Origin of the sequence: Microbacterium sp. (assembly GCF_031179285.1) — a bacterium.
Lineage (GTDB): Bacteria > Actinomycetota > Actinomycetes > Actinomycetales > Microbacteriaceae > Microbacterium.
In genome coordinates this window covers 115,344-161,804 of record NZ_JAPSHY010000006.1, presented here as the reverse complement: position 1 = coordinate 161,804, position 46,461 = coordinate 115,344, and the positions used below count along the sequence as shown (strand labels likewise).

Here is a 46,461-nt window from a genome sequence, read left to right as displayed (position 1 = left end):
CACATCGCGATCGCGGTGATGGTCAACTTCCGCTGGACCGGCTACAACGCCCTCATCCTGCTCGCCGCCATGCAGGCCGTTCCCCGCGACCTCTACGAGTCCGCCGCGCTCGACGGCGCCGGCCCCGGCCGCCGGTTCTTCTCGATCACGATCCCGACGATCCGTCCGACGCTCATCTTCGTGATCATCACGGCGACGATCGGGGGGCTCCAGATCTTCGCCGAACCGCGTCTGTTCGACGTGTCCTCCGCCGGTGGCATCGGTGGCAGCGACCGGCAGTTCCAGACGACCGTGCTCTTCCTCTGGGATCTCGCGTTCTTCCGCCGAGACCTGGGGCAGGCGTCCGCGGTGGCCATCCTGCTGTTCGTGCTGATCGTCGGCATCGGACTGATCAACTTCATGATCTCCCGGAGCATCGCCACCGGAGACGACCGCAAGAACCGCGCAGCGCGCCGCCGCGCCCGCTCGAGCATCAAGGAGGAGGCGCGATGACCGCCACCCAGGCACTCAGCGTGCCGGAGAAGATCCGGCGCCGTCGCGGCGCGACGTCCGGGAGCGCCGGCATCGGCAGCCGCCCCGGCTTCCTCACCTACGGGCTCTTGACGGCGTTCATCATCGGCAGCGTGTACCCGCTCTGGTGGTCGGTCGTCGTCGCCAGTGGCACGAACGCCACCCGAGGCGAGACGCTCCCGCTGATCCCTGGCGGGAACTTCTTCGCCAATGCCGCACGGGTCTTCGACGCCATCCCGTTCTGGCTGGCTCTCGGCAACTCCTTCCTGATCTCGAGCGTCATCACGATCTCGGTGGTGACCTTCTCGACGCTGGCCGGCTACGCCTTCGCCAAGCTGCGGTTCAAGGGGCGGGACGGACTGATGATCTTCGTGATCGCGACGATGGCGATCCCGACCCAGCTGGGCATCATCCCGTTGTTCATGGTGATGCGCGAGCTCGGCTGGACGGGAACGGTCGGCGCCGTCATCGTGCCGACGCTCGTCACCGCCTTCGGGGTGTTCTTCATGCGGCAGTACCTCGTCGACGTGATTCCCGACGAGCTGATCGAAGCGGCCAGGATGGACGGCGCGAACCAGTTCCGCACGTTCCTGACCGTCGGCATCCCGGCTGCCCGCCCGGCGATGGCGATCCTCGGCCTGTTCACGTTCATGACGGCCTGGACCGACTACCTGTGGCCGCTGATCGTGCTCTCCCCGCAGAACCCGACGCTGCAGACGGCGCTCAGCCAGCTGCAGTCGGGCTACTACATCGACTACTCGATCGTGCTCGCCGGCGCGGTGCTCGCAACCCTCCCCCTGCTCGTGCTCTTCGTGATCGCGGGTCGGCAGCTGGTCAGTGGCATCATGCAGGGGGCAGTGAAAGGATGACATCCATGACCCGAACCCTCCCAGAGAACTTCCTCTTCGGCGCTGCGACCGCCGCCTACCAGATCGAAGGTGCTGCCTTCGACGACGGCCGCACCGCGTCGATCTGGGATGCGTTCGCGCGAGTGCCCGGGGCAGTGATCAACGCCGACAACGGTGACGTCGCCTGCGACCACTACAACCGCTACCCGCAGGATGTCGCTCTGATGAAGCAGCTGGGGCTGCAGACGTACCGCTTCTCGACGTCGTGGTCGCGGGTGCGCCCCGACGGCGGCGCGGTGAACGAGAAGGGCGTCGACTTCTACAAGCGGCTCGTCGACGAGCTGCTCGCGAACGACATCGTGCCCTGGCTCACGCTCTATCACTGGGACATGCCACAGGCGCTGGAGGAGAAGGGCGGCTGGACGAGTCGCGAGACGGTCGACCGGTTCCTCGAATACGCCGGCACCATGCACGACGCTCTCGGCGACCGCGTGCACTACTGGACGACGCTGAACGAGCCATGGTGCTCCTCGTTCCTCTCCTACACCGCCGGCATCCATGCCCCCGGGCGCATGGACATCGGAGACGGGATGCTGGCGGCGCACCATCTGCTCCTCGCGCACGGCAAGACCGTGCAGGCGCTGCGCGGCCGCGACCCGAAGCTCGACCTCGGCATCACCCTCAACCTCACCGTCGCCGATCCGGCGGACGCTCAGGCCCCGGCCGATCTCGACGCGGCGCGCCGCATCGACGGCCAGTTCAACCGGTGGTTCCTCGACCCGGTGTTCCGTGGCGTCTATCCGGACGACATCATCCGCGACTTCCGCAAGGTCGATTCCGCAGCGGTGGCGCGCTGGGAGCAGGCCGTTCTCCCCGGCGACCTCGCGGCGATCTCGACCCCCCTCGACGCGCTGGGTGTGAACTACTACCACGGCGAGATGGTCTCCGGCACCGCACCGGAGCAGGAGCCGGCGGGCGGCGATGCGCCCACCGAGCGGAAGACGCGATCGCCGTACCCGGCCGCCGACGGAATCCACTGGGTCGAGCGCGGGCTCGCTCGCACGAGCATGGGCTGGGAGGTCCAGCCCGAGGGACTCACCCGGCTGCTGAAGCGGGTGTCCGACGAGTACGCCGGCGGCGTCCCGCTCTACGTCACCGAGAACGGCGCAGCCTACGACGACGTGCGCGAGGGCGATCGGGTGGCCGACGACGAGCGACGAACCTTCCTCGTCGACCACGTCGCGGCGATCGCCGACGCGATCGACGCCGGTGTCGATGTGCGCGGATTCTTCTACTGGTCGCTGCTGGACAACTACGAGTGGGCGTGGGGTTACGAGAAGCGCTTCGGGATCGTGCGCGTGGAGTACGACACCCAGGAGCGGGTCGTGAAGGACAGCGGTCTCGAATACGCCCGCATCATCGCCGCACGCGCCGTGTGAACGCGCTGCTGCACGCCGAGCTCGAGGCTCCAGGCGATCCGCCCCGGAACCCCGAGAATGGTGTGATGCACAAAGACGCAGCGCGATCGGCGCGGGCGACCATCGAAGAGGTCGCCGCCGCCGCCGGGGTCTCGCGATCGACGGTCTCCCGGGTGGTGAACGGATCGACGGCGGTGAGTCCGGAAGCGCTCGCCGCGGTGAGAGCCGCCATCGAGCGGCTGAACTACGTTCCCAACCGCGCCGCGCGATCGCTGGCATCGAAGCAGACGCAGGCGATCGCGCTCATCGTCCCGGAGGACACGACCCGCTTCTTCGGCGATCCGTTCTTCGCGGCGATCGTCGCCGGCGTCACCGGCGCCCTCGGCGGGTCGGACTACCTCCTGAACCTCCTCATCGCCAGTGACGACCCGGGCGACAAGATGACGAGCTTCGTGCGCAACGGCGGTGTCGACGGGGCGATCATCGTCTCGCACCACACCAGCGATGCCTTCATCGATCGCATCGCCGACGCGGTGCCGGTGGTCTACGGCGGCCGCCCGGTGCGCACCGGCCCGGGCGACTACATCGTCGATGTCGACAACGTCGACGGCGCGCGCGTCGCCACGCAGCGCCTCATCGACATCGGGCGCTCGCGCATCGCGACGATCTCCGGCCCGCTGACGATGGTGGCGTCGGTCGACCGAGTGCAGGGCTTCCGTTCGGCGCTCGCCGATGCCGGCCTCGCGTCGTTCGCCGAGGAGGCAGGCGACTACAGCGAGTCGAGCGGCGCGGATGCCGTCAGGCGGATGCTGGCATCCGGTCGCCCGGACGGGATCTTCGTCGCCAGTGACCTGATGGCGCGGGGCGCGCTGACCGCGCTCCGAGCAGCCGGCATCCGCGTGCCCGAAGACGTCGCCCTCGTCGGCTTCGATGACTCGTCCGTCGCGGTGTCGACGGACCCGCAGCTCACCACGGTGCGCCAGCCCATGTACGCCCAGGGCGAGGCGATGGCCGGCATCCTGCTCTCGCTGCTGGCGGGAGGGGATCCGCCGCACACCACGATCCTGCCGACCGAGCTCGTGGTCCGGGGTTCGGCGTAGCCGACGGGCGGCGTCACGGGCGGTGGGTCGGGCTCAGCTCTTGCCCATCCGGGCGAACGCGCCGAGGACCGCGCGCTCCGACTGGATGAGGTAGCGCTCGAGCTCATCGGCACCCGCCTGCGATCCCTGCTCGAGGAACGCGGTGAGAACGGCTCGGTTCCGGCGCACGAAGGGCTCGTGAAGCGCACGGGGGTCGTCGATCTCGAGGAACGCCAGTCGGAGTTCTGCGGCCACGTTCCGGTAGGTGCGCGTGAGGCGCGGGCTGTCGGCGAGGTCGACCAGCGCGACGTGGAAGGCCATGTTCGCGCTGCCGACGGCCCGCCAGGCATCGTGGTCGCGCGGCGATGCGCCGGCGATGGCCGCCTCGGCGGCGTCGACCGCGTCGCGCATGCGTTCGACGGCCGGGTGCTCGGGCTCGGACTGCCGAAGTGCCGAGCACTCGATGACGCGGCGCGCTCGGTAGATGTCGATGACGTCCGCGACCGAGGGCGATGCGACCGAGACGCCGCGATGAGGGATGTGTTCGAGCAGGCCCTGCTCGGCGAGGACGCGGAAGGCCTCTCGAAGCGTGTTGCGCGAGACGTCGAAGCGGTCCGCCAGGGCGGATTCCGACAGGCGGGAGCCCGGGGCGAAAGCCCCGTCGATGATCTGCCGGCGAAGGACGTCTGCCAGCACCTCCTGTTGTGACACGTGACCAGCGTAGGGGAAGGCGCGCTCGGGCTGATTCTCCGCGCGGGGAGAAATTGTTGAACAATATCGTGTGATGTGTCCTACACTCGTGTGATCGACACCCACCAACGACGATGGGATTCCCCATGCCGGAACACGCTCCGTCCACACTCTCCCCCGAAGACCAGGTGAAGCTCGCCGCCGTGAAGAAGCGCGCAGGGCGAAGTGCGGTGATCGGCGCCATCTTCCTCATGGCCACCAGCGCCATCGGCCCAGGTTTCATCACGCAGACGGCCACCTTCACGGCCACGATGGGCGCCGCCTTCGCCTTCGCGATCCTGATCTCGGTCATCGTCGACATCGCGGTGCAGCTGAACGTGTGGCGCATGATCACCTCCTCCGGCAAGCGCGCCGGCGAACTCGCCAACAGCGCCATCCCGTTCTCCGGCCACGTGATCGCCGTCCTCGTCGTCATCGGCGGGCTGGCGTTCAACATCGGCAACATCGCCGGTGGCGGCCTGGGCCTGAACGCCCTGCTCGGCATCGATGCCAAGCTCGGCGGCGTGCTCACCGGTGCGCTGGCGATCATCATCTTCATGGTGAAGAAGGCGGGCCGGGTCATGGATGTGGTCCTGATCGTGCTCGGGATCGGGATGATCGGGATGACGCTCGTGGTCGCCTTCATCGCCCAGCCGCCCATCGGTGAGGCGCTGCGGCAGACGTTCGTGCCCGACGAGCTGAACTTCGCCACGATCACGACGATCGTCGGCGGCACCGTTGGCGGCTACATCACCTACTCCGGTGCGCATCGCTATCTCGACTCGGGGCACACCGGACCGGAGCACGCGGGCCGGGTCATGCGCTCCGCGGCGAACGGCATCCTCATCACCGGGGTCATGCGCTACGTGCTGTTCCTCGCGGTGCTCGGCGTCGTCGCATCGGGTGTGGCTCTCGACCTCTCGAGCCAGGCCGCCAACCCCGCCGGTCAGGCGTTCGGCTCGGTGCTGGGCGACGCGGGCCTGCGCATCTTCGGGGCGATCTTCTGGGCTGCGGCGATCAGTTCGGTCATCGGGGCGGCCTACACCTCGGCCACCTTCCTCTCGACATTCACCCGCAGGCTCGCCGGCGGCTGGCCGCTGCAACTGGCCACGGTCTGCTTCATCGTCGTCTCGCTGATCGTGTACCTCTCGATCGGGACGGCGCCGGCGGCGATCCTCGTCTTCGTCGGCGGATTCAACGGCCTGATCCTCCCGATCGGGCTGACGGTGTTCATGTACATCGGCTGGTTCCGCCGCGACCTGCTCGGCACGGCGAAGTACCCGCTGTGGCTGCTGATCGCCGGAACCGTGGTGACCGCGCTCACCTGGTACATGGGGGCGGTCTCGATCGTCCCGATCTTCGCGCTGCTCGGGATCGGAGGATGACCGTGGCGACGATCGACCTGAACTCCGACCTCGGCGAGAATGTCCCCGACCGCGTCGTCAGCGATGACGAGAGCATGCTCGGCATCGTCACCAGCGCCAACGTGTCGTGCGGATTCCACGCCGGGAGCCCGGAGGGGATCCGGTCGACGCTCACCGCCGCGGTGCAACGGGGCGTCGTGATCGGCGCTCACCCGGGCTACCGCGACTACGAGAACTTCGGTCGCACGGCCATGGACATCGACTCGGCCACGCTGCAGGCACATGTCGAATACCAGCTCGGCGCGATCGCGGGGCTCGCCGCGGGCGTCGGCGGCAAGGTCGCCTACGTGAAACCGCATGGCGCGCTGTACAACACCATCGCGCGCGATGAGCGGCAGGCGAAGGACGTCGTGGCCGCCATCCGCGCCGTCGACCCCTCGCTGGTGCTGCTCGGTCTCGCGGGAGGGGTGGTGCTCGACGTCGCGGCGCGTGCCGGGCTCACCATCGCCGCCGAAGCCTTCGCCGATCGCGCGTACCTGCCGGACGGGCAGCTGGTCTCGCGCACGCAGGAAGGGTCTGTGCTGCATGATCCCGTCGTTGTCGCCGAGCGCATGGTGCGACTGGCCGAAGAAGGGATCGTCCGCGCGATCGACGGCACCGATGTGGCGGTGGTCGCGCAGTCGATCTGCGTGCACGGCGACAGCCCCGGCTCCGTCGCGATGGCCGCAGAGACCCGGCGGATGCTGGAGACATCGGGCATCCAGATCGCCCCGTTCGTCTGATGCGCATCCTCACGGCCTCCGATCGCGCGCTCCTCGTCGAGGCGGCGGATCTCGACGAGGCGATGCGGTTCAACCTCGCCTGGGCGGGAGTCGCCGGTGTGGAGGAGCTCATCCCGGGCGCGCGCACGGTGCTGGTGCGGTTCGATCCGCTCCGGGTCGCGGCATCCGATCTCGCGACCGTGCTGGAAGGCACGACCGTCGAGACCGGACACGTGCCGCACGCACGGGAGGTGACGATCCCGGTGCGCTACGACGGAGAGGATCTCGACGACGTGAGCGCCTCGCTCGGCGTCTCGGTCGACGAGGTCATCGCGCGGCACCTCGCCGCGGACTGGCGCGTGGCGTTCTCGGGCTTCGCCCCGGGATTCGGTTACGCGGTCTCTTCGGATCCGCTCTTCGAGGTGCCTCGCCGGCCGTCGCCGCGAACGAGAGTGCCCGCGGGATCGGTCGCCCTGGCGGGTGCGTTCACCGGGGTCTATCCGCGGGAGAGCCCGGGCGGGTGGCAGCTCATCGGCCGCACGGATGCGGTGATGTGGGACATCGATCGCGATCCGCCCGCGCTCCTGTCGCCGGGAACTCTGGTGCGTTTCGAGCGGGCGATGGCAGCGGCCGTCACCGGCTCCATCTCCGGGCCCGCGGGGACGTCCCGAATCCCGGACGATCCGGCCAGGTCCGGGCGTGTCGACGGCGGACACGCCCGTGACGGGGCCGATCATCGGGGATCCGGCACGCCGCGCACGATCGAGGTCGTCCGATCCTCACTGCAGTTGCTGGTGCAGGATGCCGGGCGCCCGGGTCACGCGGCCCTCGGCGTCTCGGCGTCCGGCGCCGCCGACCGTACGGCGATGCGCGACGCGAACCGCGCCGTCGGGAACAGCGACGGCGCAGCGGTCCTCGAGAGCGTCGGAGGGATGGTGCTGCGCTTCCACGGCGCCGAGGTCGCCGCCGTCACAGGGGCCGTCGGATCCCTCGCCCTCACCGATCGCGACGGTGTCACCCGCGACATCCCGCCTGGCGTGCCGTTCGCGCTCGCCGACGGCGACGAACTCGCACTCGGGCACCCCGATCGGGGCCTCCGCTACGTCATCGCCGTGCGCGGCGGAATCATCGCGTCGCCCGCTCTCGGCAGCGTCGCCGCAGACACGCTCGCCGGTCTCGGACCCGCCCCGCTCGCAGCGGGTGACAGGGTCGCCATCGGCGATCCACGCGCCGCCCCCCGAGCGGTGGACCCCCACGCGTTGCCGCGCGCCCTTCCGGCGCCGGGCGAGACGGTCGCGCTCGAGATCACCCTCGGTCCCCGTGACGGCTGGTTCACCGATCGGGCCCTTCGCGTCCTCGTCGATCAGGACTGGGAGGTGACCCCGCGCTCGGATCGGGTCGGCATCCGCCTGGCGGGCGCTGCGCCCCTGGAACGATCGGTCTCCGGCGAGCTGCCCAGCGAGGGTGCCGTGACCGGGGCGATCCAGGTGCCGCCCGACGGCCAGCCGGTGCTCTTCCTGCAGGATCACCCGCTCACCGGCGGGTACCCGGTCATCGGCGCGGTCACCGATCGCTTCCTCGATCTGGCCGGTCAGCTGCCACCGGGAGTGCGCATCCGATTCGTCGTGAAGGAGAACCAATGAAGAAGGTGCTGATCGCCAATCGCGGCGAGATCGCCGTGCGCGTCATGCGCGCGTGCGCGGAAGCCGGGTACACGTCGATCGCGGTGTACGCCGATCAGGATGCCGACGCGATGCACGTGCGCCTCGCCGACGAGGCGGTGGCGCTGGGCGGAGACACGGCCGCGACGAGCTACCTCTCGATTCACGCGCTGCTGGAGGCGGCGGAGCGGACGGGCGCGGATGCCGTTCACCCCGGCTACGGGTTCCTTTCGGAGAGCGCCGACTTCGCGCGGGCCGTCGAGGATGCCGGTCTCGTCTGGATCGGACCGACGCCGGAGAGCATCGAGGCGCTCGGCGACAAGATGACCGCGCGGCGCATCGCCCAGCGCGCCGGGGCGCCGCTCGCGGCCGGCACCGACCGCCCCCTGACGGGCCCGGCCGAAGCGGTGGCGTTCGCCCGCCTGCATGGCCTGCCGATCGCGATCAAGGCCGCGTTCGGCGGAGGTGGGCGCGGCCTGAAGGTCGTCCGCGAGCTCTCCGAGGTGGCCGACGCCTTCGATGCGGCGACGCGTGAGGCGATCGCCGCGTTCGGCCGCGGCGAGTGCTTCGTGGAGCGGTACCTCGAAAGCCCGCGCCACGTCGAGGTGCAGGTGCTCGGCGACGGCGTGGGCGGCGTCGTGGCGGTCGGGGACCGGGACTGCTCCATGCAGCGGAGGAACCAGAAGCTCATCGAGGAGGCGCCGGCGCCGGGTCTCACCGTCGAGCAGCGCCTTCAGCTGCACGCAGCGGCCAGGGCGATCTGCGCCGAGGTGCATTACCGCGGGGCGGGCACGGTGGAGTTCCTGCTCGCCGCCGATGGCACGATCTCGTTCCTCGAGGTGAACACGCGCCTGCAGGTCGAGCATCCCGTCACCGAGCAGGTCACCGGGGTCGACCTCGTCCGCGAGCAGTTCCGCATCGCCTTCGGCGAGGGCATGTCGCTGTCGGAGACGCCGACGCCTGTCGGGCACGCCTTCGAGTTCCGGATCAACGCGGAGGACCCGGGACGCGGGTTCCTGCCGAGCCCGGGTCGCATCGAGAGGCTGCGCATCCCGGGCGGTCCCGGAGTGCGTTGGGACGGCGGTGTCGAGGAGGGCGACGTCGTGCAGCCGGCCTTCGATTCCCTGATGGCCAAGCTCATCGTGCACGCCGACACCCGAGATGCCGCGCTCACGCGTGCCCGTCGCGCGCTTCGCGAACTCTCCGTCGCGGGACCCGCCACCGTCATCGGCTTCGACCTTCTCGCACTCGGCGAAGAGGCGTTCGCCACCGACACCTTCGCCGTGCACACGCAGTGGATCGAGAGCACGCTGCTGCCACGGCTCGAGCCCCAGCTGCGACCGGCGCCCCTCGCCGACGGTCCCGTGCTGCGCGTTCCCGTCGAGATCGACGGACGCCGGGTCGTGCTGGGCCTGCCGCCTGCCCTGCTGGAGCGCCTCGGGCGGGGCGGGCAGGATGCTGCCGTGGCGGCCGTCCCGGCATCCGGCCCCGATCCCGCGGAGCTCTTGGCACCCGCCCCCGGCACGCTGGTGCGCTGGCTCGTCGGCGACGGCGCTGCGGTCTCGTCCGGCGAGCAGGTGGCGGTGCTCGACGCCATGAAGATGGAGACCCCGGTGGCGGCGCATCGCTCGGGCACGCTCTCGACGCGCGTCGACGTGGGCTCGGCGGTGGAGGCAGACAACGTGCTCGCCGTGATCGTCTGAGCGTTCGGCGACGCTTCGCTGACGGCAAGAGCCCGGGTGCCTCGTCCGAGGCTCCCGGACTCTCGCGTCAGCGCGTGACGGGCGTCAGGTCGGGTCGCCGCCGATCGGGCCGACAGCCGGGATCGGGCCGCCGTCGTCGGCCCCGCTCTCGCGCCAGCGGGCGATCGCGTTGCCGAGGTGGTAGATCACGAGAGCGGCGACCGTGCCGAGCACGATCGCGCCGAGCTGGAAGCTGCCCCAGCTCATCATGAAGCCCGCGATCGCGATGACGAACGACACCGCCACCGTGTACTGGTTGACCGGCCGCGAGAAGTCCACGCGGTTGTCGACCCAGATCTTGATTCCGATCACGCCGATGAGACCGTAGAGCGCCGTCGTCACGCCGCCGAGAACGCCTGCCGGGATCGTGTTGAAGATCACGCCGACCTTCGGCGAGAAGGCAAGCAGGATAGCGACGGCGCCGGCGACCCAGTACGCGGCGGTGGAGTAGACGCGCGTCGCCGCCATCACGCCGATGTTCTCGCCGTAGGTCGTCGTGCCGGATCCGCCGAAGCCGCCGGCGAGGGTCGTCGCGAGTCCGTCGGCGACGAGGGCGCGACCGGTGTGCTTGTTCATCGTCGGGTCGTTCGTCATCGTCGCGACGCCCCGCACATGGCCGACGTTCTCGGCGATGAGCACCAGCACGACGGGCAGGAACATCGGAACCAGCCCCCACGCCGTCGGGTCGCCCACCGCGGCGAGGTGGAAGTCGGGGAGACCGATCCAGGCGGCCTCACCGACCGCCGAGAAGTCGACCTGGCCGGTGAGGACCGCCACGATGTAGCCGACGATGACGCCGAGGAAGATCGAGATCCGTCCGAGGAAGCCGCGGAACAGCACGCTGAACAGCACGACGGCGGCGAGCGTCACCGTGGCGAGTTCGGGCTGGAGCTTGAAGTTGTTCCACGCTGCGGGGGCGAGATTGAAGCCGATGAGAGCGACGATGGAGCCCGCGACGACCGGGGGCATGAGCTTGTCGATCCAGCCGGTGCCGACGGCCTGCACGAGGAAGCCGACGGCAGCGAGCAGCACACCGGCGGCGACAACGCCGAGCAGGGCCTGCGCGATCTGCTCGCCGGACTCGAGGGCTCCGCCGCCGTTCAGTGCGGTGATCGGCGCGATGAACGCGAACGACGAACCCAGATAACTCGGGAGGCGGTTGCGCGTCAGCAGCAGGAACAGCAGCGTGCCGACGCCGGAGAACAGCAGCGTGGTCGAGACGGGGAAGCCGGTCAGGATCGGGACGAGGAAGGTCGCGCCGAACATGGCGACGACGTGCTGCACGCCGATCGCGATCGTGGCCGGCCACGCGAGGCGCTCATCGGGGCGGACGACGGCGCCCGGTTCGACGGTGCGGCCGTCTCCGTGCAGTTTCCACAGCGGCATGGTGCTCCTCAGGGTCGGGGGTCTCGGGAGTGCTGGAGCAACCCTACCGATTCCTGAGTGTTCCCTGGGTGCCGGGCTCCTCGGCTCGGAGCTCCTCCTCTTTCCCGCGAGTCTGCACTCTCCTGCCGAGAGGGTGGCTTTTCGCCAGGGTTTCGGCGCGAAGATGCAGTCTCGCGGAAGAAGGAGGCTGTGGAGGTCAGGCGCCGAGGCGCTCGACGAGTTCGCGGTAGCGGGCGGCGGTGCGCTCGACGATCTCATCCGGCAGCGCCGGCGGCTCGCCCTGCTTGTCCCAGTTCGCGGCGAGCCAGTCACGCACGATCTGCTTGTCGAAGCTCGCCATGCGCTCGGCGGGAGTGGTGCCATCACGCCAGGCCGCGGCATCCCAGTAGCGGGATGAGTCGCTCGTCAGCACCTCGTCGGCGAGACGCAGGATGCCGTCGGCATCCGTCCCGAACTCGAACTTCGTGTCGGCGAGGATGAGGCCCCGCTGCTCGGCGATGCCGGCCGCGCGCGAATAGATCGCGAGCGAGGCCTCCCGCAGCCTCTCAGCCTGGTCGGCGCCGACGAGTTCGACGACCCTGTCGAAGGAGATGTTCTCGTCGTGCTCGCCCATCGGGGCCTTGTATGCCGGGGTGAACAGCGGCTCCGGCAGCCGGTCGCCGTTCTGCAGGCCCGCGGGCAGCGGGATGCCGCACACCGTTCCGTTTTCGACATATTCCGCCCAGCCGGTGCCGGTGATGTAGCCGCGGACGACGCACTCGATGGGCAGCATCTCGAGGGACTGCGCCAGCATCGCGCGATCGGCGACGGATGCGGGGATGTCGCCTTCGGCGAGATGGTTCGCGACGTCGTCGAGCTGCGAGAACCACCAGCGGCTGAGGCGTGTGAGAAGTGCGCCCTTTTCGGGGATGCCGGGGGAGAGGACCGTGTCGAAGGCGCTCACCCGGTCGCTCGCGACGACGAGGATGCGGGTGTCGGCGGCATCCTCCGACGCGTACAGATCGCGGACCTTCCCCGAGTAGATGTGACGCCAGCCGGGGATCATCTGCGCGGTGCTTTCCGAAGGAGTGCTCACCCGCCCATTATCCCGGTCGCCCGCTGCTGCACGTGTCAACCCCAGGTACGGATGCCGTGAGATGCACGACCGTGAGAGTCCACGAAGCGGAGGAAGCATGGCGAAGGAACTGTCCAGAGGAGACCGTGTCAGTTGGAGCACGTCCCAGGGGCGGACCCAGGGCACCGTCGAGGAGAAGAGGACGAAGGACTTCCAGTTCGCGGGGCAACACTTCACCGCATCCGAGGACGAACCCGCCTACATCGTGACGTTGGAGAAGAGCGGAGCCAAGGCCGCACACAGGGGCTCGGCGCTGCGCAGGCTGAAGAGCTGACGCCGCGTTCCGTGTCGGATGACGGGTGTAGCGTTGCCCGGTGACTTCTGCCGAACGTACGCCCACCGGTTCGATCCTCCGCCCGACGAGCCCGTGGCCGGCGCTTTGGGCACTGGTGATCGGGTTCTTCATGATCCTCGTCGACACCACGATCGTCTCGGTCGCGAACCCCGCCATCAAGGCGGCCCTCGACCCCTCGACCGACAACCTCGACAACGTGGTCTGGGTGACGAGCGCCTACCTGCTCGCGTACGCCGTGCCGCTGCTGATCACCGGTCGCCTCGGCGACAGGTTCGGACCGAAGAACATCTACCTCATCGGTCTCGCGATCTTCACGCTCGCGTCGCTCTGGTGCGGCCTGTCGACCTCGCTCGAGGGACTGATCGTCGCCCGCGCGGTGCAGGGTCTGGGAGCGGCGTTCATGACGCCGCAGACCATGGCGGTGATCACGCGCACCTTCCCGGCTGAGCGGCGCGGCGCGGCGATGGGGCTGTGGGGAGCCACCGCCGGTGTCGCGACGCTGGTCGGTCCGCTGCTCGGCGGACTGCTCGTCGACGGTCTCGGCTGGGAGTGGATCTTCTTCATCAACCTCCCGGTCGGCGTCGTCGGTTTCGTGCTGGCGTGGCTGTTCGTCCCGAGGCTCGAGACCCACCCGCACCGCTTCGATGTGCTCGGGGTGGTGCTCAGCGCCGTCGCGCTCTTCCTGATCGTCTTCGGTCTGCAAGAGGGCGAGAAGTTCGACTGGGGCGTCATCTGGGGCCCGATCTCGGTGTGGGGTCTCATCGCCGCAGGGCTCGTCGTCCTGACGCTGTTCCTCGTGCAACAGGCGCGCACCCGCAGCGAACCGCTGGTGCCGCTGGTGCTGTTCCGCGACCGGAACTTCGCCGGCGCGAACGTCGCGATCGCGGCCGTCGGCTTCACGGTCACGAGCATGTCGCTGCCGCTGATGTTCTTCCTGCAGACCGCGCGTGCGCTCACCCCGACCGAGGCGGCGATGCTGCTGATCCCGATGGCGGTGCTCTCGGGTGTGCTCGCTCCGTTCGCCGGCAAGCTCCTCGACCGCTCCGACCCTCGGATCATCCTCATCCCCGGCCTCCTCTGCGTCGCCGGCGCCCTGGTCTGGTATTCGGTGCTGATGAACATGGACACCCCGATCTGGGCGTTCCTGTTGCCGTCCGCCCTGATGGGGCTCGGCAACGCCGGGATGTGGGGGCCGCTCGCGACGACCGCCACACGCCGGCTGCAGCCTCATCAGGCCGGCGCCGGAGCCGGCATCTACAACACCACCCGCACCATCGGATCGGTGATCGGGTCGGCGTCGATCGCCGCGTTCATGCAGGCCCGGCTCGAGGCCAACCTTCCGAGGCTCGGGGATGCCCCGTCAGGGATCATCGGCGACGGCGCCCTTGCGCCACAGGTCGCCGAGGGATTCTCCAGCGGAATGGCTCAGGCGCTCCTGCTGCCGGCGAGCGTGATGGCGGTGGCACTGATCGCCTCGCTGTTCCTCGGCAGGTACGCGGCGTCCGATGCCGCGGCCGCGAGGCGCGCCGGCGAGTAGCGCCTCCCGCGCGGCACGCGACAGCGGGGCGGACGCGCTACTTCGCGACGCGGGCGGCGATGTCGGTGCGGAAGTGCGAGCCCTCGAGCGTGATGCGCCCGATCGCGTCGTAGGCGCGCTCACGCGCGGTGACGAAGTCGGATGCCGCCGCGACGACGTTGAGCACCCGGCCTCCCGTCGCGAGCAGCGACCCGCCGGGAGCATCGGGACCGGCGGTGGCCGCGTGCACGATGCGAACCCCCTCGACGGATTCCGCGTCGTCGAGCCCTTCGATCGGGCGGCCGGTCTTCGGCGCCTCGGGATAGCCCTCGCTGGCGAGGACCACGGTGATCGCCACATCGTCGCTGAACACGGGATCGGGCTGGTCTTCGAGCGTGCCGGATGCCGCCGCGAACAGCAGGTCGGACAGCGGGGTCTCCAGGCGCGGGAGCACGACCTGGGTCTCGGGGTCGCCGAACCGGGCGTTGAATTCGATCACGCGAACACCGGCGGGGGTGAGGATGAGGCCCGCGTACAGCAGGCCGATGAACGGCGTGCCCTCGGCTTCGAGCTGCCGGATCACGGGGAGCGCGACGTCGCGCGTGACCTCTTCGACGAAGGCCTGCTCGCTGCCGAACCGGTCTGCCAGCCAGGGCAGTGGCGAGTAGGCGCCCATTCCGCCGGTGTTGGGGCCGGCGTCACCGTCGAGCGCGCGCTTGAAGTCCTGCGCCGGGCTGAGCGCTCGCACCGTGTCGCCGTCGCTGAGGAAGAACAGTGAGACCTCGGGGCCCGCGAGGAACTCTTCGATGAGCACGGGGCCGGCGGGCAGGAAGTGCTCCGCGTGCGCGACCGCCTCGGCGCGGTCGGACGTGACGATGACGCCCTTGCCGGCGGCGAGGCCGTCGGCCTTCACCACGTGCGGGGCGCCGAGCTCGTCGAAGGCGGACTCGACCTCCGCGGTCGTGCTGGCGCGCACGGCCCGGCCGGTCGGCACGCCCGCGGCATCCATCACCCGCTTCGCGAACGACTTCGATCCCTCCAGCTGGGCGGCCGCCCTCCCTGGGCCGAAGACCGGGATGCCGCGCTCGCGCAGCGCATCGGCGACACCGGCGACCAGCGGAGCTTCGGGTCCGATGACGACGAGGTCGATGGCGTGCTCGTTCGCGAACGCGGTGACCGCGCCGCCGTCGAGGACATCGACGGTGACGGGCGTCGCATCCCGGGCGATTCCGGCATTGCCGGGCGACACGAAGATCTCATGCCCTGCCTTCTCTGCCCGCAGAGCGAGGATGATCGCGTGCTCACGGGCACCGGAACCGAGGACGAGAATCTTCACCCGTCCAGACTACCGAGCGCCTGTTCCGGATTACCGCTCAGACCGGCCGCTCGTCCGACGCATCCCACGGCACCGTCCAGCCGGCGGCATCGAACAGGCCGCTGAGCACCATCGCCGTGAAACCCCAGACGATCGTCCCGTCGACGTCGAACGCGGGCGACCGGAACGTGAGATCGCCGTAACGGCGCACCGACGTGTAACGGGTCGCGGGGTCCAGCAGCTGCGCCACGGGCACGCGGAACACCTCGACCGTCTCGGCGTGGTCGACGGCGGCCACGCGTGACGGCGTGCGCCACCACCCGAGCACCGGGGTCACCCGATGATTGCTCGCCGCGAGCGGGATCTCCGGCAGTGTGGCGAGCACCTCGACGCCGGCGGGGTCGAGGCCGGTCTCCTCCTCCGCTTCCCGTAGCGCCGTGGCGACCGCATCGGCGTCTCCCGGGTCACGGCGCCCGCCGGGGAACGAGACTTGACCCGGATGCGAGGAGAGTGTCGAGGCTCTGCGCTGCAACAGCACGTCGAGATCGCGGGCGACCACCGTGTCGTCGACCGGTGCCGGGATGCTGTCGAGCACGCCGAACAGGATGAGCACGGCGGCGTCATGAGCGTTGTCCGGGTCGGCGAGCCGGGGGAACGGGCCAGCCCAGCCGTGAGACGTGGATGCTGCCAGCAGCTGAGCGCGGGCGCTCTCGGGATGCTGCGTGCTCATGACGACGAGCCTACGCGCAGCCGGCGACCCTGTGCGGGCCGGGCATGAGGCGACGGCGGGCACGGCCGGAACAGCGACTATGCTCCCGTCCATGGTGCGCAAGATCGAGGTGGCGGACGGGCGCGCGGCGCTCGACGCGGTCGCCAGGGCGGATGCCGAAGGGGCGAAGCCGCAGCGGGCAACCCTCGCGACCGCTGTGCGGTACCTGCTCCAGCTGCTCGACGAGAAGGCGCCGGGCAACAGCGTCGAGGTGCGCGTGCCGCCGTTCGGGGCGGTGCAGGTCATCCAGGGGCCGAGGCACACCAGAGGCACGCCGCCGAATGTGGTGGAGATGGATGCCGCGACGTGGATCGCCGTCGCGACAGGAGCCGAGTCGTGGGGTTCTGCGGCTGCGTCCGGACGCGTCAGCGCCTCCGGCATCCGGGCGGACCTCGCCGGGGTCCTGCCGCTTCGGCCATAACGGCATCTCACCGTGCCGAGGGCGCGTAACGGTGGGACAATGGATGCATGGCATCCCCCGAGACCCACCAGACCGTCGAGGCCACCGTGCGCCGCGTCCCTCGGTTCGGCGTGTTCATGGCCATCGGCGTCGTCCTCGGGATCATCGCCGCCGGCATCATCACGATGACCGGCAGCTACGAGGAGTCCGTGGCGCTGGATGTGGTCTATCCGCCGACCCAGGTCTTCGGTTTCGCCCTGCTGTGGACGGCGCCCATCGGCCTCGCCCTCGGTGGTGTCGTGGCACTGCTGCTCGAGCGGCTCGCCCGTCGTCACGACCGCGTCGTGCGCGTCGACCGGGAGACGGTCGTCGAGTCGGACTGACCCGGCGCGCCCCGCTCAGGCGAGCTCGGCGATGATCGGGCGGATCGCGGCGTCGAACGCGACGACATCCCGCCGCAGGCCGTCGGTGACGGCGACGGTGAGATCTCCGATCCACCAGATGCCCCGTTGCGAGAACGGCAGCACCTGGACGTTGAGTTCGAACGAGTGCGCCCGTCGCCCCACCTCGCGTTCGAACTCGGCGATGGCGCTCGCGTAGGCGCGGTAGGCGTCGCCCCCGGTGTTGCTCTTCATCGTCGCCACATACCGGCCGTGAGCCTGGCGCGCATACCGCAGCGCGAGCGGCGCCAGCGGCTCGATGGCATGCTTCAACTCGGTGGCCCCGGAGGCCGGCAGCGCGACGAGCGTCTCGAAGCCGTCCACCAGTTCCAGCGGCACCCCTGACGGATGTGCCCGGGGCTCGACGGTCATGTCCCAGTACTCTCGCCACTGCGATTCGATCGCCGCGGAGGCCTCCACGGCATCCGGCGCCCGCACCGCCAGATCGCGCAGGGCCGGCAGATCCTCGGGAACGCGGATGCCGAGGGACTGCCGCAACGCGAGCGCCACGAGCACCGGTACGCTCGCGTCTTCGCGGATGAGCCACTGCGGCTTGTCTGCCATGGCCCCATCGTAGGCCGACCGGCTCCGGCCGTACACGTGCGATGAGCCGTGCGCCCTAGACCCATCTCGGCGAACCGTCAAGCCTCATCGACATCGGACTCGGGATGACTAGACCTGTTACCCCACGCCGGTGTCCGCCGGCAGCAGTCGAGAGGAACAACTATGTCGGAGAGCTATGGCGGAGGGGGCTCGGGTGCGACGGGCACCGGCTCCCAGCAGCCGTCGGGAACCATCGAGACGGCGAAGCAGGAAGCAGCGGGCGTGAAGGACACGGCGGCGGAACAGGCAGGCGGTGTCGTCGACACGGCCAAGTCGGAAGCCGCGGCAGTGGGGCACGCCGCGAAGGATCAGGTGAGAGGTCTCTACGAACAGACCCGGACCGAACTGAGGGAGCAGGCGGCGACGCAGCAGCGACGCGTCGCCGACGGCCTGCGATCGGTCGGCGGTGAACTCGGCACGATGGCCGACAACGCCGAAGGGGGCGGGATCGCTGCCGACCTCGTCCGCCAGGTGTCGACGAGGGTCGAGGGAGTCGCCGGGTGGATCGGCGACCGCGACCCCGGCGCCCTCCTCGGCGAGGTCAAGACGTTCGCGCGGCGCCGTCCCGGTACCTTCATCGCGATCGCCGCCGTCGCCGGCCTCGTCGCAGGTCGGCTGACGCGCGCGCTCGCAGACGGCGCTTCGGACCGGAGCGACGCCACGACAGGGTCGGGCGGCGGGGGCACGGGTTCCGGGTTCGCGGGATCGCGACTCGACGAAGGGCCTCGCGACCCCGGCTTCACGGACCGGCAGGGCCTCGAGAACCAGGCAGGCGCCGGAGCCGCCGCCGGCGCCCACGTGATCGCCGGGGAGCCGGGGGTCACGGGGGCTGCGACGACCGGTTCGGCGCTTCCGGGCGACGTGTGGCACGACTCGCCCGTCGACGCCGCGATCCCCGCGGCCCCCGATGGGGTGAGCGGCAGTGATGTCGACGCACTCGCGGCCGACGATGCGGGCGGCACGCCCGTCTACGACCAGACGGATGCCGCCAACCGCGACACCTTCGGAGAAGAGGGGCGACCATGACCGACGCCACACCGTCCGAGCGGAAGGCGGAGACCACCTCGCTCGGCGATCTTCTGGGCGAAGTGACCGCCGACCTGTCGACGCTGATGCGGCAGGAGCTGGAACTCGCGAAGGCGGAGCTCAGGGAATCCGCGAAGCGGGCCGGCCGAGGTGCCGGCATGCTCGGCGGCGCCGGCTACAGCGCCCTCATGGCGATCTTCTTCCTGTCGATTGCCCTGTGGTGGGCATTGGGCCACGTGATGGACCTGGGCTGGTCGGCAGTGATCGTCGCTGTCATCTGGGGCGTCATCGCCCTCGCACTGTTCCTGACGGGACGCAAGCAACTGAAGAGCGTCGAGGGCGCGCCGCAGACGGTGGAGACACTGGGCCGCATCCCCGACGCAGTCAAGAGAAACGAGGAGAACCGATGAGCGATTCACCCGACGCCATTCGCGCCGACATCGAGAGGACACGGCAGGAGTTCGGCAGAGACGTCGACGCGCTCGCCGACAAGGTCACTCCGTCGAAGATCATGCATCGCCAGACCGACAGGATGAAGCAGGGGCTCAGGTCGGTACGGGAGAGGGTCATGGGCGCCGCCGACGACACCGGGGGCGCGATGCGCGATGCCGGCTCCTCTGTCGCGTCGGCCGCCGGTGACCTCGGTCACCGAGCCAAGGCGAAGGCCGAGGGCAATCCGCTGGCCGTAGGGCTCATGGCTTTCGCCGCCGGTCTCGTCATCGCGACGCTGATCCCCGCCTCCGACAGGGAGAAGGAGATCGCAGAGGAAGCCAAGGAGAAGGCCCAGCCGCTGCTGGACGAAGCATCGGAGGTCGCGAGGACCGTCGGTGAGGAGCTGAAGCAGCCGGCGCAGGATGCGGCGGCGGCCATCAAGGACGATGTCGTGGATGCGGCCGCGCACGTGAAGGGCGACGCCACCCAGGCGGCTCAGACCGTCGCCGACAGTGCACAGCAGGCGCGCGACAACGTGAGCGGGGGCAGCTGACCCAACGTCGAGCGGTGCGGCGGAGCTCCCCCATCCGTCGCACCGCTCCCGCGCGAGGGGGAGAAGCCCGCAGAGCCTTCACTGCTCCGGGCGGTAGGCTGGACGGGTGGCTGCCTCCCCCACCAATCCCTATTCCGAAGCCGGCGTCGATACAGCTGCGGGCGATCTCGCCGTCGAGCTGATGAAGTCCTCCGTGCGCGCGACGCACGGGCCTGAAGTGCTCGGCGGTGTCGGCGGATTCGCCGGACTCTTCGATGCCGGCGCACTGCGCGATTTCCGCCGCCCGCTGCTTGCGACGAGCACAGACGGCGTCGGCACCAAGGTCGCCATCGCGCAGGCGATCGACAAGCACGACACCATCGGGCAGGATCTGGTCGGCATGGTCGTCGACGACATCGTGGTCGTGGGGGCCCGGCCCCTGTTCATGACCGACTACATCGCGTGCGGCAAAGTCGTCCCGGAGCGCATCGCCGACATCGTCCGCGGCATCGCCGGTGCCTGCTCCGCGACGGGCACCGCCCTCGTCGGCGGTGAGACGGCGGAGCACCCGGGGCTTCTCGGCCCGCGCGACTACGACGTCGCAGGCGCCGCGACCGGCGTCGTCGAGGCAGACGAGATCCTCGGGGCCGACCGCGTGCGCGACGGCGACGCCGTGATCGCCATCGCATCCAGCGGGCTGCACTCCAACGGCTATTCGCTCGTGCGCCACATCGTCACCGGTGCCGGCATCGGGTACGGCGACAACGCCGCCGACTTCGGCGCCACCTGGGGCGAGGTGCTTCTCGAGCCGACGCGTCTCTACACGTTGCCGCTGCTGCGTCTCATCGACACCCTCGGCGGCGGCGTGCATGCGTTGAGCCACGTCACCGGCGGTGGCATCGCCGCGAACCTCGCCCGCGTGCTGCCGCAGGGCAGCTGGGCAGAGGTCGACCGCAGCACCTGGTCGCCGAGTCCGGTGTTCCGCGTGCTGAGCGACGTGGCCGGCACTCCCCTGCAGGACACCGAGGGCACGTGGAACCTCGGCATCGGGTTCCTCGCCGTGGTGTCGGACGGCGAGAAGGGTGCCGCGATCGCGGCGCTCGACGGCGAGGGGATGCCGGCGTGGCAGGTCGGGACCGTGCGTTTCAGTGCGCGCCCGACGGGAGAGTTCGAAGAGGGCGCCAAGGGCGTCGACGGCGGAGCGGTGCGCCTTGTGGGCGCGTACGCGGACGGAGCGAAGTAATACCCCATGTGCGGCATCGTCGGAATGGTGGGGACAGCCCCGGTCAATCAGGACATCTACGACGCGCTCCTGCTGCTGCAGCATCGCGGCCAGGACGCGACGGGCATCGCCACGGCGGAGCCGAACGGCGTCATGCACAACGCGAAGGCGCAGGGGATGGTGCGAGAGGCCTTCCGCACCCGCGACATGCGCTCATTGCTCGGCAATGTCGGGCTCGGGCACGTGCGTTACGCCACGAAGGGCACGGCATCGAGCGAGGAGGAGATGCAGCCGTTCTACGTGAACGCGCCGTACGGCATCATCCTCATCCACAACGGCAACCTCACCAACACGCGTGAACTCACCGCCGAGATGGCCCAGCGCGATCGCCGCCACCTCAACTCCTCGAGCGACACCGAACTGCTGCTGAACGTGCTCGCCGGCGAACTGCAGTCGACGACCTCGGCCGTCGACCTCGATCCGGAGCGCGTCTTCGAGGCCGTCGCTCGTACCCACGAGCGCATCGAGGGTGCCTACGCCGTCATCGCGGTGATCGCCGGGTACGGTCTGCTCGCCTTCCGCGATCCGTTCGGCATCCGCCCGCTCATCCTCGGTCACCGCAAGAGCCGTGCCACCGCCGAGGGCTCGATCGACGCCGCCGAGAGCGGTGACGAATGGGTCGTGACGAGCGAGTCTCTCGTGCTCGAGAACGGTGACTACGAGGTCGTCCGTGAGATCGAGCCGGGCGAGGCGGTCTTCATCACCAACGACGGCCGGCTGCACAGCAAGCAGTGCGCCGCCCAGCCGACGCTGACCCCGTGCGCGTTCGAGTACGTCTATCTCGCACGGCCCGACTCGGTCATGAACGGCATCTCGGTCTACGAATCGCGGCTCCGGATGGGTGACCGCCTCGCCGACACGATCGCCAAGCACGTGCCGATGGACAAGATCGACGTGGTCATGCCGATCCCCGACTCCTCGCGCCCGGCCGCCATGGAGGTCGCGCGCAAGCTCGGCATCGAGTACCGCGAGGGCTTCTACAAGAACCGCTATGTCGGTCGCACCTTCATCATGCCGGGACAGGCGGTGCGCAAGAAGAGCGTGCGGCAGAAGCTCAATGCGATGTCGACGGAGTTCCAGGGCAAGAACGTGCTGCTCATCGATGACTCGATCGTGCGGGGCACCACCTCGAAGCAGATCATCCAGATGGCCAGGGATGCCGGTGCGAAGTCGGTGACGTTCGCCTCTGCGGCACCACCGGTGCGGCATCCTCACGTCTACGGCATCAACATGCCGTCGCGGCACGAGTTGATCGCACATAACCGGACGATCCCCGAGATCGCGGCGGAGCTCGGCTGCGATCACCTCGTCTATCAGGAGGTCGACGACCTCAGGGCGGCGATCATCGAGGGCTCAAGCATCACCGACCTCGATATGAGCTGCTTCGACGGACGCTACGTGACCGGCACCGTCTCCGACGAGTACCTCGCCTGGGTCGAGGGATCCCAGACCTCGTGACGCCGCCCGCGCGGCCGCTGTGGGCTGGGCGCGCTCTGGCGCTGCTCGGCATCCTGCTCTGCGCGTTCTCGCTGCGCTCCGCCGTCGCTTCCCTCTCGCCGCTCATCGACCACATCGCAGCCGACTTCACGCTGTCGTCGGCGGTCGTGGGGTTGATCGGCACCGCCCCTCCGGTCTGCTTCGCCGTCTTCGGACTGCTCACGCCGCTCCTGGAGCGCCGGCTCGGTCTTGAGCGGGTGACGATCGTCGCACTGGTGGCGATCGCCGTCGGCCTGATCCTTCGCGGACTGTCCGTCGACGCCCTCACGCTGCTGCTGACGACGACCCTGATCTTCGCCGGTGTCGGAATGGGCAACATTCTGCTGCCGCCCCTGGTGAAGAAGCACTTCCCCGACCGGCTCGGTCTGATGATGACGCTGTACACGACGGCGATGGCGCTGTCGACGTTCATCCCGCCTCTCGCGGCCGTGCCGGTGGCTGACGCCGCGAACTGGCGGGTGTCGCTGGCGATGTGGGGCGTCTTCGCCTTCGCGGGCCTGATCCCGTGGATTCTCATGACCCCGCGTGAACGCAGAGTGCCCTCCCGGCGTCTCAGCGCGGAGGGCGACGGAGCGGCCGACGAGCCGCGATTCCGGCCATCGGCGGGCGCCGCCCCCGAGGACGACCCTGCGTCGCTGTCCACCGGACCCATCGCCGTCGCACCGGCGAGTTCCCGGATCTTCGCCCGGCTGGCTCGGCTTCCGCTCGCCTGGGCGATCGCATTCGTGTTCGGAACATCGTCGACGATGGCCTATGTGTCCTTCGCCTGGCTGCCGACGATGCTCGTCGATCGCGCCGGAGTGACGGCTCCTGTCGCGGGGCTCCTGCTGTCGCTGTTCGCCTTCATGGGGCTGCCGGCATCGCTGCTCGTGCCGGTCCTCGTCGTGCGCTTCCAGGCGACGCGGCCGCTGTTCCTCGTCGCCGTCGGTGCGGGCCTCCTCGGCCTCGCCGGACTCATCCTCGCCCCCTCGCCGGTACTGGCATGGCTGTGGATCGCTCTCTTCGGCGTCGTCGGTGCCATGTTCCCGCTGTCACTGGTGCTCATCAGCATCCGAGCCCGGACCGCCGAGAGCGCGGTCGCGCTCAGCAGTTTCGTGCAGAGCGTGGGATACATCGGCGCCGCGGCGTTCCCCGTGCTCGTCGGCGTCGTTCACGATGCGACGGAGGATTGGACCGTGCCGCTCATCGTCGTGGCCGCGGTGCTCGTGATCTCGATCCCGTTCGGGGTCATCGTCGGACGCCGGCGCACGATCGAAGACGAGTGGGAGCAGCGCCACGGCCGATGGTGAGCAGAGACGTCCGTCGATGTGGTCGGCGGGTGAGTCGGCATCCGAGTACGACGAAACCCCCGTGCGTGGCACGGGGGTCGTCGGACGGGTGACTAAGCCTTTTCGAGCTCGTCTTCGTCTTCGTCTTCGTATTCGTCGGCCCACTTGTCGACGTAGGCGTTCTCGTCGTCGCTGGGGTGCGCGAGTTCACGCTCCAGCGCCGAGTAGTTCACCGACGGACTGTACGACTTGAGTTCGCGGGCGATCTTTGTGTGCTTCGCCTTCTGACGGCCACGGCCCATGCGCGAGACCCCCTTACGAGTTAAGCGGCGGGCGATGAGGGGCCCGATGCATCACGACACCGGCGCGCGGCCGGTAAGAGTAGCATTCAGAATAGCATGCGCATAAGGGCATCCGGCCGCCGCCAGGCAGGTGAAGGGAACGATCCTCATGACAGACAGCACTTCCACTCCGTCCGATGAAGCGGCTCAGAACGCAGCGCTGCAGAGAGCCGTGATCGTCGGGATGGTGCCGGGGCAGGCGCGCCATGTGCTCGACGAGGCGGCACGCTTCGCTCGGTTGCTGAACGCCCCGCTCATCGTCACGCACGTCGACGTCGCGCGCTTCATCACCTACGAGGACCCCGACGGGTATGCGCACTCGGCTCCCATCGACCTCAATCTCGACGTCGGTGCGGCCGAGTTCGAGACCGTTCAATCCGAGGCGGCGGCCGTGCTCGACGGGACGGGCCTCACCTGGACCGCGCGGCAGCTCGTCGGCGACCCGGCGCTCGCGATCAAGAAGCTGGCGAACAAGGTCGACGCTCAGCTGATCGTCGTCGGCACGCGCAAGCGCGGCATCGGCGAGTCGATCCGCGAGTTCTTCACCGGATCGGTCGCCGCCCGCCTCGCGCACCGCCAGCACCGCTCGATCCTCGTCGTGCCGCTGGGGGAGTCGGTCCCCGACGACCAAAAGGAGATCTGGCCCGAGTAGGCGCGCGGGCCGCGGTCCTGAAACAGCAGGAGCGCCCCGCATCAGGCGGAATCGATGTGATTCGTCCGGATCCGGGGCGCTCTTCCTGTTCTGGGAACGCTCGGCGCGCGGAGCGTCAGTGCCCGCTGAGTTCCTGCAGGGCCACGGTGACCCTGCGGGCGGCGGCATCGAGCGCGTTCTCGAGCTCGGTGACGACGGATGCGGGCAGCGACCCGCCGCGTGCGACGTGGGTGCGGAGGTCCGTGCGCGCGCGGGCGCGGAACGCGTTGATGACGGCATCCGCGCGGTGAAGCTCCTCCCGGCTCGCCGAGCGAGCGTCGCTCGCTGCGGACTTCGGCCGGGTCTTCGCGGAGTCCCGTTCGTCGCGTTCGGCCGCCTTCAGATCGGCCCGCAGGCTCTTCATCGCGTCCTGCACGCTCTGACGGACCTCGTTGGCGATCAGGCGCACCGAGTCGGCGAGGTCGGATTCGATGCCGGCGAGATCACCCTCGCGAGCCGAGAGCTCGGCTCGACCGGCGTCGGTGATCGAGTAGATCGTCGTACGACCGTCGACCGTCTTCGTGACCAGGCCCTCCTCCTCGAGCTTGGCGAGCCGAGGGTAGATGGTGCCTGCGCTGGGCGTGTAGGTGCCGCCGGTGCGATCGGTCAGCGCCTGGATGATGCCGTAGCCGTGCTGCGGAGATTCCGAGAGCAGCGACAGCAGGTACAGGCGCAGATCGCCGTGCGAGAAGACTGCGGGGCTCATGATTCCCACTCCGCGTCATCAGCGGCGGATGCCGTGGCACGGCGCAGCACGGTGATCGATCCCGACACCGAGTTCGCGCGCACGTCGACGAAACGACCGGACAGCTCGCCGGTGGACCCGGTGTAGTTGCTGGGCCCCGAGGAGTTGCGCTCGACACCGTCGATGAGGATGCGTCCGCTCAGCGAGCGGGCAACGTAGTTGGCCGGGAGCGTCTCGTCGAGGCGAACGGTGCTGGAGCCCGCCACCGTGTTCAGGTTGATGGTGTTCACATCTCCGGCGGCGTCGACGAGGGCGGAGCCGGAGACGGTGTCGATCGTCGCCTTGCGCACTGCGCCGGTCACCGCCACGTCACCCGAGACGCTGTTGGCGGTGAGGGATCCGGTGAGACCGCGCACCTGCACGTCGCCCGAGACGGAGTTCACGGTGAGGTCACCGATCAGGGTGTCGACGATGATGTCGCCCGAGACCGTGCTCAGGCGTGCGTCGTTGCGGATGCCTGACACGAGCGCGCCGGCGCTGACGACGCCGAGGTTCAGCGCGATCGACCGCGGAACGGCGACGCTCACCTCGGCACGGGGCCCGCCCGAGCCGAAGTTGCGGAACACCTCGAGGAAGTTGTCCCAGCCCAGCTGGGGGTGGTCGATCTCGACCTCTCCGCCGTGGGATTCGACCCGGAGGTCCTTGATGGTGACGCCGTGCACCTCGATGCGGATGCCCGGTTCGTCGTGGGCGATGATGTCGACCTGCCCGCCGACGAGGCCCACCTTGAGGCGCGTCGCGGACTCGATGTCGATGACGCGTTCCTCGCCGGGGGCGATGAGCCACTTCTCGGTCATGTCAGATTCTCCTGTATCGGTAGATCACGATATATCGTGTTTGGTCAGCGTAACACGATATATCTCGATTTAGCCGAAAGCCGGGGTGAATTCTTTTCCAATCCGCGGTTGACATTGACGCGGCGTCAACTTCTATCGTGGATTTCACGCGTGCTCATGAAAGGAGAGGCTGATGCTCGACACACGTGACTGGTCGATCCAGGAGATCGCCCGCCTCGCGGGAACCACGAGCAGGACGCTGCGTCACTACGACGACATCGGCCTGCTGCCGCCGTCGCGCATCGCCCCGAACGGGTACCGGCACTACGACGAGCAGGCGCTCATCAGGCTGCAGCGCATCCTGCTGCTGCGCGAGCTCGGGCTCGGTCTCCCGCAGATCGGGGATGTGCTCGCGAAAGAGCGGAGCGAGTCATCCGCCCTCGAGACCCACCTCGCGCTGCTGCGCGAGGAGCAGACCCGGCTGTCGCGTCAGATCGCGTCGGTCGAATCCACCCTCAACGCATTGAAAGGAGGTGAGAACCTCATGGCAGAGAACATGTTCGACGGCTTCGACCACACGCAGCACAAGCAGGAGGTCGAGGAGCGCTGGGGCGAGAAGGCCTACGCCGACGGCGACCGCTGGTGGCGGGGTATGACGGATGCCGAGCGTGCCGAATGGCAGCAGCGCGTATCCGACCTCGGACGAGACTGGATCGCCGCCGCCGAGAGCGGCATCGATGCGGCATCCGCTGAGGCGCAGGACGTGGCTCGTCGCCACGTCGAGTGGCTCACCGGGGTGCCCAGCACACCCGCGTCCGTTCCGGGCGGAGACGTCAAGGCCTACGTGATCGGTCTCGGCGAGATGTACGTCGCCGACCCGCGCTTCGGCGCCAACTACGCCACCGCTGACGGCGGGACCCGTGGCGCGGAGTTCGTCCGCGACGCCCTTCGCGTGTACGCGGAGGCGAACCTCTAGGCCGGCTCCTCCGGTCGTTTCACAGTGTGCAAAGTGCTCGAAATCTGCGGGTATCGAGCACTTTGCGCACTTTCAATGTCGCGGGGTGGGGGCCGCCCCGGGAGATCATCGCTGGCATAGGGTCGACGCATGAGCCACCGACTCCGACGCCGCGACCCGGCGCGGCTGTTCATCGGGGCCACCGCGGCCTACGTCGCGAACTGCGCACTGGGAGCGGCAGTCGCGGCCAGGGTCATCGACACCACCCGCTTCCGCTGGCTGCATCACGCCCTGTACATCGCGACCTGCACGACGACCGCGGCCGCGATCAGCGCTGCCTGGTGGACAGGACCCGGTAGCGCCGGGCGGCAAGCAGGGCTCGCGCTCCTGCCCGCAGCGGTACCGCTCGCGGCGATCCCGTATGCCGGAACCCACACCCGCCGGCATCCGCTCGTCGCTCTCGCCGCCGCCCCCTTCATCATCGCGGGCCTCGTGCGCTCGCTTCGTCCCGCCGACCGGAAGTGACCATGGAACTGCTCGACGCCATCCGCCGCCGCAAGACCACGAACGGACCGTTCCTGCCCGACCCCGTCTCCGAGGAGCATCAGCGACTGCTCCTGGAGGCCGCGGGCCGCGCGCCCTCGCAGCTGAACAGTCAGCCGTGGCGCTTCGTCGTCATCGAGAATCGCGACACGATCGAGCAGATCGCACGGATCTCCGGTGAGAGCATGACCGAGGCGATGTCGAACGGCACCTTCTTCGAGAGGTACAAGCCCTACTTCCGGTTCAGCCAGGCCGAGATGGACGAGAAGCGCAGCGGGATGCTGTTCGACAAGCTGCCCGCAGCGCTTCGGCCCTTCACCAGCCAGGTGTTCACCAAGCGCGGGCAGACCCTGATGAACACGTTCGGGGTGCCGAAGACTCTGGGTGCGGAGAATCGCAGGCTCGTGGCCGGCTCGCCGCTGCTGCTCGGGGTCATGCTCGACCGGAGCGAGTACCGGCCGGGCCAGCTCTCGTCGTTCTATTCGGTGTTCAGCATGGGGGCCGCCATGGAGAACATCTGGCTGACGACGGTCGAGCTCGGTATGGGCATTCAGTTCATCTCGTTCCCGATGGAGGTTCCGGGCAGGTGGGACGAGATCGTGAGCCTTCTGCGCGTACCGGACGACCTCGAGCTCATGGCCGTGTACCGGCTCGGCTACGTGCCGCCCGAGCAGCGCCGGCCCGCCATCGACTGGTCGAGCAGTGAGCGCCGCCTCGTCTCGCAGTACGTCTTCCGTGAGAACTGCGAGACGGCGCAGGAGGGGTGGGACGCTTCGCCGTCCTGATATCCGCGGTCCGTCGCCGCCGGACTCCGGGTCAATCTCGGCTGGATCGCGGCAACTCCGGCAGATCGCGCAGCGCCGGCCCCTCGATCCGTGTGCCGTCCGGTGCGAAACGGGACGCATGCAACGGGCAGTCCCAGGTGCACTCGGCGTCATTCCAGTCCAGCACTCCGCCGAGGTGCGTGCACACGGCCGAGACGGCGCGCGTCACGCCATCGACCGTCGAGACGCCGACCGGCCGTCCCCCACGATGGGCGACGACTCCGGTTCCCTCCGTCGGCCGGGCGACGGGCACGGGACGGGACTCCGCTGCGACCCACCGGGTCGTCGCCTCTTTGGCGACCTTCACGCCCTCGACGGCGCCGCGAGCCAGGTCGGCCGGCACCGTCAGCCGGGTGCCGAGCATCGTCATCCACCGCGCCTTGTCGTCCCTGATCGCGCCGAGGATCTCGGCGGAGAGGCGCAGCGCTGCGGCGGGGGCATTCGACAGCCCCCATTTGGCGTAGCCGGTGGCGAAGCGGATGGTACCGAGGCCGCGCGGCATCGCACCGACGAACGGGATTCGGTTGTGCGATTCATAGTCCTGTGCCGACCAGCGGTGCGTCTCAATTGCCCCCGGGAAGTGGCGTGCGGTCCAGGCGACGAGGTCGTCGATGGCGGCCGTCTCGCCGTCGGAGCGGCCGACCGGATGCCCGTTGCCGCCGACGATGAGCTGCGCCGTGCCGCCGGGGCCGTCGGCAGCTGACACCGGACGGATCGAGCGCGTCGAGCCATCGACCGAGATGTACGTGCCTTCGGGCACCACTCCGGAGATGCGGAACGACACACAGTACGACCGCGTCCCGCTGACCTTGGAGAAGTACAGTCCTCGGTCGAGGATCGGAGTCCCGGTGGCGAGCACGATGTGGTCGGCGAACAGCGGGCCCTCCACGGTGTCCACGCGGGAAGATCCGAGCGCGTGCGCTCCGGTGACGCGGATGCCGGTGTGCACTGTGCCGCCGGCGGCGAGCAGGTCGGCGACGAGAGCCGTCGACACGGTCACCGGGTCGATCGTGACCTGATCGTCGAGGGCGACGGCGCCGGCGATCGGGAACGGCGTCGCGTCGAGGTCGGCGGCTGACAACATCCGCGTCGCGAGCCCGGCCTCGCGGGCGGCGTCGTGTTGCGCACGCACGGTCTCGAGGCCGTCGGCGGTCTGGGCATAGGAGTGGTCGGTGCGGCGGGAGTACGGCACCCCCGCGCCGTCGGCGAACGATGTCAGCCAGTCCATGCCGTCACGGTTCGCGTCGACATAGGCGCGGACGAGTTCGGGAGAGTGGTGCCTGCGGATCTCGGCGAGCCGCTTGCCCTGCAGGAGGGAGAGCTTGCCGGTGTTGCCGCCCGTTGCGAGTTCCGCCACCTCGCCCGCCTCGATCACCGCGACGTCGAGGCCGGCCCGCGCGAGCATCACCGCCGTCGTGAGTCCCGTGAGCCCGGCTCCGACGACGGCCACATCGTGCTTCGCGCCGGGTTCGAACGGCGAGCCGGAGGCGAGGGTCGCGGTGGACTTCCACAGTGGCTTCATACCGCCAGTCAACGCGGTCCGCCGGCAGGCGCCAACGCCTTGACTTTCGACGGACGCGCTGCCACGGGGCGACTACAGTGTCGAGCGTGAACCTCCGCCGCGTCCTGCTCGTCGCCCTCGGCGGAACCATCGGCTCGGCGGCCAGACTCGGAATCGGCCTCGCTCTCCCGGATGATGGCTTCCCCGTTGCGGTGTTCGTGGCCAACATCATCGGTGCGCTGCTGATCGGCATCCTCACCGCCGGCCTCCCGCAGGCCGCCGAGCTGCGCATCTTTCTCGGCACCGGCATCCTCGGTGGCTTCACGACCTACAGCGCGCTCGCCACCGGCACGGTCGCGCTCTGGAATCACGCCCCGGCGCTCGCCGTCGGGTATGGCATCGTTTCTCTGGCACTCGGCCTGACCGCCGCGGCAGTGGGCCTGCGGCTCGGTCGCCGCAGACACGATCACGAGGTGCGAGGATGACGCCGCTGCTGTTCCTCGGGGCCGCCGTCGCCGGGGGCGTGGGCGCCGCGCTGCGGTACCTCGTCGATATCGGCGTCACCCGAATCGCGCGCGGGGGATTCCCGTGGGGCATCCTCGTCGTGAACGTCACGGGATCCTTCGCCCTGGGGCTCGTCACCGCGGCGCTGCCTGACGCCGCGTTCCTGCTCGGGGCGGGGCTGTTGGGCGGATACACCACGTTCAGCACCGCGATGCTCGACGCCGTCGCGCTCTGGCTCGACGGTCAGCGGGCGTCATCCGCCGTCAACGCCATCGGCATGCTCGCCCTCGGCGTCGTCGCCGCCGGCCTCGGCCTCGCCCTCGGCGCCGCGCTCTGAGTGTGGGTCTGGATGCCGGGGCACCCGGCGCCTCGGGGCGGTGACCGCGTAGCTCACAGCGCTCACAGCGCTCTCACAAGCCGGGAATGTACAAAAGTACATGTACAGATGTCTGGGGGCGCGATGGTGGAGAGCGGTCGGCGGCGACGCGACCCTGAGGCGCGCCGCCACGAGATCGTGACCGCGGCCGCCGAACTCATCATCGAGATCGGCGTCGAGGCACTCACCCACCGCAAGGTCGCCGCCAGGGCCGGCGTCCCACTGGGCGCCACGACGCAGTACTTCGCCACCCTCGACGACCTCCGTGGGGCAGCGCTGCAAGCGCTCGCCGAAGAGGTCGACACCCGGCTCGACGAGACCCGCCGCGCCGCCGAAGCCGGCGGGGTCACCCCCGACGTGCTGGCCCGCCTCGTCAGTGAGGGGCTGGCCGATGTACGGGCGGTGCAGGCCGACCGCGCCGTCGTCACCGCCGCCGTGCACGACCCTCGGCTCCGCGAGCTGGCGCGCCACTGGTCCGACGAGGTCGCCGAGTTCATCGCCCCCGTTCACGGAACGGATCGCGCCAGGGCAGCTGCCGTTTTCATCGACGGCGTACTCTGGCACGCCCAGATCAATGAGCACCCGCTCGATGAGCGCGTGATCCGCGATGCAATCGCCGGGATCCTCTGCTCGCCATCGACCGCCGATTCGACCGAAGCAACCGACACGTCCGAGACAATCGAGAGAAACCGCCTTGTCTAACCTCGCCGTCCTGAGCCTCAAGAACCGTGCGCTCATCGCTCTCATCACCATCGTCGCCGCGGTCTTCGGCGGGCTGGCGCTCACGAACCTCAAGCAGGAGTTGATCCCCTCGCTCGAGCTGCCGGCGCTCGTGGTGATGACCACGTACCCCGGCGCCTCACCCGAGGTGGTGGAGAACGACGTCTCGACCCCGATCGAGTCGGCGATCCAGGGTGTCCCAGGGCTCGAGTCGACGACGGCGACGAGCACGACGAACGCGTCGATCGTGCAGGCGATGTTCACGTACGGCACGAACCTCGCCACAGCCGAGCAGAAGATCCAGCAGGCGATCAACCGCATCTCGCAGGAGCTGCCTGAGGACGTGAGCCCTCAGGTGCTCTCGGTCTCGATCGACGACTTCCCGGTCATCCAGGTCGCCGTCACCGGGTTCGACGACGCCGAGAACGCCCAGGCCGAACTCGAGAACGTCGCGATTCCTGAGCTCGAAGACGTCGACGGCGTCAACGCCGCCCAGATCGTCGGAGGCGTCGGCCAGCGGATCACGATCACGCCGGATCTTGCGAAGCTCGCAGCGGCCGGGCAGAGTCCCCAGGCGATCGGTGACGCCCTGCAGGAGAATGGCACGCTCTTCCCCGGTGGCGACATCACCGAGGAGGGTGAGACGCTCACGGTGCAGACGGGGGCGAAGATCACCTCCGTCGAGGAGATCGCAGCGCTTCCTCTCGTGGGCACCGACGCCGTGATCGGCGATGTGGCAACGGTGGCGCAGGAGTCCGACCCGGTCAGCTCCATCTCGCGTGTCGACGGCGACGACGCGCTGTCGATCTCGATCACGAAGCTCCCGGCGGCGAACACCGTCGAGGTGTCACAGGGCGTCATCGCGGCACTCGACCAGATCGGTGAGGCCTTCCCCGACGCCACCTTCACGATCATCTTCGATCAGGCGCCGTTCATCGTGCAGTCGATCGAGACGCTGGCGACCGAGGGACTGCTCGGCCTCGTGTTCGCGGTGGTGGTCATCCTCGTCTTCCTGCTCTCCATCCGCTCGACCCTGGTCACGGCGATCTCCATCCCCACCTCGGTGCTCATCACCTTCATCGGGCTGCAGGCATTCGGATATTCGCTGAACGTCCTGACGCTCGGGGCGCTCACGATCGCGATCGGGCGCGTGGTGGACGACTCCATCGTCGTCATCGAGAACATCAAGCGCCACTACGTCGGCGACGCCGACAAGGGCGCGGCCATCCGGCTCGCGGTGCGCGAGGTCGCCATGGCCATCACGGCATCCACCATCACCACGGTCGCGGTGTTCCTGCCGATCGTCTTCGTCGGCGACATGGTCGGCGAGCTCTTCCGGCCCTTCGCGATGACGGTGACGATCGCGATGGTCGCTTCTCTGCTCGTGTCGCTCACGATCGTGCCGGTTCTCGCCTACTGGTTCCTGCGCCCTGGCAAGCCCCTGCTCGATGCCGACGGCGAGGCCATCGACCCCGAGCACCCCGACGCCCCGCCGTCGGCGCTTCAGCGCGCGTACCGGCCGATCCTCAGCTGGACGCTCAAGCACTCCGTGGTGACCGTCGTTCTCGCGCTGCTCGTGCTCGGCGGCACGCTCGCTGCAGCCCCGCTGATGAAGATCAACTTCCTCAGCGACTCCGGCCAGAACACCATGACGGTCACGCAGGATCTCGGTCCGAGTGCCAGCCTCGAGACGAAGTCCGAGGCGGCCGTCGCGGTCGAGGACGCCCTGCTCGACATCGACGGCATCGAGCACGTCCAAGCCTCGATCGGTTCCAGCGGCTCGGCGCTGCGCGATGCGTTCTCCGGCGGCGCCGGGGTGACGTATTCGGTGCTCACCGACGGCGACGCCGATCAGGAGGAGCTGCGCACGAAGGTGCAGGATGCCATCGACGGCCTGTCCGACGTCGGTGAGGTCGCCGTCGCCGCGTCGGCAGGCCTCGGCTCGAGCGACATCGAGATCTCTGTGACGGCGTCGAACTCCGACGACCTCCAGGCCGCGACCGAGGCGGTGGTCGACGAGCTCGACGGGCGTGAGGGGATCGGTCAGGTGACCGACAACCTCGCAGCCGCGCTGCCCTACATCGCCGTCGTCGTCGATCGTGACGCCGCCGCGCAGCGCGGCCTCTCCGAGGTGGCCGTCGGCTCGATCGTCTCGAACACCATGCGGCCGCAGCAGATCGGGTCGGTCGAGATCGACGACACCGCTCTCACCGTCTACCTCGTGACCGCCGAGCCGCCGTCGACGGCCGAGGCTCTGCGCCAGCTCACGATCCCGACCGCGCGCGGCATCGTGCAGCTGCAGGACATCGCCACCGTCGAGGAGCGCAACGGTCCCACCTCGATCACCACCGAGCAGGGACGCCGGACCGCGACGATCACCGTGCCCCCGGCATCCGACAATCTCGCCGTGGCGACCGCATCAGTGACCACCGCGCTGCAAGCGGTCGAACTGCCCGACGGCGCCTCCGCCGAGGTGGGCGGTGTCGCCTCGCAGCAGGCCGACTCGTTCGCGCAGCTGGGGCTGGCGATGCTCGCGGCGATCCTCATCGTGTACGTCGTCATGGTGGCGACGTTCAAGTCGCTTCGTCAGCCGCTGGAGCTGCTCATCTCAGTGCCGTTCGCGGCGACGGGCGCGATCCTGCTGCAGATCGTGACCGGCGTGCCGCTCGGCGTCGCCTCGCTGATCGGCCTGCTCATGCTCATCGGCATCGTCGTGACGAACGCGATCGTGCTCATCGACCTCGTGAACCAGTACCGGACGAGGGGACTGTCGACCGAGGAGGCCGTGAAGGCCGGATCCGAGAAGCGTCTGCGCCCGATCCTCATGACTGCTCTGGCGACGATCTTCGCGCTCACTCCGATGGCGCTCGGCATCACCGGGCACGGCGGCTTCATCTCGCAGCCGCTCGCGATCGTGGTGATCGGCGGACTGATCTCGTCGACGGTGCTGACCCTGATCGTCCTGCCGACCCTCTACAACCTCGTCGAAGGCGCGCGCGAGCGCCGGGGTGAGCGCAGAGGCGAGATGCAGTCGCCAGGCGGGTCGGACGATCGGGGGGCGGATGCCGCAGCTTCCGGACCGTCGACTCCCAGTGCGCCGCGGCTAACCCGCCGTCAGCTGCGAGAACGCGCGCCGGAGTGAGGCCCTGCGGGTGAGTCGACCATTCAGCCCGGCGTATGCGAGCCGCCGCACGAACCGCGACTGTGCGATCAGGAACGGCAGCAGCACCGGAACGTCCCCACCTGATAGAAACCGTGCAGCACGAGCGTCGATCATGACGCAGGATGCAAGGATTCAGGCGTCGGGTCGATGGTCGCCCACTTCACTCCTGCGACGACGGAGCACGAGAATGCCCCCGCCGAACGCGAGCAGAATCATGGCAACGCCCGCAGCGACCCAGGGGACGCTGCCACCGGTTGCGGGGAGCGCTGCCTGGCCAGATGGCGGTGCGGCCGGATCCACGGCCGGCGCGACGGTCAGCGTCACGGTTGCGGGGTCGGAGACGATGGTGTCACCAGCGGGCGGCACGCCGGTCGCTGTCGCGGTGTTCGTCAGCGAGCCGGACGCGAGGTCTGCGGCGACGACGGTGTATTCCGCGGTGCAGACGAGCTCATTGCCGGGCAGCAGCGGCGCACCGGAGGGGCAGGAGACCTCGGACAGTGTTCCAGTGCCGTCGAATGAACCCTCGACGATTTCCGCGTCCGTGATCGTCACGTTGCCGGTGTTCGTCACGGTGAACGAGTAGGTCACGATCTGACCGGCATGGGTGACCTTCGCGGCGTCAGCGGTCTTGACCAGCGCGAGCGCCGGCTCCGGGGCGATGGGGACCACGATGGGCTCGGATGGCACCGGCGGCAGCGGGTCACCCACGGGAGGGGTTCCCCTGACGGTGGCGCTGTTGGTCAAGGTTCCGGCGTCGACGTCCGCCTGCGTCGTCGTGTACGTCGCTTCGCAGATCTGGAACTCACCGGCGACCAGGCTGTCCTCAGGGCAGTCGATCGCCGACAAGGTGCCGGTTCCGGAGAAGTCGACGTCCTCGACGGCGATCTCTTCCAACGTCACATTGCCCGTGTTGGTCACCCGGAAGTAGTAGGTGATCTCTTGACCAGCCGTGGTCACCGGTTCATCGCTGGCGGTCTTCACGACGGTGACCGCGGGCTGCGGCGGGGTGGGCAGGGTCACTGTGGACGGCGAACTCGTCACCGGCGTGCCTGCGGGCGGCGTGCCGATGACCGTCGCGGTGTTCGACACGGAGCCATCGTCCACGTCCGCCGTCGTGAGGGTGTAGGTCGCCTCGCAGATCATCTGGCCCCCCACGACCAGCGACATAGCCGGGCAGGTGACGTCGGAGAGCGACCCCGACCCCGAGAAGTCTCCCTCGACCACTTCGACATCCGTGAGCGGAACGTTCCCCGTGTTCGTCACAGCGAAGTGGTACGTGACTTCCTGACCGGGCCGGTAACTTGCGGCATCCGACGGGTCGGCCGACTTCACGAGCCTGAGTGCCGGGGCGGGCGCCTCGGCCGGAGTCGAGGTGGAGTCCGGCGCAGAGGTGACCGCAGCTCGGGTCGGCGTGGCGGCCGTCGCGGTGGCGGTGTTGACGACGGAACCGGCAACCGCGTCGGCCTGCGTGACCGTGTACGGCTCGTCCGCCTCGCAGGTGGCCGTCTCAGCTACCTCGAGAGTGGTTGTCGAGCAGGTCACCGCCCCGACCTTGGCGTCGTCGACGACGAGGTCGGTGACAGGCACATCGCCGGTGTTCTGCACTCTGAAGGTATACGAGATGGTGTCGCCGGCGTCCGTGATGCCGTTCTGGTTCACGTCGGCAGGCGTCCCGGCCTGCTTGTCGAGGGAGAGACCCGGACGCTCGAACGTGACCGTGGCGACACCTGGCTCGTTGAGGCCGGTGACAATGACGTTGTCCGGTCCATTGCTGAAGGTCGCCGGCACCGGCGACGTCACCGTGACGGTGATCGTGCATGATGCCATGCCGGATGCGAGGTTGCCGGTGGCACTGATCGTCGCCTGGCCCGGGAGTGCGGTGACCGCGCCGGAAGGGCAGGTCGTTGCTGCAGCCGGAGCGCCGGCGATGCTCAGTCCGGTCGGCAACGAGTCGGTGAAGGACCAGCCGTTCTTCGCCGCGAGCTCACTTGTGTTCGTTACGGTGAACGTCAGTGTCGACGTGCCCCCGGTAGGGGCGACTGCAGGGGTGAAGGACTTGTCGAGCTGAGGGGTGACGTCCAGCACTCGGAAGTTGTCGAACGCCTGATCGTTCCCGCTTCCGCTCGGCTGACGGTTCTCAAGGCGGAAGCCGATACTCGGGCTGGTGATCAGAGCGGCCTGATTGCCGGTGAAAGTGCCGACCGTTATCGGGGTGCCGTCGACCACGAAAGAGTCCGCATCCGGATCGGCGCAGATATTGTAATCGGTCGTGTTCAGCGCAATGGGGGTCGCGCCGTCCATGAGATAGAAACGGTCTTGCGCCTGCGCGGCACCCGAGCCGCAGAAGTTCGCCACGTCCAGTGAGAACGTCACGAACCGCCCTCCCGACGCAACAGGGATGCCGGACCCTTGAAGCATGATGCCGGCGTAGTTGTTGCTCGTTCCGCCCACAGTCTGGGCGGCGACCGCCAGGTTCTGATCCGCCGCAGCCATTCCGGCATAGATTCCCATCGCCGCCGGCAGCTTCCGAGCGTTCGGCCACCACGACGTGGCGGTTCCGCAGAAGTTCGCTGCACCGAGGGCCGTGTTGGTGGCCCCGTGCCCGAAAATGAGACCGTTGCAGAGGTTTGTGTTCGTGTATACCGGGTCAGCCGTGTACCTCGCCCCGGAGGCGCTGACATAGTCGCCAATGCGAGTCGCGCCGGTTATTGGCGAGTTCTGGAAGTCCTCCGTGTAGATGAGGGTGCCCGGCTGTGGGGTGCCAGGGGACCCCGGGGCGGCGGATGCCGGAGCCGCTGCCAGAACGCCGGCGCCTCCGAACGTGGTGAAAGCCAGCGCTAGAACCCCGAGTGCGCTCAGCAGACGCACGCGCTTTCCGGAGTGCACCCGAACTTCAAACTCGTCGGCGCGCCTCAGCGGCCCTCTTCCACGCAACGTCACGTTGGTCCCTCCCGACCCTGGATGCACCGCGTCAGCCGTTGCACTCCACCACCATCCAACCGGGAACACACCTTCCTGTCCAGCGAGCGAGCGATCGGCGGAGTCGAGGCGATGTCCTTGAGATCGCCCACCAGTGACCGCCCGTCGAGTCACCGAGGCGCTGGGGCGAGAAACCGGAGCGCGTGCGGGGCTGAGGCGAACGCTTGGATACGAGGACGAAAGAGGTCCAGCGGACGAGGTGTTGACACTCCTCTTGAACGCCCCGCTCCTACTAGGGGGCCGGTGCAGTTCTGCTCACGCGGCGAACTCGATGCCCCAGCGCAGGGTCCAGGTTTCGTCCGGCGCGAGACGGCGGATGCCGAGGCCGCTGTTGAGGGCGTCGGCCGGGGCCGTCATCGGCTCGATCGCCAGCGCCACGGGTTGACCCGGGTACTTGGTGGTGGTGAAGACCTGCGCGTAGTCGAAGCCCTCGCCCTGCCACAGCGTGACGCGCCGTCCGTCGGGCGCGGTGAGGGTGTGCCTCACGACACCGTCGCCATCCCGCGAGAGATCGGTGAGACCCGTGTCGAGCGTCACATCGCCGAGGCGGACGCCGTCGCGAAGACGCGGGTCGGCCGTCCGCGTGCCGATCGGGAGACTGCGCTCATCGGTCTCGAAGGCGGTCGCGGCGTCGACGCGCAGCACCAGGTCATGGGGATCGACATCGCCAATGGTGATGAACGGGTGGATGCCCAGCGCGACCGGCGCCGGTGTCGACGAGCGGTTGGTGAGCGTGTGGGTGATATGGACGCCGGCGGCGGTGAGCAGATACGTCACCGAGGTCTCGATGAGATACGGGTATCCGGTCTGCGGGACGACCAACGCGCGCAGGGTCGCGGCGGCGTCGGTCTGGTCGATCTCATACGGCGCGAAGCGCAGCAGGCCGTGGCTGGCGTTGTGCAGCTTCGGCTCGCTGATGGCGAGCTGACGTTCGGTGCCGTCATCGCTCCACCGACCGTCGCGCACGCGGTTGGGCCACGGCACCAGCACGACGCCCGAGGCCGACGGGGCGGGTTGATCGAGCGGATACGGCGGCACGATGTCGACCCCGCCGACCCGCAGCGCGCGCAGTGAGGCGCCGACCTGGGAGATCTGCGCCGTCACGTCGCCGTGACTCAGATAGACCTGGATACCGGTGGGAGAGAACGTGTCCACCCCGTCATCGTACGGGGAGGATTCCCAGGAGCGTCCGCTACAGTTGTCGGGTCGGCTTCGGACACCCGCGCGTGGCGCGGACGTTTTTGTAAGAAGTGTGAGTCCAGGGGCCGATGGTGAGCGTTGATCAACGCGCATGAACCATCACATGAATGGCCCCGGCCGCTGACAGTCCGGACCCCGACTCTCGTCGTGAACTCTCGACGAAGTGCAGGGTGCTCGCGCGTGTGCGCGGCGCTGTTCTCGTGCGAGAACCCAGAAGGACACCCCCCCCATGCCCAAGAATCACAAGCCCAAGGGCGGCCGACCCGCTCGCAACTTCGAGCCGCGCTTCGGCGCCAAGAAGACCTCGTTCCATGAGCGTCACCACGGAGCGGCTGCTCGTGACGGCGAGCGAGGCGGACGCGCGGATGCCGCCGACCGGCGTTCGGCGCCCAGCGCCGGCGCGGACCGTCGACCCGGCAGCCGCAGCGCCGGCCACCGCGGGTATCGACCCGCCGAGGCTGAAGGCGGTGCCCCCAAGCAACGCTGGACCGCGCAGGAGCGTGCCGGCCGCGACGAGGCACGCGGCATCCGCAACCGCGCGGAGTCCGGTCGCCGTGAGGCACCTCACCACCGCGACGAGCGCCCCCGCACTGCTGGTGGCGGCGGCTCTCGCTACACCGACCGACCCGCTTCGGCCGCGCCGCGCCGCTTCGAAGATCGCCCTCGCCGCGACGACCGCGGCTTCGGCGACCGCCCGCGGCAGGACGAGCGCCCCCGCTACTACCGCAGCTCCGGCGAGCGTCCTCGCTACGACCGGAATGCGAGCGAGCGCCCGCGCTCTGACCGCGGATCGAGTGAGCGACCGACCGGCGCCGGCACCTACCGTGACGATCGCCCGCGCCGCGACGACCGCGGCTTCGGCGACCGCCCGAGGCAGGACGAGCGTCCTCGCTACGACCGCAGCTTTGGCGAGCGTCCCCGCTACGACCGCAACTCGGGCGAGCGTCCCCGCTACGATCGCAACGCGAGCGAGCGTTCGCGCTCGGATCGTGATGAGCGCGCTGGTCGTTCGACGGGTCCCGGGACCTATCGGGATGATCGCCCGACCCGCGCAGGCGCCCGCGACGAGCGTCCGCGTTCCGACCGGGATGATCGCCCTGCCCGTTCCTACGACGCCGACCGTGCCCGTCGCGCCTTCGATCGCGACCGGACGCAGCGCTCTTTCGACGGCGAACGCGAAGCCCGCAGCGAGCGGACCCGCCCGTCGACCGGCGGCGCGTACCGCACCGAGAACCGCCGTCCGTCGGCAGGATCAAAAGCCCAGCGCGATGCGCGGCGCGACGAGCGTCCGAGCCGCGACAACTGGAACAAGGCGCCGAAGGCGCAGGTGGAGCACACCGAAGACGTCGTCCACGAGCGTCTCGAGGCGCAGTCCGTCGCCGCCGTCGAGGTGGAGGGCGTGACGTTCGCCGACCTCGGCCTCGGATCGAACATCGTCGAGACCCTGAGCAACATGGGCGCGGCGTCGCCGTTCGCGATCCAGGCCGCGAGCATCCCGGCTGTGCTCGCAGGGCGCGATGTGCTCGCCCGTGGCCGCACCGGCTCCGGCAAGACCATCGCCTTCGGGGCGCCGCTCGTCGAGAACGTGCTGAAGTCCCAGGCCGGCAAGCGCCGCGAGTTCGGCCGGTCGCCGCGCGCGATCATCCTCGCGCCGACCCGTGAGCTCGCGCTCCAAATCGACCGCACCATCCAGCCGATCGCCCGCAGCGTCGGTCTCTTCACGACGCAGATCTACGGCGGTGTCCCGCAGGGGCGCCAGGTGGGCGCGCTGAAGAAGGGCGTCGACATCGTCATCGGCACTCCCGGACGTGTCGAGGACCTCATCAACCAGGGCAAGCTCGACCTCTCCGACTGCCGCATCGCGGTGCTCGACGAGGCCGACCACATGTGCGAGCTCGGCTTCGTCGAGCCCGTGCAGCGGATCCTCCGGCACACCGCCGACGGCAGCCAGAAGCTCCTCTTCTCGGCCACCCTCGACCGCGAGGTCGCAGCCCTCGTCGACGAGTTCCTCGTCGACCCGGCCGTCTACGAGGTCGCCGGTGAAGACCAGGAGTCCAGCACCATCGAGCACCGCGTGCTCGTCATCGAGCACCGCGACAAGGCCGACATCCTCACGTCGCTCGTCGATCGCGAGGGAAAGACACTCGTCTTCGCGCGTACCAGGGCGTATGCCGACATGCTCGCCGAGCAGTTCGATGACGCCGGCATCCCCGCAGTCTCGCTGCACGGCGATCTCAACCAGGCCAAGCGCACCCGCAACCTGGAGCGTCTCACGTCCGGCCGGGTGCAGGTGCTGGTGGCGACCGACGTCGCCGCTCGCGGCATCCACGTCGATGACATCGATCTCGTCGTGCAGGCCGACGCCCCCGACGAGTACAAGACGTACCTGCACCGCTCCGGCCGCACCGGTCGCGCTGGTCGCTCCGGGCGCGTCGTGACCCTGATCACCCGTCAGCGTCGCCGGCGGATGACCGAGCTGCTCGACCGCGCCGAGATCGATGCCCCCTTCGAGGACGCCCGTCCCGACGACGACGTCATCGAGGAGATCACCGGCCGGATGCCCACCGCGGCGGACCTCACCGCCTGAGCGACCCGCCGGGAGACACCATGGCGAAGGCCCTCGGAACGGATTCCGGGGGCCTTCGCCGTACGGTACTCGGGAGATCTCAGGAGAGCTCGTGCTCATGGATGCTCGAGGTGAGGCTCGTGCCGTTCAGGTCGAGGTAGAGCACCTGCTCGGTGACGGTCAGCGTCATGAAGTTCCGTCGTTCGATCAATCGCGCCGCGGACTCGATGAAACCGGGGTCGAAGCTGAACAGGCGGATCGCGCCGGCGCGATGGATCCTCTTCCCCGACCACGGAGCCATCACCTTGGCAGGATCGCGGTGCGTGTAGACGACCGTGCGCTCGGCGAGCCGGCTGCCGTGGTGCAGCCGCTCGGCGTCGGGGGCTCCGATCTCGATCCACGCGGTGAGCCGGCCCGTCATGTCGCGCACCACGACGGCGGGTTCCTCGGTCGACGAGATCCCGTCGCCGAAGGCGATGCCCTCCGCGTACTCGAGCCCGTGGGCCAGAACGCGAGTGGTCATGTAGGCGTCGGTCTCGGACGGATGCCTGGCCACCCGCAGTGCGTAGTCCTCATAGACGCCCCGGTCGGTGTCGGCCAGCTGGACGTCGAACGTGTGCATTGTGGAGCCGATAGCCATAACCGAGAAGCCTACGGGGCGGTGCCGCCGGCACCCGTCAGAAGAGCATCGGCTGCGGCGCGGGCTCGGATGCCGTAGACGGCGCGAATCGCACGGGCCTGACGCGCTGCGGATAGTCGTCTTCGTGCCGAGCGTCGAGTCCGTGCAGGCGGATCAGCGGACGCACCCGCTTGGCGAGCCACTGCCGGTACGCCTTGGGTGCTTCCGCGGAGGCCCCCGGATACAGTCCGCGGTACGAGGAGACGAGGTCCGGCCGAGCCTCTTCGAGCCATCGGAAGAACCACGGCTTCACGCCCGGCCGCAGGTGAAGGGCCCCGTAGATCACGGTGCGGGCACCCGCCGCCTTGATGCGCTTCAGGGCGTCGTCGACCGCCGCGACGGAATCCGTCATGTGCGGCATGATCGGCATCAGGAAGACCGTCACGCGGAATCCGGCATCCGCCAGGGCTCTCACGGTGTCGAGCCGCGCCTGCGTGGTGGGTGCACCCGGCTCGATCGCCTTCTGCAGCTCGTCGTCGTACATCGCGATCGACATCTGCACATCGACGGGGACGCGCTCTGCCGCCTTCACGAGCAGCGGGATGTCGCGGCGGATCAGTGTGCCCTTGGTGAGGATCGACATCGGTGTGCCGGAACGGGCGAGTGCTTCGATGATCCCGGGCATCAGTTTGTAGCGGCCCTCCGCCCGCTGGTACGGGTCGGTGTTCGTGCCGAGCGCAACGGTCTCGTGCTGCCAGCTGCCTCGCCGCAGCTCCTTTTCGAGCACCTCGACGACGTTCACCTTGACCACGATCTGCGAGTCGAAGTCTGCGCCTCCGTCGAGGTCGAGATACTCGTGCGTGCCGCGGGCGAAGCAGTTGTGACTGATCACCCCGTTCGCGACGAAATCGCCGGTCCCCGTGGTGATGTCGAGAAGATCCATTTCACCGTCGAGTGGCTCGATGCCCATCACGCGCAAGTCGGCGACGCTCTTCACGGCCGTGCCCTCCAGTGACATCTTGCGAGTGATGGCGGGGGCAGTGAGCGCGAAGAATCGCTGACGGCTCGGGAGTCCGCCAATGACCCGTACGCTGCGGACCCCACTGCCTCGAGGCGCCTCGAGCCGATAGGGCACTCCGAGTTCCTGCATTCCTCGCTCGATGAGATCGATGATGTCGGCGTCTTTGTTGGAGATGCGAAGCACCCCGCGGGAGCAACTCCCCTCGGCGTCGAAGACTCCGCCGAGAAAACCCGAGTACCAGTCCGTGTTCGGTGTCGAAGGAGTCTGGATGAGCGTCTCGATCGATTCGACGTGACGTCGTGCGGCCGTGTGGATCGCATCCGCAGCGCTGCGTGTGTCGCTGGCCTGAGCGAAGGGCCGCCTTCGGGTCGGCACTCCCTCCTCTTCGAGATATCCCTCGGTTCTGGCGAGCGCTTCCTCGTCGATGAGCGCCAGACGGAACATGTGGATCTCGCGCGTTCTCGTCGGGCTCGGGTAGCTCCCGTGGAAGATCATCCCGTCACCGCGGATCATTCCCGCGAGGTAGCCGCGACGGTAGTCGAGTGAAGACGGATCGATCTTCATCCCGGCCGCTCCGATGCCGAACCCCATAAGCCTGTTGTTTGTGGTGAGGTACGGGCGCTGCCCCTTCTCAGCGGCAACGACATGCTTCCACCCTCGCTCGGTGAGGAATCGATGGTCACCGCTCGCGACGAGCTGCGTGCCATCGGCGAGTGTGACCCGGTACGCCCTCTTCCTCGTTGCCCACTTGGCTTTGATCGTCGTCTTGACGTAGCGGCGGTAATCGCCTTGCTTCTCCGTTCCGAGGATTTCGTCGCCGATCTCCAGATCGCGCAGCGGTCGCTGCCGACCATCCGTGCAGAGGATCAACGTGTCCGGAGACACGCAGTAAACGCAGGCATGGCTGCATCCGCGGTAGGGGTTGATCGTCCACGCGAACGGCATGCGCGACGCACCGGGGACGTGGTTCAGCGCCGATTTCGAGAGCACTTCGTGGAACGTCATGCCGGCGAACTCGGGAGTGGTCACGGATCGCAGGATGCTGGTTCGATCTTCGAGGCCGGGAAGTGCCGCAGCATCCACATCTCCGACCTTCTGACCCTGCCAGCGCATACTCCATTCGAACATAGAACCGAATCTTCGTCAACGTCAGCCGGGAGCTATGTTCGACGGCCGATGAGGGACAATGGGAAGATGTACGCCGTACCGCAGCCCCAGCATGCGGCGCCCCGCTCCCCGATTCGCGGACCTGCGCTGCCGATCGGGATCGCGGTCACCGCGATCGGCGTGCTCCTGTCGCTCGCGACGGTTCCGACATCGGCACCGTTCGAGCAGCCCGAACCCGTCGCGCTCATGGAGGTGCCGCCCGTCGACGTCGAGGCGACGACCGCGGCCGATCCCTGTGCGGATGCCGTCGTGCAGCAGGCGTTGGCCGCCGGCGACGACGCAGCGACCGTGGCCGCGTTCGGCGGTGGCGAGAGTTTCCGCGCCGCCGTCGTGGCGGGCAACGCGCCGTGCATCTCGCTGGAGGATCCCGCGCGCGCCTGGGTGGTCGTGAACAAGGCAAGGCCCCTGGCGCCGGTCGACTACGCCCCGCCGGCACTCGTCGACCTGCCGGTGCAGACAACCACCCGCTCCGGGCAGGTCCGACCGGAGGTCGCCGCAGCCGTCGGCGAGATGGCGCAGGCGGCGGAGGCAGCCGGGGCGGGCAGGCTCGGTGCGAACAACGGCTACCGCTCCTACGGGCTGCAGGTCACGACGTACGAATCCAACGTCCGCGCGCTCGGTCAGGCGGAGGCGGATGCGGGGTCTGCCCGACCAGGACACAGCGAACACCAGACGGGCCTCGCCCTCGACGTCGTGGCGTGCGCCGCGAGGTGCGGCGATCTCGACGGTTTCGGCGGCACCGCCCAGAGCAACTGGGTCGCTGAGCACGCCTGGGAGTACGGCTTCATCGTGCGGTACGAGCAGGCGGGGATCGGCACCACCGGTTATCAGCCGGAACCCTGGCACCTCCGCTACATCGGCGTGGATCTGGCAGCCGTGTACCACCAGGGCGGATTTCACACCATGGAGGAGTTCTTCGGCCTTCCCGCCGCCCCCGACTACGCCCACTGAGGCTTCCGTCGGGCGACGACCGATCGCTCGTTGCGGCATCCCACAATGGCGGTACCGAGTCTCACGACAAGTGGGATGCATTCTCACAATGACCGCATCCGCGGGTGGCGGCCGACATAGAATCGCCGGAGCAACGACGCCCAGGAACGTTCAGGAGGACGGCATGCAACGCGACATCTACGAAGAGGACCACGAGGCCTTCCGCGACCTCGTCAAAGACTTCGTCAAGCGCCACGTGAGCAACGAAGCGATCGAGCGGTGGGAAGCCGCCGGAGAGATCGACCGCGCCACGATGCTCGCCGCAGGCGAAGCCGGCATCCTCGGGCTGTCGGTGCCGGAGGAGTTCGGCGGCGCCGGGATGCTGCAGGACTACCGCTTCCGCACGATCGTGATGGAGGAGGTCATCGCCGTCGGCGCGGGTTCGCTCGCCGGGGCCCTCGGCATTCAGGACGACCTCGCCATTCCGTACCTCGTGCACATGGGCACGCAGGAGCAGAAGCAGAAGTGGCTGCCCCGCATGGCCACCGGCGAGGTCCTGGGCGCACTGGCCATGACCGACCCAGGCGCGGGCAGCGACCTGCGCGGCATCAAGACCAATGCGAAGAAGGTCGACGGCGGCTACATCCTCAACGGCGCGAAGACGTTCATCTCGTCCGGCGCGACGGCCGACGTCGTCGTGACCTTCGTGAAGACCGGCGAGGGCAATCGCCCCGATGCGTTCAGTCTGGTGCTCGTCGAGAAGGGCATGGAGGGCTTCGATCAGGGCAAGAAGCTGAGCAAGATGGGCTTCCACGGCTGGGACACCGCGGAGCTCAGCTTCACCGACGTGTTC

Annotated in this window: 43 protein-coding genes (1 of these 43 cut by a window edge); 29 read left to right on the top strand and 14 right to left on the bottom strand. The window is 68.9% G+C overall.

Features of this window, described 5'->3' with window-relative positions:
- The 4 genes from RIN18_RS05960 to RIN18_RS05945 form a co-directional block, all read left to right on the top strand.
- Positions 1-492: sugar ABC transporter permease (locus RIN18_RS05960; RefSeq protein ID WP_309103035.1), on the top strand; the 492-nt coding region annotated here is incomplete at its 5' end.
- On the top strand, positions 489-1,379 hold the full coding sequence (locus RIN18_RS05955; RefSeq protein ID WP_309103034.1) for a carbohydrate ABC transporter permease: 891 nt from the start codon (positions 489-491) through the stop codon (positions 1,377-1,379). The genes RIN18_RS05960 and RIN18_RS05955, both read left to right, overlap by 4 nt.
- 5 nt (positions 1,380-1,384) lie before the next feature.
- Complete coding sequence (locus RIN18_RS05950; protein WP_375163499.1) at positions 1,385-2,797, top strand: GH1 family beta-glucosidase; 1,413 nt, start codon at positions 1,385-1,387, stop codon at positions 2,795-2,797.
- Positions 2,798-2,862: 65 nt separating this feature from the next.
- Positions 2,863-3,876 (top strand): LacI family DNA-binding transcriptional regulator, encoded by a 1,014-nt coding sequence (locus RIN18_RS05945; RefSeq protein WP_309103032.1) that lies wholly within the window; start codon positions 2,863-2,865, stop codon positions 3,874-3,876.
- 33 nt (positions 3,877-3,909) lie between these two features.
- On the opposite strand, the gene RIN18_RS05940 is transcribed toward RIN18_RS05945, so the two are convergent.
- Positions 3,910-4,566, bottom strand: coding sequence for a GntR family transcriptional regulator (locus tag RIN18_RS05940; RefSeq protein ID WP_309103031.1), 657 nt, complete (start codon positions 4,564-4,566; stop codon positions 3,910-3,912).
- Between the two features lie 125 nt (positions 4,567-4,691).
- Here RIN18_RS05940 and RIN18_RS05935 point away from each other — a divergent pair, with 125 nt between their 5' ends.
- The 4 genes from RIN18_RS05935 to RIN18_RS05920 are packed head-to-tail and all read left to right on the top strand — an operon-like array spanning position 4,692 to position 10,073.
- Positions 4,692-5,969 carry a divalent metal cation transporter gene (locus tag RIN18_RS05935; protein WP_309103030.1) on the top strand — a complete coding sequence of 426 codons (1,278 nt, stop codon included), beginning with the start codon at positions 4,692-4,694 and terminating at the stop codon, positions 5,967-5,969.
- Between the two features lie 2 nt (positions 5,970-5,971).
- Positions 5,972-6,730, top strand: a complete 759-nt coding sequence (locus RIN18_RS05930; RefSeq protein ID WP_309103029.1) for a 5-oxoprolinase subunit PxpA — start codon at positions 5,972-5,974, stop codon at positions 6,728-6,730.
- Positions 6,730-8,352: an urea amidolyase family protein gene (locus tag RIN18_RS05925; protein WP_309103028.1), complete on the top strand. Its 1,623-nt coding sequence runs from the start codon at positions 6,730-6,732 to the stop codon at positions 8,350-8,352. The genes RIN18_RS05930 and RIN18_RS05925 overlap by 1 nt, the downstream gene beginning before the upstream one ends.
- Positions 8,349-10,073: a biotin carboxylase N-terminal domain-containing protein gene (locus RIN18_RS05920; protein ID WP_309103027.1), complete on the top strand. Its 1,725-nt coding sequence runs from the start codon at positions 8,349-8,351 to the stop codon at positions 10,071-10,073. The genes RIN18_RS05925 and RIN18_RS05920 overlap by 4 nt, the downstream gene beginning before the upstream one ends.
- 84 nt (positions 10,074-10,157) lie before the next feature.
- On the opposite strand, the gene RIN18_RS05915 is transcribed toward RIN18_RS05920, so the two are convergent.
- Together RIN18_RS05915 and RIN18_RS05910 are read right to left on the bottom strand one after the other, a co-directional pair.
- Positions 10,158-11,498, bottom strand: coding sequence for a solute carrier family 23 protein (locus RIN18_RS05915; protein WP_309103026.1), 1,341 nt, complete (start codon positions 11,496-11,498; stop codon positions 10,158-10,160).
- A 196-nt stretch (positions 11,499-11,694) separates the two neighbouring features.
- A complete protein-coding gene (locus RIN18_RS05910; RefSeq protein ID WP_309103040.1) occupies positions 11,695-12,543 on the bottom strand; it encodes a phosphoribosylaminoimidazolesuccinocarboxamide synthase in 849 nt (282 codons plus the stop codon).
- A 127-nt stretch (positions 12,544-12,670) separates the two neighbouring features.
- On the opposite strand from RIN18_RS05910, the gene RIN18_RS05905 reads away from it, so the two are divergent.
- Positions 12,671-12,886 carry a DUF2945 domain-containing protein gene (locus RIN18_RS05905; RefSeq protein ID WP_309103025.1) on the top strand — a complete coding sequence of 72 codons (216 nt, stop codon included), beginning with the start codon at positions 12,671-12,673 and terminating at the stop codon, positions 12,884-12,886.
- A 130-nt stretch (positions 12,887-13,016) separates the two neighbouring features.
- Positions 13,017-14,444 (top strand): DHA2 family efflux MFS transporter permease subunit, encoded by a 1,428-nt coding sequence (locus RIN18_RS05900; protein ID WP_309103039.1) that lies wholly within the window; start codon positions 13,017-13,019, stop codon positions 14,442-14,444.
- A 37-nt stretch (positions 14,445-14,481) separates the two neighbouring features.
- On the opposite strand, the gene purD is transcribed toward RIN18_RS05900, so the two are convergent.
- Positions 14,482-15,759, bottom strand: coding sequence for a phosphoribosylamine--glycine ligase (purD, locus tag RIN18_RS05895; RefSeq protein WP_309103024.1), 1,278 nt, complete (start codon positions 15,757-15,759; stop codon positions 14,482-14,484).
- Positions 15,760-15,796: 37 nt separating this feature from the next.
- Positions 15,797-16,468 carry a CoA pyrophosphatase gene (locus tag RIN18_RS05890; protein WP_309103023.1) on the bottom strand — a complete coding sequence of 224 codons (672 nt, stop codon included), beginning with the start codon at positions 16,466-16,468 and terminating at the stop codon, positions 15,797-15,799.
- Between the two features lie 91 nt (positions 16,469-16,559).
- Here RIN18_RS05890 and RIN18_RS05885 point away from each other — a divergent pair, with 91 nt between their 5' ends.
- Together RIN18_RS05885 and RIN18_RS05880 are read left to right on the top strand one after the other, a co-directional pair.
- Positions 16,560-16,928: a sterol carrier family protein gene (locus RIN18_RS05885; protein WP_309103022.1), complete on the top strand. Its 369-nt coding sequence runs from the start codon at positions 16,560-16,562 to the stop codon at positions 16,926-16,928.
- A gap of 47 nt (positions 16,929-16,975) precedes the next feature.
- On the top strand, positions 16,976-17,290 hold the full coding sequence (locus RIN18_RS05880) for a potassium transporter Trk (protein ID WP_309103021.1): 315 nt from the start codon (positions 16,976-16,978) through the stop codon (positions 17,288-17,290).
- Between the two features lie 15 nt (positions 17,291-17,305).
- Here RIN18_RS05880 and RIN18_RS05875 read toward each other — a convergent pair whose 3' ends face one another.
- On the bottom strand, positions 17,306-17,911 hold the full coding sequence (locus tag RIN18_RS05875) for a zinc-binding alcohol dehydrogenase (protein ID WP_309103020.1): 606 nt from the start codon (positions 17,909-17,911) through the stop codon (positions 17,306-17,308).
- 162 nt (positions 17,912-18,073) lie between these two features.
- Here RIN18_RS05875 and RIN18_RS05870 point away from each other — a divergent pair, with 162 nt between their 5' ends.
- From RIN18_RS05870 to RIN18_RS05845, 6 genes are all read left to right on the top strand, one after another.
- On the top strand, positions 18,074-18,976 hold the full coding sequence (locus RIN18_RS05870) for a hypothetical protein (RefSeq protein ID WP_309103019.1): 903 nt from the start codon (positions 18,074-18,076) through the stop codon (positions 18,974-18,976).
- On the top strand, positions 18,973-19,386 hold the full coding sequence (locus tag RIN18_RS05865) for a phage holin family protein (protein ID WP_309103018.1): 414 nt from the start codon (positions 18,973-18,975) through the stop codon (positions 19,384-19,386). The genes RIN18_RS05870 and RIN18_RS05865 overlap by 4 nt, the downstream gene beginning before the upstream one ends.
- Complete coding sequence (locus RIN18_RS05860; protein ID WP_309103017.1) at positions 19,383-19,961, top strand: DUF3618 domain-containing protein; 579 nt, start codon at positions 19,383-19,385, stop codon at positions 19,959-19,961. The genes RIN18_RS05865 and RIN18_RS05860 overlap by 4 nt, the downstream gene beginning before the upstream one ends.
- Positions 19,962-20,067: 106 nt before the next feature.
- Positions 20,068-21,183, top strand: coding sequence for a phosphoribosylformylglycinamidine cyclo-ligase (purM, locus tag RIN18_RS05855; RefSeq protein WP_309103016.1), 1,116 nt, complete (start codon positions 20,068-20,070; stop codon positions 21,181-21,183).
- A 6-nt stretch (positions 21,184-21,189) separates the two neighbouring features.
- On the top strand, positions 21,190-22,680 hold the full coding sequence (gene purF / locus RIN18_RS05850; protein ID WP_309103015.1) for an amidophosphoribosyltransferase: 1,491 nt from the start codon (positions 21,190-21,192) through the stop codon (positions 22,678-22,680).
- Positions 22,677-24,008 carry an MFS transporter gene (locus RIN18_RS05845; protein WP_309103014.1) on the top strand — a complete coding sequence of 444 codons (1,332 nt, stop codon included), beginning with the start codon at positions 22,677-22,679 and terminating at the stop codon, positions 24,006-24,008. Before purF ends, RIN18_RS05845 begins: the two co-directional genes overlap by 4 nt.
- A gap of 92 nt (positions 24,009-24,100) precedes the next feature.
- Here the strand turns inward: RIN18_RS05845 and RIN18_RS05840 are convergent, their stop codons facing one another.
- Complete coding sequence (locus RIN18_RS05840) at positions 24,101-24,289, bottom strand: DUF3073 domain-containing protein (RefSeq protein WP_309103013.1); 189 nt, start codon at positions 24,287-24,289, stop codon at positions 24,101-24,103.
- A 148-nt stretch (positions 24,290-24,437) separates the two neighbouring features.
- Between RIN18_RS05840 and RIN18_RS05835 the strand changes: the two genes are divergently transcribed.
- Positions 24,438-24,980, top strand: coding sequence for a universal stress protein (locus RIN18_RS05835; protein WP_309103012.1), 543 nt, complete (start codon positions 24,438-24,440; stop codon positions 24,978-24,980).
- Positions 24,981-25,095: 115 nt separating this feature from the next.
- Here the strand turns inward: RIN18_RS05835 and RIN18_RS05830 are convergent, their stop codons facing one another.
- On the bottom strand, positions 25,096-25,725 hold the full coding sequence (locus RIN18_RS05830) for a helix-turn-helix transcriptional regulator (protein WP_309103011.1): 630 nt from the start codon (positions 25,723-25,725) through the stop codon (positions 25,096-25,098).
- Positions 25,722-26,561, bottom strand: a complete 840-nt coding sequence (locus RIN18_RS05825; protein WP_309103010.1) for a DUF4097 family beta strand repeat-containing protein — start codon at positions 26,559-26,561, stop codon at positions 25,722-25,724. The genes RIN18_RS05830 and RIN18_RS05825 overlap by 4 nt, the downstream gene beginning before the upstream one ends.
- A gap of 172 nt (positions 26,562-26,733) precedes the next feature.
- Here RIN18_RS05825 and RIN18_RS05820 point away from each other — a divergent pair, with 172 nt between their 5' ends.
- The 3 genes from RIN18_RS05820 (at position 26,734) to RIN18_RS05810 (ending at position 28,823) form a co-directional block, all read left to right on the top strand.
- The gene (locus RIN18_RS05820; RefSeq protein ID WP_309103009.1) at positions 26,734-27,516 is read left to right on the top strand and encodes a MerR family transcriptional regulator; all 783 of its coding nucleotides are present in this window, start codon (positions 26,734-26,736) and stop codon (positions 27,514-27,516) included.
- A 129-nt stretch (positions 27,517-27,645) separates the two neighbouring features.
- Positions 27,646-28,020: a hypothetical protein gene (locus RIN18_RS05815; protein ID WP_309103008.1), complete on the top strand. Its 375-nt coding sequence runs from the start codon at positions 27,646-27,648 to the stop codon at positions 28,018-28,020.
- A gap of 2 nt (positions 28,021-28,022) precedes the next feature.
- Positions 28,023-28,823 carry a nitroreductase family protein gene (locus RIN18_RS05810; RefSeq protein WP_309103007.1) on the top strand — a complete coding sequence of 267 codons (801 nt, stop codon included), beginning with the start codon at positions 28,023-28,025 and terminating at the stop codon, positions 28,821-28,823.
- A 31-nt stretch (positions 28,824-28,854) separates the two neighbouring features.
- Here RIN18_RS05810 and RIN18_RS05805 read toward each other — a convergent pair whose 3' ends face one another.
- Complete coding sequence (locus RIN18_RS05805; RefSeq protein ID WP_309103006.1) at positions 28,855-30,384, bottom strand: FAD-dependent oxidoreductase; 1,530 nt, start codon at positions 30,382-30,384, stop codon at positions 28,855-28,857.
- Positions 30,385-30,470: 86 nt separating this feature from the next.
- On the opposite strand from RIN18_RS05805, the gene RIN18_RS05800 reads away from it, so the two are divergent.
- The 4 genes from RIN18_RS05800 (at position 30,471) to RIN18_RS05785 (ending at position 35,105) form a co-directional block, all read left to right on the top strand.
- A complete protein-coding gene (locus RIN18_RS05800; protein ID WP_309103005.1) occupies positions 30,471-30,848 on the top strand; it encodes a CrcB family protein in 378 nt (125 codons plus the stop codon).
- Positions 30,845-31,204 (top strand): CrcB family protein, encoded by a 360-nt coding sequence (locus RIN18_RS05795; protein WP_309103004.1) that lies wholly within the window; start codon positions 30,845-30,847, stop codon positions 31,202-31,204. Before RIN18_RS05800 ends, RIN18_RS05795 begins: the two co-directional genes overlap by 4 nt.
- A gap of 123 nt (positions 31,205-31,327) precedes the next feature.
- Entirely contained in the window at positions 31,328-31,945 is a 618-nt protein-coding gene (locus tag RIN18_RS05790; RefSeq protein WP_309103003.1) for a TetR family transcriptional regulator, read from the top strand.
- Complete coding sequence (locus RIN18_RS05785) at positions 31,938-35,105, top strand: efflux RND transporter permease subunit (protein WP_309103002.1); 3,168 nt, start codon at positions 31,938-31,940, stop codon at positions 35,103-35,105. Before RIN18_RS05790 ends, RIN18_RS05785 begins: the two co-directional genes overlap by 8 nt.
- A gap of 153 nt (positions 35,106-35,258) precedes the next feature.
- On the opposite strand, the gene RIN18_RS05780 is transcribed toward RIN18_RS05785, so the two are convergent.
- Together RIN18_RS05780 and RIN18_RS05775 are read right to left on the bottom strand one after the other, a co-directional pair.
- Positions 35,259-38,012, bottom strand: coding sequence for an LPXTG cell wall anchor domain-containing protein (locus tag RIN18_RS05780; RefSeq protein ID WP_309103001.1), 2,754 nt, complete (start codon positions 38,010-38,012; stop codon positions 35,259-35,261).
- A 348-nt stretch (positions 38,013-38,360) separates the two neighbouring features.
- Complete coding sequence (locus RIN18_RS05775) at positions 38,361-39,260, bottom strand: aldose 1-epimerase family protein (protein ID WP_309103000.1); 900 nt, start codon at positions 39,258-39,260, stop codon at positions 38,361-38,363.
- A gap of 274 nt (positions 39,261-39,534) precedes the next feature.
- Between RIN18_RS05775 and RIN18_RS05770 the strand changes: the two genes are divergently transcribed.
- Positions 39,535-41,892, top strand: a complete 2,358-nt coding sequence (locus tag RIN18_RS05770; RefSeq protein WP_309102999.1) for a DEAD/DEAH box helicase — start codon at positions 39,535-39,537, stop codon at positions 41,890-41,892.
- A 79-nt stretch (positions 41,893-41,971) separates the two neighbouring features.
- Here RIN18_RS05770 and RIN18_RS05765 read toward each other — a convergent pair whose 3' ends face one another.
- Both RIN18_RS05765 and RIN18_RS05760 read right to left on the bottom strand, forming a co-directional pair.
- Positions 41,972-42,511 (bottom strand): YaeQ family protein, encoded by a 540-nt coding sequence (locus RIN18_RS05765; protein WP_309102998.1) that lies wholly within the window; start codon positions 42,509-42,511, stop codon positions 41,972-41,974.
- Positions 42,512-42,548: 37 nt separating this feature from the next.
- On the bottom strand, positions 42,549-44,624 hold the full coding sequence (locus tag RIN18_RS05760; protein ID WP_309103038.1) for an intein-containing Rv2578c family radical SAM protein: 2,076 nt from the start codon (positions 44,622-44,624) through the stop codon (positions 42,549-42,551).
- 81 nt (positions 44,625-44,705) lie between these two features.
- Between RIN18_RS05760 and RIN18_RS05755 the strand changes: the two genes are divergently transcribed.
- Complete coding sequence (locus tag RIN18_RS05755) at positions 44,706-45,629, top strand: D-alanyl-D-alanine carboxypeptidase family protein (RefSeq protein WP_309102997.1); 924 nt, start codon at positions 44,706-44,708, stop codon at positions 45,627-45,629.
- A gap of 163 nt (positions 45,630-45,792) precedes the next feature.
- Positions 45,793-46,461 carry the 5' portion of an acyl-CoA dehydrogenase family protein gene (locus RIN18_RS05750; protein ID WP_309102996.1) on the top strand. Its footprint extends 495 nt past the window's final position, so 669 of the gene's 1,164 nt are visible here — the first part of the coding sequence; its start codon is at positions 45,793-45,795; its stop codon lies off the right edge, out of view.

Excerpts from the sequence above, each read along its gene's own strand:
- RIN18_RS05955 (WP_309103034.1), top strand. The coding sequence starts at position 489 with ATGACCGCCACCCAGGCACTCAGCGTGCCGGAGAAGATCCGGCGCCGT.
- RIN18_RS05950 (WP_375163499.1), top strand. The coding sequence starts at position 1,385 with ATGACCCGAACCCTCCCAGAGAACTTCCTCTTCGGCGCTGCGACCGCC.
- RIN18_RS05945 (WP_309103032.1), top strand. The coding sequence starts at position 2,863 with ATGCACAAAGACGCAGCGCGATCGGCGCGGGCGACCATCGAAGAGGTC.
- RIN18_RS05935 (WP_309103030.1), top strand. The coding sequence starts at position 4,692 with ATGCCGGAACACGCTCCGTCCACACTCTCCCCCGAAGACCAGGTGAAG.
- RIN18_RS05925 (WP_309103028.1), top strand. The coding sequence starts at position 6,730 with ATGCGCATCCTCACGGCCTCCGATCGCGCGCTCCTCGTCGAGGCGGCG.
- RIN18_RS05920 (WP_309103027.1), top strand. The coding sequence starts at position 8,349 with ATGAAGAAGGTGCTGATCGCCAATCGCGGCGAGATCGCCGTGCGCGTC.
- RIN18_RS05915 (WP_309103026.1), bottom strand. The coding sequence starts at position 11,498 with ATGCCGCTGTGGAAACTGCACGGAGACGGCCGCACCGTCGAACCGGGC.
- RIN18_RS05910 (WP_309103040.1), bottom strand. The coding sequence starts at position 12,543 with ATGATCCCCGGCTGGCGTCACATCTACTCGGGGAAGGTCCGCGATCTG.
- RIN18_RS05905 (WP_309103025.1), top strand. The coding sequence starts at position 12,671 with ATGGCGAAGGAACTGTCCAGAGGAGACCGTGTCAGTTGGAGCACGTCC.
- RIN18_RS05900 (WP_309103039.1), top strand. The coding sequence starts at position 13,017 with ATGATCCTCGTCGACACCACGATCGTCTCGGTCGCGAACCCCGCCATC.
- RIN18_RS05890 (WP_309103023.1), bottom strand. The coding sequence starts at position 16,468 with ATGAGCACGCAGCATCCCGAGAGCGCCCGCGCTCAGCTGCTGGCAGCA.
- RIN18_RS05885 (WP_309103022.1), top strand. The coding sequence starts at position 16,560 with ATGGTGCGCAAGATCGAGGTGGCGGACGGGCGCGCGGCGCTCGACGCG.
- RIN18_RS05880 (WP_309103021.1), top strand. The coding sequence starts at position 16,976 with ATGGCATCCCCCGAGACCCACCAGACCGTCGAGGCCACCGTGCGCCGC.
- RIN18_RS05875 (WP_309103020.1), bottom strand. The coding sequence starts at position 17,911 with ATGGCAGACAAGCCGCAGTGGCTCATCCGCGAAGACGCGAGCGTACCG.
- RIN18_RS05870 (WP_309103019.1), top strand. The coding sequence starts at position 18,074 with ATGTCGGAGAGCTATGGCGGAGGGGGCTCGGGTGCGACGGGCACCGGC.
- RIN18_RS05865 (WP_309103018.1), top strand. The coding sequence starts at position 18,973 with ATGACCGACGCCACACCGTCCGAGCGGAAGGCGGAGACCACCTCGCTC.
- RIN18_RS05860 (WP_309103017.1), top strand. The coding sequence starts at position 19,383 with ATGAGCGATTCACCCGACGCCATTCGCGCCGACATCGAGAGGACACGG.
- purF (WP_309103015.1), top strand. The coding sequence starts at position 21,190 with ATGTGCGGCATCGTCGGAATGGTGGGGACAGCCCCGGTCAATCAGGAC.
- RIN18_RS05840 (WP_309103013.1), bottom strand. The coding sequence starts at position 24,289 with ATGGGCCGTGGCCGTCAGAAGGCGAAGCACACAAAGATCGCCCGCGAA.
- RIN18_RS05835 (WP_309103012.1), top strand. The coding sequence starts at position 24,438 with ATGACAGACAGCACTTCCACTCCGTCCGATGAAGCGGCTCAGAACGCA.
- RIN18_RS05830 (WP_309103011.1), bottom strand. The coding sequence starts at position 25,725 with ATGAGCCCCGCAGTCTTCTCGCACGGCGATCTGCGCCTGTACCTGCTG.
- RIN18_RS05825 (WP_309103010.1), bottom strand. The coding sequence starts at position 26,561 with ATGACCGAGAAGTGGCTCATCGCCCCCGGCGAGGAACGCGTCATCGAC.
- RIN18_RS05820 (WP_309103009.1), top strand. The coding sequence starts at position 26,734 with ATGCTCGACACACGTGACTGGTCGATCCAGGAGATCGCCCGCCTCGCG.
- RIN18_RS05815 (WP_309103008.1), top strand. The coding sequence starts at position 27,646 with ATGAGCCACCGACTCCGACGCCGCGACCCGGCGCGGCTGTTCATCGGG.
- RIN18_RS05810 (WP_309103007.1), top strand. The coding sequence starts at position 28,023 with ATGGAACTGCTCGACGCCATCCGCCGCCGCAAGACCACGAACGGACCG.
- RIN18_RS05805 (WP_309103006.1), bottom strand. The coding sequence starts at position 30,384 with ATGAAGCCACTGTGGAAGTCCACCGCGACCCTCGCCTCCGGCTCGCCG.
- RIN18_RS05795 (WP_309103004.1), top strand. The coding sequence starts at position 30,845 with ATGACGCCGCTGCTGTTCCTCGGGGCCGCCGTCGCCGGGGGCGTGGGC.
- RIN18_RS05790 (WP_309103003.1), top strand. The coding sequence starts at position 31,328 with ATGGTGGAGAGCGGTCGGCGGCGACGCGACCCTGAGGCGCGCCGCCAC.
- RIN18_RS05770 (WP_309102999.1), top strand. The coding sequence starts at position 39,535 with ATGCCCAAGAATCACAAGCCCAAGGGCGGCCGACCCGCTCGCAACTTC.
- RIN18_RS05765 (WP_309102998.1), bottom strand. The coding sequence starts at position 42,511 with ATGGCTATCGGCTCCACAATGCACACGTTCGACGTCCAGCTGGCCGAC.
- RIN18_RS05760 (WP_309103038.1), bottom strand. The coding sequence starts at position 44,624 with ATGCGCTGGCAGGGTCAGAAGGTCGGAGATGTGGATGCTGCGGCACTT.
- RIN18_RS05755 (WP_309102997.1), top strand. The coding sequence starts at position 44,706 with ATGTACGCCGTACCGCAGCCCCAGCATGCGGCGCCCCGCTCCCCGATT.